42 protein-coding genes and 2 pseudogenes (1 of these 44 cut by a window edge) are annotated in these 57,671 nt (G+C 42.6%); 19 read left to right on the forward strand and 25 right to left on the reverse strand.

What is annotated here, in order from left to right:
• The 8 genes from PluTT01m_RS17060 to PluTT01m_RS17095 form a co-directional block, all read right to left on the reverse strand.
• Positions 1–412, reverse strand: the start of a protein-coding gene (locus tag PluTT01m_RS17060; protein ID WP_011147499.1) for an aldehyde dehydrogenase family protein. The gene continues 980 nt to the left of window position 1, outside the view; only the first 412 of its 1,392 coding nucleotides appear in the window; its start codon is at positions 410–412; its stop codon lies beyond the left edge, outside the window.
• Entirely contained in the window at positions 412–1,473 is a 1,062-nt protein-coding gene (locus tag PluTT01m_RS17065) for an AMP-binding protein (protein WP_109791723.1), read from the reverse strand. The genes PluTT01m_RS17060 and PluTT01m_RS17065 overlap by 1 nt, the downstream gene beginning before the upstream one ends.
• A 433-nt stretch (positions 1,474–1,906) precedes the next feature.
• Positions 1,907–2,791, reverse strand: a complete 885-nt coding sequence (locus PluTT01m_RS17070; RefSeq protein WP_011144786.1) for an IS982-like element ISPlu6 family transposase — start codon at positions 2,789–2,791, stop codon at positions 1,907–1,909.
• A 360-nt stretch (positions 2,792–3,151) separates the two neighbouring features.
• On the reverse strand, positions 3,152–3,490 hold the full coding sequence (gene glnB, locus PluTT01m_RS17075) for a nitrogen regulatory protein P-II (RefSeq protein WP_011147501.1): 339 nt from the start codon (positions 3,488–3,490) through the stop codon (positions 3,152–3,154).
• Between the two features lie 15 nt (positions 3,491–3,505).
• Entirely contained in the window at positions 3,506–5,128 is a 1,623-nt protein-coding gene (locus PluTT01m_RS17080) for an NAD+ synthase (protein WP_011147502.1), read from the reverse strand.
• 66 nt (positions 5,129–5,194) lie between these two features.
• Complete coding sequence (glrR, locus tag PluTT01m_RS17085; RefSeq protein WP_011147503.1) at positions 5,195–6,532, reverse strand: two-component system response regulator GlrR; 1,338 nt, start codon at positions 6,530–6,532, stop codon at positions 5,195–5,197.
• Entirely contained in the window at positions 6,529–7,374 is an 846-nt protein-coding gene (gene qseG / locus PluTT01m_RS17090; protein ID WP_041380238.1) for a two-component system QseEF-associated lipoprotein QseG, read from the reverse strand. Before qseG ends, glrR begins: the two co-directional genes overlap by 4 nt.
• Before the next feature lie 3 nt (positions 7,375–7,377).
• On the reverse strand, positions 7,378–8,817 hold the full coding sequence (locus PluTT01m_RS17095; protein WP_041381009.1) for a sensor histidine kinase: 1,440 nt from the start codon (positions 8,815–8,817) through the stop codon (positions 7,378–7,380).
• A 775-nt stretch (positions 8,818–9,592) separates the two neighbouring features.
• Here PluTT01m_RS17095 and PluTT01m_RS17100 point away from each other — a divergent pair.
• Positions 9,593–9,865: a type II toxin-antitoxin system prevent-host-death family antitoxin gene (locus PluTT01m_RS17100; protein WP_011147507.1), complete on the forward strand. Its 273-nt coding sequence runs from the start codon at positions 9,593–9,595 to the stop codon at positions 9,863–9,865.
• On the forward strand, positions 9,852–10,199 hold the full coding sequence (locus PluTT01m_RS17105; protein WP_011147508.1) for a hypothetical protein: 348 nt from the start codon (positions 9,852–9,854) through the stop codon (positions 10,197–10,199). Before PluTT01m_RS17100 ends, PluTT01m_RS17105 begins: the two co-directional genes overlap by 14 nt.
• 116 nt (positions 10,200–10,315) lie before the next feature.
• Here PluTT01m_RS17105 and purL read toward each other — a convergent pair whose 3' ends face one another.
• Positions 10,316–14,203 (reverse strand): phosphoribosylformylglycinamidine synthase, encoded by a 3,888-nt coding sequence (gene purL, locus PluTT01m_RS17110; RefSeq protein WP_041381011.1) that lies wholly within the window; start codon positions 14,201–14,203, stop codon positions 10,316–10,318.
• Positions 14,204–14,469: 266 nt separating this feature from the next.
• Between purL and mltF the strand changes: the two genes are divergently transcribed.
• On the forward strand, positions 14,470–15,885 hold the full coding sequence (mltF, locus tag PluTT01m_RS17115) for a membrane-bound lytic murein transglycosylase MltF (protein WP_049789787.1): 1,416 nt from the start codon (positions 14,470–14,472) through the stop codon (positions 15,883–15,885).
• Positions 15,886–16,015: 130 nt separating this feature from the next.
• Positions 16,016–18,322: an Orn/Lys/Arg family decarboxylase gene (locus PluTT01m_RS17120; protein WP_011147511.1), complete on the forward strand. Its 2,307-nt coding sequence runs from the start codon at positions 16,016–16,018 to the stop codon at positions 18,320–18,322.
• Here the strand turns inward: PluTT01m_RS17120 and tadA are convergent.
• Complete coding sequence (gene tadA / locus PluTT01m_RS17125; protein WP_011147512.1) at positions 18,311–18,832, reverse strand: tRNA adenosine(34) deaminase TadA; 522 nt, start codon at positions 18,830–18,832, stop codon at positions 18,311–18,313. The genes PluTT01m_RS17120 and tadA overlap by 12 nt on opposite strands.
• Before the next feature lie 248 nt (positions 18,833–19,080).
• Entirely contained in the window at positions 19,081–19,596 is a 516-nt protein-coding gene (locus tag PluTT01m_RS28310) for a gp53-like domain-containing protein (RefSeq protein WP_370445604.1), read from the reverse strand.
• Between the two features lie 113 nt (positions 19,597–19,709).
• On the opposite strand from PluTT01m_RS28310, the gene PluTT01m_RS17135 reads away from it, so the two are divergent.
• Positions 19,710–20,548, forward strand: a protein-coding gene (locus tag PluTT01m_RS17135; RefSeq protein WP_232507859.1) for an IS5 family transposase whose coding sequence is annotated in 2 segments (ribosomal slippage) — positions 19,710–20,049 and positions 20,049–20,548 — 840 coding nt in all. Because the reading frame shifts where the segments join, the coding sequence is not laid out codon by codon here.
• Between the two features lie 453 nt (positions 20,549–21,001).
• On the opposite strand, the gene rtxA is transcribed toward PluTT01m_RS17135, so the two are convergent.
• Positions 21,002–31,597: an MARTX multifunctional-autoprocessing repeats-in-toxin holotoxin RtxA gene (gene rtxA, locus PluTT01m_RS17140; RefSeq protein ID WP_011147513.1), complete on the reverse strand. Its 10,596-nt coding sequence runs from the start codon at positions 31,595–31,597 to the stop codon at positions 21,002–21,004.
• 1,276 nt (positions 31,598–32,873) lie between these two features.
• On the opposite strand from rtxA, the gene PluTT01m_RS27260 reads away from it, so the two are divergent.
• The 12 genes and pseudogenes from PluTT01m_RS27260 (at position 32,874) to PluTT01m_RS17205 (ending at position 42,808) form a co-directional block, all read left to right on the forward strand.
• Positions 32,874–33,275: a hypothetical protein gene (locus PluTT01m_RS27260; RefSeq protein ID WP_011147514.1), complete on the forward strand. Its 402-nt coding sequence runs from the start codon at positions 32,874–32,876 to the stop codon at positions 33,273–33,275.
• 308 nt (positions 33,276–33,583) lie between these two features.
• Positions 33,584–34,060 (forward strand): annotated as a pseudogene (locus tag PluTT01m_RS17150) (phage tail protein); the annotation flags it as partial.
• Complete coding sequence (locus PluTT01m_RS17155) at positions 34,057–34,656, forward strand: tail fiber assembly protein (protein WP_011147516.1); 600 nt, start codon at positions 34,057–34,059, stop codon at positions 34,654–34,656. The pseudogene PluTT01m_RS17150 and the gene PluTT01m_RS17155, both read left to right, overlap by 4 nt.
• Positions 34,657–35,495: 839 nt before the next feature.
• Complete coding sequence (locus PluTT01m_RS17160; protein WP_011147517.1) at positions 35,496–36,215, forward strand: gp53-like domain-containing protein; 720 nt, start codon at positions 35,496–35,498, stop codon at positions 36,213–36,215.
• Positions 36,216–36,370: 155 nt separating this feature from the next.
• Positions 36,371–37,642 (forward strand): phage tail protein, encoded by a 1,272-nt coding sequence (locus tag PluTT01m_RS28095; protein WP_011147518.1) that lies wholly within the window; start codon positions 36,371–36,373, stop codon positions 37,640–37,642.
• Between the two features lie 446 nt (positions 37,643–38,088).
• A complete protein-coding gene (locus PluTT01m_RS17175) occupies positions 38,089–38,916 on the forward strand; it encodes a phage tail protein (RefSeq protein WP_011147519.1) in 828 nt (275 codons plus the stop codon).
• Positions 38,917–38,955: 39 nt separating this feature from the next.
• Positions 38,956–39,075 (forward strand): tail fiber assembly protein, encoded by a 120-nt coding sequence (locus PluTT01m_RS27940; RefSeq protein WP_109791728.1) that lies wholly within the window; start codon positions 38,956–38,958, stop codon positions 39,073–39,075.
• A 413-nt stretch (positions 39,076–39,488) separates the two neighbouring features.
• On the forward strand, positions 39,489–40,316 hold the full coding sequence (locus PluTT01m_RS17185; protein ID WP_011147520.1) for a phage tail protein: 828 nt from the start codon (positions 39,489–39,491) through the stop codon (positions 40,314–40,316).
• 1 nt (position 40,317) lies between these two features.
• Positions 40,318–40,752 carry a tail fiber assembly protein gene (locus PluTT01m_RS17190; RefSeq protein WP_011147521.1) on the forward strand — a complete coding sequence of 145 codons (435 nt, stop codon included), beginning with the start codon at positions 40,318–40,320 and terminating at the stop codon, positions 40,750–40,752.
• A gap of 388 nt (positions 40,753–41,140) precedes the next feature.
• The gene (locus PluTT01m_RS17195) at positions 41,141–41,860 is read left to right on the forward strand and encodes a gp53-like domain-containing protein (RefSeq protein ID WP_011147522.1); all 720 of its coding nucleotides are present in this window, start codon (positions 41,141–41,143) and stop codon (positions 41,858–41,860) included.
• A 67-nt stretch (positions 41,861–41,927) separates the two neighbouring features.
• Positions 41,928–42,080, forward strand: a pseudogene (locus tag PluTT01m_RS17200) (tail fiber assembly protein); the annotation flags it as partial.
• Between the two features lie 467 nt (positions 42,081–42,547).
• Positions 42,548–42,808: a YfhL family 4Fe-4S dicluster ferredoxin gene (locus PluTT01m_RS17205; RefSeq protein WP_011147523.1), complete on the forward strand. Its 261-nt coding sequence runs from the start codon at positions 42,548–42,550 to the stop codon at positions 42,806–42,808.
• 2 nt (positions 42,809–42,810) lie between these two features.
• Here PluTT01m_RS17205 and acpS read toward each other — a convergent pair whose 3' ends face one another.
• From acpS to rpoE, 11 genes are all read right to left on the reverse strand, one after another.
• Positions 42,811–43,191, reverse strand: a complete 381-nt coding sequence (acpS, locus tag PluTT01m_RS17210; protein WP_011147524.1) for a holo-ACP synthase — start codon at positions 43,189–43,191, stop codon at positions 42,811–42,813.
• On the reverse strand, positions 43,191–43,922 hold the full coding sequence (pdxJ, locus tag PluTT01m_RS17215; RefSeq protein ID WP_011147525.1) for a pyridoxine 5'-phosphate synthase: 732 nt from the start codon (positions 43,920–43,922) through the stop codon (positions 43,191–43,193). Before pdxJ ends, acpS begins: the two co-directional genes overlap by 1 nt.
• A 194-nt stretch (positions 43,923–44,116) precedes the next feature.
• Positions 44,117–44,842: a DNA repair protein RecO gene (gene recO / locus PluTT01m_RS17220; RefSeq protein ID WP_011147526.1), complete on the reverse strand. Its 726-nt coding sequence runs from the start codon at positions 44,840–44,842 to the stop codon at positions 44,117–44,119.
• Positions 44,843–44,853: 11 nt separating this feature from the next.
• Positions 44,854–45,762, reverse strand: coding sequence for a GTPase Era (gene era, locus PluTT01m_RS17225; protein ID WP_011147527.1), 909 nt, complete (start codon positions 45,760–45,762; stop codon positions 44,854–44,856).
• Positions 45,759–46,439 (reverse strand): ribonuclease III, encoded by a 681-nt coding sequence (gene rnc, locus PluTT01m_RS17230; protein WP_011147528.1) that lies wholly within the window; start codon positions 46,437–46,439, stop codon positions 45,759–45,761. The genes era and rnc overlap by 4 nt, the downstream gene beginning before the upstream one ends.
• 174 nt (positions 46,440–46,613) lie before the next feature.
• Positions 46,614–47,594 (reverse strand): signal peptidase I, encoded by a 981-nt coding sequence (lepB, locus tag PluTT01m_RS17235; protein ID WP_011147529.1) that lies wholly within the window; start codon positions 47,592–47,594, stop codon positions 46,614–46,616.
• 20 nt (positions 47,595–47,614) lie between these two features.
• Positions 47,615–49,411, reverse strand: a complete 1,797-nt coding sequence (lepA, locus tag PluTT01m_RS17240) for a translation elongation factor 4 (protein ID WP_011147530.1) — start codon at positions 49,409–49,411, stop codon at positions 47,615–47,617.
• A 193-nt stretch (positions 49,412–49,604) separates the two neighbouring features.
• Entirely contained in the window at positions 49,605–50,069 is a 465-nt protein-coding gene (gene rseC, locus PluTT01m_RS17245; protein WP_011147531.1) for a SoxR-reducing system protein RseC, read from the reverse strand.
• Positions 50,069–51,025 (reverse strand): sigma-E factor regulatory protein RseB, encoded by a 957-nt coding sequence (gene rseB, locus PluTT01m_RS17250; RefSeq protein ID WP_011147532.1) that lies wholly within the window; start codon positions 51,023–51,025, stop codon positions 50,069–50,071. The genes rseC and rseB overlap by 1 nt, the downstream gene beginning before the upstream one ends.
• Positions 51,026–51,030: 5 nt before the next feature.
• Positions 51,031–51,681 carry an anti-sigma-E factor RseA gene (gene rseA / locus PluTT01m_RS17255; RefSeq protein ID WP_011147533.1) on the reverse strand — a complete coding sequence of 217 codons (651 nt, stop codon included), beginning with the start codon at positions 51,679–51,681 and terminating at the stop codon, positions 51,031–51,033.
• A gap of 39 nt (positions 51,682–51,720) precedes the next feature.
• Positions 51,721–52,290 (reverse strand): RNA polymerase sigma factor RpoE, encoded by a 570-nt coding sequence (gene rpoE / locus PluTT01m_RS17260; protein WP_011147534.1) that lies wholly within the window; start codon positions 52,288–52,290, stop codon positions 51,721–51,723.
• 203 nt (positions 52,291–52,493) lie between these two features.
• Here rpoE and nadB point away from each other — a divergent pair, with 203 nt between their 5' ends.
• Positions 52,494–54,098, forward strand: a complete 1,605-nt coding sequence (gene nadB, locus PluTT01m_RS17265; protein WP_011147535.1) for an L-aspartate oxidase — start codon at positions 52,494–52,496, stop codon at positions 54,096–54,098.
• A gap of 67 nt (positions 54,099–54,165) precedes the next feature.
• Here the strand turns inward: nadB and trmN are convergent, their stop codons facing one another.
• Complete coding sequence (gene trmN / locus PluTT01m_RS17270) at positions 54,166–54,900, reverse strand: tRNA(1)(Val) (adenine(37)-N(6))-methyltransferase TrmN (protein ID WP_011147536.1); 735 nt, start codon at positions 54,898–54,900, stop codon at positions 54,166–54,168.
• Between the two features lie 282 nt (positions 54,901–55,182).
• On the opposite strand from trmN, the gene srmB reads away from it, so the two are divergent.
• Entirely contained in the window at positions 55,183–56,520 is a 1,338-nt protein-coding gene (srmB, locus tag PluTT01m_RS17275; protein ID WP_011147537.1) for an ATP-dependent RNA helicase SrmB, read from the forward strand.
• Between the two features lie 170 nt (positions 56,521–56,690).
• Here srmB and PluTT01m_RS17280 read toward each other — a convergent pair whose 3' ends face one another.
• Positions 56,691–57,209: a DUF6622 family protein gene (locus PluTT01m_RS17280; protein ID WP_011147538.1), complete on the reverse strand. Its 519-nt coding sequence runs from the start codon at positions 57,207–57,209 to the stop codon at positions 56,691–56,693.
• Between the last annotated feature and the right edge of the window lie 462 nt (positions 57,210–57,671).

Consider the following 57,671-nt stretch of genomic DNA (forward strand, 5'->3'; position numbering starts at 1 on the left):
GTGGCATAGATGCTTTGATTATCTCAGACATCATCATAAGCACTTCTGAAGTTTCAATCAGTGACCTTTCGATAATACTCGCTGGCAGCCCAATGACACGGTGTGTCAATTGCACATATTCTGCCGGAGAAAGCCCGGCGACACTCTCACTGGAATAAATTTTTGCCGCCTGCTTCATTGTTGCATGAATTTCATCCAACCTCAGTCGGGGGGCAATTCTCATCTTGCGAACAACTTCACAAATATAAACGGGAGGCGCTATCGCAGTTTCTCCAACAACTTCATCTAACACGTTGATAACAGCCGCACGCCGGCGTGTAACATAGGATTCTCCCAGTGCGAGAGCCTCCACTTGTTGCAATTTGTTCTCCATTGCGGTTTTTACGTCAGGCTTCACACTATCGATTAGCATTAATAGACCCCTTCTATTACCGCATGACCAGAAATCTCCTCAACAGGACGCACCAGCGTAACGGAAACTCCTGGGTAATCATCTATTCTTGGCATCCTCACCGCTGTATCACGTTCCAAGATATTCGGAAATAAAGCAAACTTGTTGATGTAGTTCATTACAACCCGACCTCGTTCCCCAAAAGGAACCGGTTTTTGCGTCAGTGGATCGATAACTTCAAAAAGGACGTTAGGGGCAAAGCTGTCAAAGATAGGTGACCCTTCAAAATCCTGATTATCTCTTGATTTAGATTCGCCCAGTATCATTGTACTGCCATAACTGGCTGTTATTTTGACATCAGGGAAAATTGAGGATTGCAAAAATGCCTGTGTATCTGGGTCCATGTGAGTTCCACCCCAAGCAATAAGGTCCAAACTCTTATTCAAATGACTGACCAACGCCGCTCTCCTAACCATTCGTTCTAAAAGTGGCGGCGTGACAATTAGGTAACTAATATTTTGTCTATTAATAATATCTTCAGCCTGATCGAGAATATGCTCGCAGTAAGCCTCCATCCCGGCAAGATCACCTTGTTGGATCATCTTTTTAACCCAACGTGGATCTAAATCCACGGTGAAGAAATGCCCACCATTAGCACGAGCACGAAGACGGCTTATTGCCCCGATAACATGAGGACCAGAAGGGACCAGCGCCAAGGTATTCTTTATTGCCCCCGTATTAACGACTTTCATATCACTCAAACGCCAGGCCACTAACTGCTCTAACCACTCTTCAAAGACGACAACACGTTTGGGTCGTCCTGTCGTCCCTCCACTTTCAAATACCCCCGCAATGGCCGCATTCTGCAAACCACGAGGCACCAAGCTTTCAGTCGGAACATCCCGAAGTTCATCAGCAATATCGGGAAATAACCTTAAATCAGAGAAAGTACGTATATCTTGCAATGGATCGAAATCCAATATTTTGCGTTTTTCAAGCCAAAACGGCGATCCGGTTTCAGGCGAAAAGTGCCAATTCATGATTTGAGACAAATAAACGTCAAAGTTATGAAAATCAGTCACATGTACCTCCATATTTTAAGCCAAATTTACAAGGCATTACTATTCAGCTTAAAAAAGATAAGAAATTTAAATGAATCATAAAATAGTTGAGAGGCTCTTTCTTTATCTGACAAGAAAGAAACCACACAACAATACAATTTTAATTGTTTTTTCAAAGATGGCCTTAAATTCTCACAATAAATTTATGATTAAGAATAATTATTAAAGTTAGAGGTAATCAATTAATTTAAAAAAACATTCAGTGATTGAGAAAATATTATCATTTATTAATCATGATGCGCGATTTGCAAAAGATAAATTTCTTTGTCAAAACGGTATATGGCTAGGCTTGGAGGTTTGAAATCAATTGATTTATACCCAATAGATTTCAAGATGCATCGCGACGGCAAGGGAGCGAATCCCCGGGAGCATAGGTAACTAACCCGAATTCTGCTTAATCCGTCATTGAAAAATCGTCTTCTGAGTAGAAAACTTTCAGTGATGGCTTCTTCAATTTAAGGCAGTAAGCAATCAATCCACCTAAAACGCACAACAGAAAGCCTTTTATACTTCGGTGGCGGGAATGCTCTATTTGAGAAAGAGTTTTTAATTGCCCATTAATCGTTTCAATGATAAAACGCTTTTTTAACATTATCTTATCCCACTCAGCTTGCATACTCGCTTTCATGTTACGCCGTTTTTTCGTGATGAAAGTGACATCGGTTTTAGCTAAATCGTCCGCCAATTCCTGGCTGAGGTAACCTTTGTCACCGTAAAGAGAACCCGTTAATTCTTTTGATAATTCACGAACAGGTTCCCGATCATCCACATTACCCGGAGTCACTTTAAGCGCGAGAATTTCACCCTGATGATTGACAACCAGGTGTAATTTGAAACCGTAAAACCAGCCCATTGAATTTTTTCCGCGCTTTGCTATCCCCGCAAAGACCTTATGTCGAGGGATGCGAATGTTATGGCAGACACTCAAACGGGTGGAATCAATAAAAGCAATGCCTGTGGGTTTCCCTTTTAATTGAGTCAGATAGCTGCATAATGGCACCAAAACGGAAGGAGCCACACTGACAAAACGAGGATAGCTAAGCAAGGTTGGAAAATCCTTATGGTGATATTTCCAAATATGTTCTAGATAAAAATGTTTAAAATCACGGTAATGCGACATATGAAAAAGGATCAAAATGGTCATGATTTCACTGGGATACATATGACCTTGTCGGCGGCGTAAACGATGCCCGCTATCGAGACAAAATTGTTCCCATTGAGGGATGAAAAAACGGCAAAAATCATCGACATCACAGAAAATTTCAACTAAGTTGTCCATAGCCTGTTCCCCCCTCGGAGCTGTTTTTGGTGCACACCAAAACTTTGCTCCTGGAACAGGCTTCTCGTCAATTTCTTATCCAGAATTCGGGTTAACTATGTGGCTGGGGTGAGAGAGTACAGCCAACAAAGAGGCAACTTGAAAGATGACGGATATATATGATTATTTAATTAACCACATCAATAGAGACAGAGTTTTTACTGCATTCTCAATATCTTTTATATTAGCCAATATTTTGATTCTGTATGCCAATATCCAATTTCGCTTTAGCGTTTAATCTATTAGCCTCAGCTACCATCTTATCTTTATAGGGGTGGCTTTTTTATCTGCCTGTCACCACCCCAAAAAATTCAAATTAAGTTAAATCGCCTCTTCATCCTGCTCACCGGTGCGGATACGCACAACACGTGCTACATCAAATACAAATATTTTACCATCACCGATTTTCCCGGTCTGTGCCGTCTGCATAATGGTTTCAACACAGGTATCGACAATATCATCTGGCACGACAATTTCTATTTTCACTTTTGGCAGAAAATCCACCATATATTCTGCACCGCGATACAGCTCTGTATGACCTTTTTGGCGCCCAAAACCTTTCACCTCTGTTACTGTCATTCCGGTGATACCCACTTCCGCCAGAGCTTCACGCACATCATCTAATTTGAAAGGTTTGATAATCGCATCAATCTTTTTCATGAAGTTTTCCTGTTGTTACCAGTTTTTACGGCCGAAACCAGAGGTAATCGGGTAGCGTCTGTCTTTACCAAAATTACGTAGCGTAATACGCGGTCCCACCGGAGCTTGACGACGTTTATATTCGTTGATATCAACCAAACGAACAACTTTACGTACAATTTGTTCATCAAACCCTGCCGCCACCAGCCCATCAACCGACTTATCCTGTTCCACATAACCTTCCAGAATATCATCCAGAATGTCATAAGGCGGTAAACTGTCCTGATCAAGCTGTCCGGGTGCCAATTCTGCCGATGGCGGACGATCAATGACTCGTTGAGGTATCGCCGGCGAAACAGTATTACGATATTTTGCTAATGCAAATACCAATGTTTTCGGTACATCTTTCAGCGCATTAAAACCACCCGCCATATCACCATATAATGTGGAATACCCCACCGCTGATTCACTCTTATTACTGGTCGTCAGCACGAGACGATGGCGTTTGTTAGACATCGCCATCAGAATAACGGCACGGCAACGCGCCTGTAAATTCTCTTCGGTGGTATCTTTGGCCGTACCGGCAAATAGAGGTTCAAATTGTGCCATAAATGCATCAAACACCGGTTCGATCGACACCACATTAAACTCAACACCCAACATATCAGCCTGTTTTTTAGCATCTTCTATACTCATTTCAGATGTATAGCGGAATGGCATCATAACGGCCTGAACATGCTCTTTACCCAATGCATCAACAGCAATTGCCAGCGTTAAGCCAGAGTCAATTCCTCCAGATAAGCCTAATAACACGCCTTGAAAGCCATTTTTGCGAACGTAATCATGCACTGAAAGGACTAATGCCTGATATACCTGCTGCAATGGCGGTAATTCAGGTGCCGGATTAACCATAGGTTCAATTTTTAATTCATTAAAGCAGCATTGTTGGATTTGTTCATTAAATGCGGCTAACCGATGAGTCACTTCACCACTTGCATTAAAAACTTTAGAACAGCCGTCGAAAATCAGCTCATCCTGACCCCCAACCTGATTAAGATAAATCATGGGTAACTCTGTACGTCGGCAATGTTCTCTAATCAGTTCATAACGGATATAAGGTTTTTCACGGCTATATGGAGAAGCGTTGATAGAAAGAACTAAGTCTGCACCAGCCTGTTTCAAGGCATCAATCGGCTCATCAAACCATAAATCTTCACAAATCAATAAGCCGAGATTGTAGCCCTTAAATGGCACAACACAGCTTTGATCGCCCGCTTTAAAATAGCGTTTCTCATCGAAAACACCATAATTTGGTAACCGTTGCTTGAAATAACGGGCCAAGATCTCCCCTTGCCAGAATAAGGAAAGTGCGTTGTAAATCTCCCCGTCCTGCTCCCAAGGATGACCAACTAAAATAGCAATTTGACAACTGGCAGCCTGTAAACGTGCCAATTGCTCACGGCAACGCTGATGAAAATCAGCTCGGAATAATAGATCTTCTGGAGAATAACCGGATATTGCCAGTTCAGAAAACATCACCAAATCAGCATTTTGTTGCTGTTGTTCCTGTACTGTCTGCAACATACGTTCACAGTTGCCTTCAATGTCGCCAATCATCCAATTAAGCTGTGCAAGGGCAATATTAAGAGTACGGCTCATAAAATTTGGCTCTCCCAAGCCACCAATCTTTATACCAGTGTAAAAACTTCCTGAGCAGCAGAAAAGTTATTCTTTAAAATCATTCGCATCCAATTCATGGCGCGCCAGTAATTTGTAGAATTCAGTCCGGTTACGCCCCGCCATACGCGCCGCATGAGTCACATTCCCTTTGGTCATTTGCAGTAATTTACGCAGATAATTCAGTTCAAACTGATTTCTGGCTTCTACAAAAGTGGGTAACGCTGTATTTTCCCCTTCTAGTGCCTGCGTAACCAAGGCTTCACTAATAACCGGCGCAGTAGTCAGCGCAACACACTGTTCGATCACATTAACAAGCTGACGCACATTGCCAGGCCAACTTGCCGCCATCAGGCATTTCATCGCATCAACTGAGAAACTACGGACAAAAGGTTTATGGCGTTTCGCTGATTCACGCAACAGATGATTCGCCAATAAAGGAATATCTTCAACCCGGCCATTCAAAGCTGGAATTTTCAAGTTCACCACATTTAGGCGGTAATAGAGATCTTCGCGAAACTCATTTTTTGCCATTGCCTTCGGTAAATCACGGTGAGTCGCTGAGATAATCCGTACATCAATATCCAGATCACGGTTACTTCCGAGCGGACGTATTTTACGTTCCTGCAATACGCGCAACAATTTAACCTGCAAAGCCTGTGGCATATCACCGATTTCATCAAGAAACAGCGTTCCCCCCTGCGCAGCAAGGAATAACCCTTCACGGCTGCTGACCGCACCGGTAAATGCACCTTTAGCATGACCAAACAGTTCTGACTCAAGGAGTTGTTCCGGCAAAGCACCACAGTTAATCGCGATAAATGGTTTTTTCGCCCGTGGACTGGCACGGTGAATTGCCTGGGCTAGCACTTCCTTCCCGGTACCACTCTGACCGTTTATCAGTACACTGACATCAGATTGAGCAACCATTCGCGCCTGCTCCAACAAACGCAACATAGCAGGACTGCGGGTAACTATCTGTTCCCGCCACTGTTCATCACTGGCAGGCGTGGTCAACGCCAATGCACCATCAATCGCTTTATAAAGCGCATCCCGATCAACGGGTTTAGTCAGAAAACTAAAGACACCCTGTTGAGTGGCCGCTACTGCCTCTGGAATTGAGCCATGAGCCGTTAGAATGATAACTGGCATACCCGGTTGCTGCTTCTGGATTTCAGCGAACAGTGCCATACCATCCATTTCATCCATACGCAGGTCACTGATCACCAAATCGATTTTTTCTTTAGTTAGCAATCTCAACGCTTCACCGCCACTTTCTGCGGTTGTGACACGAAAACCTTCACTGGTAAGACGCATTCCCAACAATTTCAACAAACCAGGATCATCATCAACCAGAAGAAGATGGGCTGGTTTACGCGCTGTCATGGTGCTGCTCCTTTATCTGATTCAGAGGTACTGTTTGGCGTACTGTTTTTGTTAGGTAATGCCGTCGTCTCGGGCGTTTCAACATGTTTATCCGAATTGCCTGAGCCAGCACTCCCCTGATTTTGTTTACGGGAAGAGAGCTGACGTTCAATATCTGTCAGGTTTTCCAGTTTACGAGAAGTTTGCTGTAGCTCAAACTCCAACCGTGCGCGACTTTCACGCAGACGATCAAGTTTATTATCCGTATCTGCCTGTAATTTTTGGAATTTTGCCCGCTCCTCAGCCACTGCAATTTGCTGAACTTGCTGCTCACGCCATAACTGCAATAACGCTCGCAACGGGTTCGGGAATTTCAACCGGTATTTGTTGAAGTTTTCAATCATTTTCCGACGCTCAGACAATGTAGGCCCGGCACTGTTAAGTAAGATACTTTGTTTAAAAGCCATATCCCAAGTAACCGGAAGCGTGTATTTCGCCATATTACGTGCTCTCGCTGATGTCAGGCGATCTGAACAATCCATCAGTCGCAGCCAGTAAAGCGCATTCTCAATCGATGGCGGCGTCTCTAAATCCCACATTAACCCACACTCGGCAATACGGTAATCCGTCACCCGTTGCTCTGGTATTACCATTTGCGTAACTGTCGCTAAATTATTATTAACCGGATTTTTAACGCAACCCGCCAATAAAAAAACAACGAAGATCAGCAGCATCATGCTAAAACCCCCAACTGAAACTCGTGGTAATAACAATCTGGCAACCGATACGTTTTCCCCAAGTTGTACTGCAATATTCTGCCGATCCGTCTTTCGTACAAAACGGTAAGTAGACCTGTTATGCATTATTTATTCATTCTCAGCAGCTAATGGCAATTTAATACGAAAACATACGTCAGCAAATTCGCTCTGAATTAATATCAGTTCGCCCCCCATACGCTTAATACAATCCTGCGCAATACTTAGCCCAAGACCGCTGCCTTTCACTGCACCTTTACGCTGGAGCGTTCCCTGATAGAACGGTTCAAAAATCATACTGCGTTCTGATTCAGGAATTGGCGTACCTGTATTAGCAACATTAATTTGAACATATTTACCAATCTGACGACTTGAAACCCAGATATTACCGGATTCGGCACCATAGTGCACCGCATTAGAGTAGAGATTATCAATAACCCGCATTAATAGCGTAGGCTCTGCCCATAAAATATCAGCATCAAGCTGGATTTCCGTCTGAATATTTTTCGATCTCGCGGGTAAACTGTGTGATAAAACTACCTCATTAACAATTTCCCGTAGAGAAACTTGCTGTTGCTCCGTCGGGCCATCTGCCAGTTTACGGTTATAATCCAGTAATTGTTCGATCAATTGCTGTAAATGTTTACTACTATTATCAAGAATAGCAACCACTTCTTGCTGATCAGCCGTTAATGGCCCTGCCACTTCATCAGCCAGTAATTCTGTCCCTTCCCGCATACTTGCCAGCGGTGTTTTCAGTTCATGAGAAATATGACGTAAAAACTCATGGCGCTGTGATTCCAACCAAGCCAAGCGTTCACTGAGCCAGATAATCCGTTGTGCCAAAGAACGGAGTTCTCGCGGCCCCTGAAAAGAATCTATGCGAACGCCCAATGATTGCCCTTCTCCCAATCGGTTAATCATGCGTTCAATCCCTTTAACCGGCCCGATAATCATGCGAGTAAATAACGCGACCAATAACGCACTCAGTAGAAATAAAATAAGACTCTGCCAGCCAAAAAATTGCCCTTTTTCAGCAATATCTTTCTGTAACTGTTCTCCCCGGCTGAAAATAATATCACGGGTAGCCTGTACCATCTGGCTATTAGCATTGGAGAACTGCTCAAGTAATTGAGCGGCAGGTTGGGTAGGTTCACTATTGAGACAAGCGATTTTTGTCAATTGCGACAATAAACTATTAAGCGTCTTAATATGTTGTTGCTCATCAAGTATAGCCATCTGATCTTTCAGCATCTTAAGGTATTGCTGATATTGCCTTTGGTAGAGGTTTTCCAGCGTCTTATCCCCTAACACACAATATTGGCGGTAGCTACGCTCCATCTCCAACGCAATACCTGTCATAGCCTCACTGCGGCGGGCATCCGCTAGCGTGGTACGGTTTATATCAGCCGCTTGCTCACTGAGTTGATCAAGACTTTGATAAGCCTGATAAGCCAAAACCAACAGCGGCAATAACACCAGCCAGAAGGCCATGACAACTAATTGGCGCAATGAGCGCGGAAATAAACGCCATTTTTTCAAGGAAATCATCTCGTAACCTGTCAGTACACCAATGCTAACCGACAAAGGGCTGATAGAAAAACCCATCGGCTGATAAATTTTGCTGTGACTGAAAATCAGTGTAAGACGCAAACAGTACAAAGGGGCAGGTAAACACCTGAGCAATGACGACGGGATAATAGTTTTTGCTACTATCCCGCCAGTGAGGGTGACTTATGCCTGTTGTTTATCTACAGTCAGACATAGGTGGTGCCTCACTCCACGTGTCGCCCGATGTTTGATAAGGCTCGAAAGCGATATCACTGAGTTGGACGGTAGGCACCTTACTCTGGCATCATTCGATAGTTTATGTGGCATTTCTCCACCTAATGTGGGCCGACATAAGAAGCTGAATGAGCAACTGTGCCAGCTTAATGCAGATTCCATGCCAACATTAAAATTTTAATTATAACTAGCTGTTTTTACTTTGGAAAAAATTAAACGTAACGTTTCAGCAACCAAACAGCTTCTTTTCCGACATGAGGAAAATTTATTTTTTGTCGCCAATTAAAGACATCTAAAATCATGAAAATAAAAATAGATTAAAATCAAATAATTAAATGTCTCCTTTTTGAGACACTCATAACACGTGTTTGTCGGGTAATTGAGACAATAGAGCAATTCGGCATCTAAACGCCTAGGAATTTGCTGATATAAAACTCTCACATCTGGATCAGTAATAGTCCATATTTACCCCATATATGGCCTTTATCAGCAAATGATGTATTATTACAGAAGCAACAGAGTTTCTACTCGGAGGACACTTATGTATCAAACCCCAAATTCGCGGATTACGACAGTCTCCGCGTTTAAAAAAGAATTGGCTTCTATGGATGTATCGCAGCCAGTCACAGTAACCCAAAACGGGGAGCCGTTATATGTGGTTCAAGATCCGGCTCAGTTTGAAATGCAACAAGAACAAATGGCATTGTTGCGACTGCTGTCTTTTGCTGAAAAAGACATAAAATCTGGACGAATTGTGTCATCTAGTGAACTACGAAATAATTTACGGAAATTAGCAAACGGTGATCATAAATAAAATTGAATATACCCAGACATTTGAAAACCAGCTTCATGAACGTTTTGGCTATTTAACCAGACATATCGGTGCAGAAGCATCTTGGAAAATTCTGGAAACCTTTTTATACAATTTTGAAACTCGTGTTCTTAAATATCCTAAAAGTGCTCCGCTATGTGAGGAAACGGCTGATATCGGGTTAACCAGCCACCATGACTATGTGGATACCAAATTGCAACTGCGAGCAATCTACAAAATAGATGAAGCTAACCATACCGTAATTGCTACACTGTTCCTAAATACACGACAGAGTTTACGCCAAGCACTAATCCAATATTGCCTGCGTAGAGACTGAATTTCTGACATTCCATTAGCCAAAAGGGAGAGCAATTTTTGCTCCCCCTTGTGGTATCAATTGAAAGTATCCTTCAACTGTTTAATTTAACAATTCTTGTTTATTAGATTGCAGCACTACCCTAACTGTTTACGAGCATTACGGAAAATTCGCATCCACGGGCCATCTTCGCGCCACTCATCTGGATGCCAAGAGTTATTCACCGTGCGAGATACCCTTTCTGGATGCGGCATCATCACGGTTGCTCGACCATCAAGGCTAGTCACTGCGGTAATGCCATTCACTGAACCATTGGGGTTAGCGGGATAGTTTTCCGTAACCTGACCATAGTTATTCACATAACGCAAAGCCACTAACTGGTTGCTTTCAAGCATCTCAAGATGCTGTCTATTACGGAATTCTACTTGCCCTTCCCCATGAGAAACCGCAATCGGTATACGAGAACCGACCATATCCTGTAAGAACAGTGACGGGCTGTCAGTAATTTCCACCAAACTAAATCGTGCTTCAAATCGCTCTGAGCGGTTACGTACAAAACGCGGCCAATGTTCTGCACCCGGGATCAATTCCCGCAAGTTAGACATCATCTGGCAACCATTACAAACACCCAGCGCTAACGTATCAGGTCGTGCAAAGAAAACGGCAAACTGATCACGGACACGTTCATTAAACAGAATTGATTTCGCCCAACCTTCACCTGCCCCCAATACGTCACCATACGAGAAACCACCACAGGCAACCAGTGTCTGGAATTGGCTCAATCCAATACGTCCAGACAACAAATCACTCATATGAACATCAATCGCCTCAAAGCCTGCTCGGTGGAATGCCGCGGCCATTTCAACATGGGAGTTAACGCCCTGTTCACGCAGTACAGCCACTTTCGGCCTTACCTGCTGCAAGATGTAAGGCGCTGCAATATCTTCTGAAATATCAAAGGTCAGTTTTACATTCAGTCCAGGATCCTGATTATCCTGTTTAGCCTGATGTTCCTGATCTGCACACGCCGGGTTATCGCGCAGACGCTGCATTTGCCATGTGGTTTCTGCCCACCATAAGCGCAAGGTACTGCGATTCTGGCGATAGACTTCAGTATTACCACTAAAGATAACAAAATCATCACCTGCTTGGGCTTTACCCAAATAATGTACGCAATCGGCCAGACCATGTTCTGCCAAAATGCTTTCAACAAATCCTCTATCCGATGCTCGAATCTGAACTACAGCACCCAACTCTTCTGTAAAGAGCCCAGCCAGAATATCTTCATCAAATACACTGATATCAGCTTCAATGCCACAATGGCCGGCAAAAGCCATTTCAGCCAAGGTTACCAGTAAACCACCATCAGAGCGGTCGTGATAAGCCAGCAATTTTTGTTCCGCAATCAGTTGCTGAATTGCATTGAAGAAACCCGCTAATTGTTCAGCACTACGTACATCCGCGGTTTTATTACCCAGTAGACGGTAAACTTGTGCCAATGCGGTACCGCCCAGCGTATTTTTTCCTTGCCCCAGATCGATTAATAACAACGCATTATCTTCATCGGTAGAAAGCTCCGGCGTGACTGTACGGCGGACATCTTCCACTCTGGCAAAAGCAGTAATCACCAGTGACAAAGGAGCCGTCATTTCACGCTCCTCACCTTGGTCATGCCAACGGGTTTTCATCGACATGGAGTCTTTACCCACCGGAATTGTCAGCCCTAGCGCAGGACACAGCTCCTCACCCACCGCTTTAACCGCCGCATACAAACCGGCATCCTCACCTGGGTGACCCGCAGCAGACATCCAGTTTGCTGAAAGTTTAATGCGTTTTAAATCCTGAATATAAGCAGAAGCGATATTGGTCAGCGCTTCACCGACCGCCATTCGGGCGGAAGCCGCAAAATCCAGCAAAGCAACCGGCGCACGTTCCCCCATAGACATCGCTTCGCCATAGTAGCTATCAAGGCTGGCGGTGGTAACAGCGCAGTCCGCAACTGGGATCTGCCACGGACCCACCATTTGATCACGAGAAACCATGCCAGTGACAGAGCGATCGCCTATCGTGATCAGGAAGGTTTTTTCCGCCACCGCCGGCAAATGCATGATGCGCTTAACAGCTTCCGCCAGATCGATATCCCGGCGTTCAAGGCTCTCACCGCTCGCTTTTAATGTAGTGACATCACGCAACATTTTTGGCGTTTTACCTAACAGTACATCCAAAGGCATATCGATTGGCTGGTTATCAAAGTGTTCATCATTAAGCAGCAAATGACGTTCTTCCGTTGCCTCGCCGATAATGGCATAAGGCGCACGCTCACGCCGACAAATCTCTTCAAATAGCGGGAGTTGTTCCGGCGCAACCGCCAGTACATAACGCTCTTGTGATTCGTTACACCAGACTTCCAGCGGGCTCATTCCCGGCTCATCGTTAAGAATTTTACGTAACTCAAATCGTCCACCGCGACCACCATCACTGACCAGCTCAGGCATCGCATTGGAAAGCCCACCAGCACCCACATCATGAATAAACAGAATCGGATTGTTTTCGCCTAACTGCCAACAGCGATCGATCACCTCCTGACAACGGCGCTCCATTTCCGGGTTATCGCGTTGAACCGAAGCAAAATCCAGATCAGCATCGGATTGCCCCGATGCCATAGAAGATGCGGCCCCTCCGCCCAATCCAATGTTCATGGACGGACCACCAAGCACAATCAATTTTGCGCCAACAGAAATTTCACCCTTTTTGACATGTTCATCACGGATATTACCGATCCCACCAGCCAGCATGATCGGCTTGTGATAACCACGTAATTCGCTACCGTTATGACTGTTTACTTTTTCTTCATAGGTACGGAAATAGCCCAACAACGCCGGACGACCAAATTCATTATTAAATGCCGCGCCCCCTAAAGGGCCTTCCATCATGATATCCAGAGCACTAACGATACGCTCTGGTTTACCAAAATCCTCTTCCCACGGCTGTTCAAAACCCGGTATCCGCAAATTGGATACCGAAAATCCCACCAGACCCGCTTTTGGCTTAGCACCACGACCGGTCGCCCCTTCATCGCGAATTTCCCCCCCCGAACCTGTCGATGCGCCCGGCCAAGGAGAAATCGCCGTCGGGTGATTATGCGTTTCCACTTTCATCAGAATATGAGCCTGCTCCTGATGGTAATCATATGAACCGTTTTCCGCGCTAGCAAAGAAACGACCAACAGCAGATCCCTCCATCACAGCGGCATTATCTTTATAGGCTGACAGGACATAATCAGGTGTCTGCTCATAGGTGTTTTTAATCATTTTGAACAGCGATTTTGGCTGCGCCTGACTATCAATAATCCAATCAGCATTAAAGATTTTATGACGACAATGTTCTGAGTTAGCCTGAGCAAACATATAAAGTTCAACATCTGTTGGATTGCGCCCTAATTTCTGGAAAGCATCCATCAGATAATCAATTTCATCTGAGGCTAACGCCAATCCAAGTTCAATATTGGCCGTTTCTAACGCACTGCGTCCTGCTTGCAGAATATCAATGCGCTTTAACGGAACCGGTTGCTGACGAGAAAACAATTTTTCCGCCTGTTCCAATTGAGTAAAGACCGTTTCCATCATCCGATCATGCAGCAATGATGACAATATTTGCCACTGTGTATCACTCATTTCACCACTTTGGATGTAATAAGCCACGCCACGCTCCAGACGCACAACCTGGGACAGGCCACAATTGTGAGCAATATCGGTTGCTTTGGAAGACCAAGGGGAAATCGTTCCCGGACGAGGCGTCACTAACAGCAATGTACCTTGGGGTTCATGTTCAGCCAGCGAAGGTCCATATTTTAGTAATTGTTGTAACTTTGCTGAATCAACATCACTCAAAGATGCATTAATCTCTGCAAAATGAACATATTCCGCATAAATATCATTGACCGGAAGTTGCTGTTCTTGGCACACAGAAAGGAGTTTAGTGATACGAAATGCAGATAAAGCAGGTGAACCACGTAGAATTTTCATAGTAATCAATTCTCTCATCTTAGAAGCAAAGCTTAATAGATGCCTAAGGGGAAATGAAGCCATTATAGAGGATTGTCACCCATGACGAAACCGTTTGCGTGACGATTATTACCGCCAATTATCCTGTCGTCAAATCATGCAAATAGTATCAATTAGGTTGCACAGCCCGTTTTTGTTCCGCAAAATGCTCAATCACTGGAAATTTAACCATAACAATATAGCGCGTTTCCACCTGGCACCACACTGCGTTATACAGAGATAACCATTTGAATAATATAAAAATAAATTATTTCGTTATCATTGTTATCGCTCTTTTTTCTGCCGCCATCATTAGTCTGAACATCAGTTGGCCGAATAAACAGCAGGAGCAGATTAACAGGATCATTACCAGAGGAGAGCTACGGATCAGCACCATTAGCTCACCTCTGATCCATCTTACCGGTAAGAAAGAAGCCAATGGATTTGATTACGAGCTGGTACAACGCTTTGCTAATTACCTTGGCGTCAAATTAGAAATCAAATTTAGAAAAAATATCAATCAGTTATTTGATGATCTGGAAAAGGGTGAGGCTGATTTTCTGGCCGCTGGCCTGACTTATCATCAAGAAAGGCTGGATCAAACCCGCACAGGTCCAGCTTACTATTCTGTATCCCAACAACTGATTTATCGCAAAGGGACTCCACGCCCTCGCTCTTTTAAAGACTTAAAAGGTAAACTGCTGGTCGCTTCTGGTTCTGCTCATGCCAGCACATTGAAAAAGATAGAAAAAGAGAATTTTCCTGAACTCGAATGGGAGGAGACACCGCAATATAACACTCGCGAACTACTGGAACAGGTATCAGAAGGTAAACTGGATTATACGTTAGGTGACTCGATTAATGTCGCGTTGCAACAACGTACTCACCCTAATCTGGCCGTCGCTTTTGATGTGAGTGAAGATAACCCGCTGACATGGTATTTAAAACGCATTGACGACTACAGCCTTTATGCTGCCATGCTGGATTTTTTCAGCCAGCTAACGGAAAAAAATGTCATGCCACGGTTGGAGGAGAAATACTTTGGTCACGTCCACTCATTTGATTATTTCGATACACTCTCTTTTCTCAGTGCCATCGATAATATTCTGCCTACCTATCAGCCACTATTTGAAAAATATTCCGGTGATATCAGTTGGAAACTGCTCGCTGCCATTGCCTGGCAAGAATCTCATTGGGACCCACAGGCAATCTCACCCACGGGTGTGCGTGGCCTGATGATGTTAACCAACCAGACGGCTAAAGGGTTAGGCGTCGTTGATCGCCTTGATCCGGAGGAGAGTATTAAAGGAGGGGCGATCTATCTGCAAAATCTAATGAAACGACTACCTGAAAATATCCCTAAAGATGAGCGCATCTGGTTTGCACTGGCAGCTTACAATATGGGTTATGGACATATGTTAGATGCCCGCAAACTGACGGCATCACAGAAAGGAAATCCCGATAGCTGGCTTGATGTCAAAAAACGGATTCCACTATTAAGCCAGAAAAAATATTATACAAATACCACCTATGGCTATGCCCGTGGACATGAAGCTTATCGCTATATTGAAAATATTCGCCGTTATCAGCTTAGTTTAGTCGGATATTTACAGGCCAAAGAAAATCGGAAAAAATTAATTCCCCAAGAAAACCAACCAAAATAAAGTAAACAAATATAAGGCTCTAAGGAGTCAATTACAGCCATTATATATCCTCAGTTATATTATGTTTGACAACTAATTCAGCTAACCATACTAAATTCATCGGGACACTATCTCTCTCAAAGGATAAATCATGATTAATTTAGACATTAACGAACAAAACAAAATTATGGTCGTCAGCAGCCATGTATTTAGACCGACGACGGCGAATGGTCGAGCCTTTACCGAGTTAATAGAAGCATTAAAAAAGAACAATTTCGCTGTTATCCTGGCGGCTACATTCCAAGATGGCATAGCTACCGTTTCTTCTGATTCCTCACTATGCTGTATTTTTGTTGATTGGACTTCAGGAGATAATAACTATGAATCTCATAAACAAGTGTTAGAATTACTGAAAGAGATACGCAAACACAATACAACCATTCCGGTATTGTTGACCGCGGAATATTCCAGCATCGACACACTGACACTTGAAGTCATGGGATTGGCAGATGAATTTGTCTGGATGCTTGAAGACACGGCTGGATTTATCGCCTCTCGCGCCAGTTCGCTAATTAAGAAATATTATGCGCAATTATTACCGCCTTTCACTCGTGCATTACTGCAATACACTCAAGAATCACCAGAATATTCCTGGACTGCTCCTGGACATCAAGGCGGTGTTGCACTGACTAAGACAGCGGCAGGAAGAGAATTAATTAATTTCTTTGGGGAAAATTTATTTCGAAGTGATATTGGAATAGAAAGAAAAATACTTGGCTCACTGCTAGATCATACAGGTGCGATTAAAGAATCAGAAGAATATGCCGCAACGATTTTTGGTGCCCATCAAAGCTATTGCGTGCTTAACGGCACTTCGGGTTCTAACCGTATTATCATGGGTGCCGTTATTGGTGAGAAAGAGATTATTATATGCGATCGCAATTGCCATAAATCGATTGGACAAGGTTTAATAATGACTGGGGCTTTGCCCGTATATCTTATTCCTCAACGCAACCGCTATGGTATTATTGGCCCCATTCCCAGAGATCAATTTCAACCAGAATATATCCAACAACTCATTGATCAACACCCATTAAAAGCGATCGCAATAGACAATAAGCCTGTTTATGCGGTCATCACCAACTGTACTTATGATGGAATATGTTATCACGCAGAACAAGCACAAGATTTACTAGCAAAAAGTGTTGATCAAATTCATTTTGATGAAGCCTGGTTTGCTTATGCGCGTTTTAATCCTATGTATAAACATCGTTACTCAATGCGTGATGACCCAAATGATTTTGACAATAATGGCCCGACAATATTTGCCACTCAATCCACGCATAAGATGTTAGCAGCGCTATCACAATCATCCTATATCCATATCCGCAATGGCAAAAAACCCATTGAACATTCCCGTTTCAACGAGTCTTATATGATGCACTCCACAACTTCACCGCTATATTCGCTTATCGCCACTAATGAAATTGCAGCGGCCATGATGGATGGCCCACAGGGGCAAAGACTGATACAAAACGCTATCAATGAAGCCGTAGACTTCCGTCTGACATTAGCAAAAACCCATCATCAATTTAAACAAAAAGATGATTGGTTTTTCTTACCCTGGAATGCCAGAGAGATTATTAGCGCAGATAGCGGTAAATTAATTCCCTTCCATGAAGCAAACAGAGAACAATTAGCAACGGATCCTTCCTGTTGGGTATTAAAAGAGGGAGAAAAATGGCATGGATTTACCAATCTATCAGCAGAATGGTGCCTGCTAGATCCAACAAAAGTTGGTATTTTATGCCCAGGAATGAATGATAATGATGAATTGCTGGAAAATGGCATTCCAGCCGAAATTCTTTCCGCTTATCTCAGCCAGCATGACATTGTGCCGGCGCGTACCACCGATTTTATTGTTCTTTGCCTGTTTTCTATCGGCGTCACCAAAGGTAAATGGGGAACATTAATCAATGTATTGTTGAATTTCAAGAAACACTATGACGCTAATACTTCACTTAAACAATGTTTGCCAAAACTCGCGAAGCAATACCCTGAATATTATGAAAACATGGGGCTCAAAGATATTTCGGATAAAATATTTGGGTATATAAAAGAATATGAAATGGATATTGAGCAAAAGAAATCATTTAGCCAATTACCTGAGATAGTGAAACTCCCCCGACAAGCACACCTTGATCATATGGCAGGCCGTACTGAACATTTACCACTTAATGAACTCGCCGGGCGCATATCGGCTGTAAGTGTCATTCCTTATCCACCAGGTATACCAATAATCCTACCGGGAGAACGTTTTGGTGATGAACATGCCCCCCGGTTACAATATATTCGCCAACTCGGTGAATGGAATAACAAGTTCCCCGGCTTTGAAAAAATCCTGGAAGGCGCAGAGATGATAAACGGCGAGTACCATATATGGGTACTAAAAGAGTGAATCTTGATTTTCTTCCTGCTGTTTTCTGGCGGCTTTTAATGCTTTATGTTGCTGCCGACGTTGTTTGAAAAAAGCGCTCAACATCGTCGAACATTCCTCAGCAAGCACACCACTGGTAATATCAATTTGATGATTCATGCCAGGATGGCGCAATATATCAACCAAAGAACCTACGGCGCCAGTTTTCATATCGCTGGCGCCATAAACCAGCCGCTGTATTCGGCTATGTATCATAGCACCAGCGCACATAGTGCAAGGTTCGAGGGTGACGTATAAGGTGGTATTTATCAAACGATAATTTCGTAACCGCTCTCCCCCTTTGCGTAACACAATAATTTCAGCATGAGCGGTGGGATCATGCGCGATAATAGACTGATTCCAACCTTCCGAGATGATTTTATTATCAGCAACCAATATAGCACCAACAGGTATTTCCCCCTGCTCCCACGCCTTTATTGCTCGTTCGATGGCCTGCTGCATCCAATACTCGTCACTATAGATTTCAATCACTGCGGTATCTCATTTGATTACATCAGGGACAATTATAACGATTTATTTTACCTGTTTTCCAGATATATTTTCTTATTAATCCATTGGGAATAGATACCCGAGATCATTTTATATATTTCTTGCTACTAAAATATCCAAAAAATTAACCAAATATATAATGCAATTCTATTTTATAACATTTTTATATTTCCTTTAAATGAATAATAAGCCGAAACAAGTTCGGCTTATTATTCATTTTGAAATACTAATTAAAACCCGATTGCAAAATAATCTCCATATACATAAGTATCACCAGCAGATAACTTGATTTCAGTCCCATAAGCATTAATCGTTCGCGCTGCAACCCAAGAGTTAAAAGTATTCAATGTCCCGTTAGGTGCGGCTGACATCGGAAATATCCAATCACCAACAGGTGACATAAAAACCTTCAGACAACCCTGCTTAAAAGGCGTTGGTAAAATAACTTTGTTTATCGCTAATGGAGTAAAATTATGTCTTCCCCATTGAAGTATTAATCCACCCGGCAGTTGTTGATAACCATTAAGTGATAAACTACCGGGGAAATTTTTGTTCGCATGACACTCTAATGAATCAGTAAAAGTCTTATTAAGGGTTGCCAAATCACCATTATCTAAGACATCCTTTCCACACTGAGTGGACATAAAATTAGCCACAACAGAGGCTATTGTCGATGACTGGCGTAGTGCCTTATTTAATAAGTGAGTGGGAACATTATCTGGTGGAAACCCAGAATACAAACTCAAACTTTCTTCGTATCTTTCTTGGCTGACTACATTCGCATTACTACTAGGGTGTGTCCCGCAATAGGCTGAGATAGAATAATCTATGTGGCTCTGACTTTCGGAAAAAACATGTTATGGCTCGTTACGACCTTCCTGATGAAGCATGGGAGTTACTGCTCCCCTTATTGCCCCCTGAACATTCTCAACGGGCGGGACATCCTTATGTTGAACACCGCCGGGTTATCAACGGCATGTTTTGGATACTCTGTTCCGGTGCCCCCTGGCGGGATTTACCCGAACGTTATGGTTCCTGGAAAACCGTCTATAATCGCTTTAATCGGTGGGCAAAATCGGGGCTCATTAACCTCATTTTCAATAAGTTATTGTCAATACTGGATGAACAAGGTTTAGTTGATTGGTCAGCTATATCTCTGGATGGCAGTAACATTCGTGCGGCACATTGTGCGGCGGGCGCCAAAAAAAACATCCCGATGTCACCGAAAATCATGGCCTGGGTCGCTCTCAGGGTGGTTATGGCTCCAAAATCCATCTGGCGGTCGATGGAAAAGGCTATCCACTGAATGTGGTACTCAGTGCAGGTCAATGTCATGAAAGTCAATATGCAGTGCGCCTGCTGGATGGTCTGGGTATTCAGCGTAAAAACGGTTTTATGAAACGTCGTTCAAAAGCGGTGATTGCTGATAAAGGTTATGCCAGCCACGCATTACGTAACCGGTTAAAAAGTCAGGGAATAAAAGTGATAATTCCCTATAAATCAAATGAAAAAGCGCGGTCAGATGGACGGGTTAAATTCGACCATGAAACGTATCGAAGAAGAAATGTTGTAGAAAGATGTTTTGGTCGACTCAAAGAGCATCGTCGCATCGCCACCCGTTATGAAAAGACAGCAAGAAATTATATCGCTATGGTGAAATTAGGTTGTATCCGCTTATTTCTTAAGGCCATAATTTAATTGAGGGACATAACCTAGTAGAAAAAGCCTTAAAATCATTTTTATTACTCATTTACCCTCCTCACAAAAAAACAATAGATTTCATTTGCTAAAAATTTATTTAAATAGAAACTTTCAAATACAAAGATAACATCAATGTAAAAACAAGCAATAAACTTATTTTAATCATTATGTTATTAAAGAAAATATAACAAAATAAACCGACTCTACCTCAGCAATAATAGCATTACATATGTCCACAAAAAAATCCCAATACGTTATCTAAATAAATAATTCATGACAATAATCAGAAATATTATTACTTCTTGTATTCTTATAATAAATTCAACATTAACAAATAAAACTCAGAAATAGTACCCACTAAAACTTCACAAAAAAACAAAAAATAGCCCACATTTCTGTGAGCTATTTTTATTTCTACGACAATTATTCTGCTGATTTACAGAGAGCTAATTAGGCAAATTTTCCCTTGCCAAGAGTTACATCGGCCCATGCCGTGGCAACAGCAGCTCTCGCCTTACTGCCCAGACTCTCAATAAAACCATTATCGCCCACTGTCGGGGAAAAACTACTCATTGCCTGAATCAATGAATCAACCGCATTGTCAGAAAGTGCCGTAAATTCATACTCGCCCGATTTGTCTTTATCCCCCATCTGCGTCACTAATTTGGCACGATGACCATTAAAGTAATCATTAAAGGTAACTGAACCCACCGATTCAAAGATCTCCTGAGCAGTGTTATCCTGAGTATGACGGTTCACTGACAGCACCAAATCATATCCACTGCGCTGGAACCATAAGTCTTTCCAGTCAACACCATTAAACAAGATCATATCTTCTGCGTTGATATCGTTAACCCGGTTATCAATCACTTCTGCGCTGACCACAAAGCTATCGACACCGGCTCCACCCTGGAAGCTGTTCTGATAACCGCCCAGCACTAACAAATCCTGTCCATCACCGCCATTAAACTGGCTGAACTTCGAAATCGCAGCGGCTATCAAGTGATCATCACCTTCTCCGCCATTAATCATCGCATGGTAGCCCATCAGCTTAATCGTATCATTGCCGGAATAACCATCGATCCGGTTGTCATTGCCAAATACTCTGGCAAAGTCATCGCCTTCACCTAAATCAACCCGGTTGTTATTGCCGATGGTCACCGCGTAGTCCTGACCTGCCCCAGTATCCACCCGGTTATAGTTACCGGAAGTCACGACGTAATCCTGCCCATTACCCGCATCAATAAGGCCGCCTTCACCAAAGACAAACGTCTGGTCATTACCTTCGCCCATAAAGACATGGTTAATACGTCCGGCTACCACGGCGGTATCATCACCATCGCCGCCAAACATCCAGTTTTCGCGCCCCATGAGAACGCCCATATCATTGCCTTCACCACCCGTAAAGATATTGGATGTTCCTAGTGAGTAATAAACATCATCACCGCGACCACCCCAGAAGTTGTTGTTATCGCCCAAATAGGCACCGAGATCTTTACCGTCACCACCCCAGTTGAAGTTATAATTTCCCAACGACACATTAATATCGCCATCTCCTTGCAGATGACCACTGTTACGCAGGAAATCAAAGGTTTTTTGCTTCATATTGAGCAGATCTGCGGTTAGATTCTCTTTCAAATTGGTCACTAATGATTGCATCTCTGCTTGTTTATCTTTGCTAAACATCGTTGCAAACAGGTTAGGCAAATTCAGCGAATTAAAGCCAAATGCACGTTCTGCTTTGTTATTCGCTTGAGCGCTATCTCCGTTGGTGCTAACCACCGCGCCTTGTTCCTGATTTTTATCGGGCGCTTTCTCTTTCAAACCATGACTTTCCGCAAATGTCCTGACCCCATCTTCTCCCGCTTTGATGCCGGCCTCCAAACTATCCAGCAATTTCCCCGGGTTGGTGAAGGCTGCCAGTTGATCACCGCTAAATTCCTTTATCACTTCCAGCATCTCTTTTAGCATCGCCTCGCCATCAACAGGCTTGCCCGTGCGGGAAACAATACGTCCATCCGCGGTGTAATCCACACCAAAAATATCCGCCAAAGTGGTATCCGCCCCCACCTCCGATAATCGGCCAAGCAGCTTATTCTGAAGCTGACGCGGTAAATCCTGCGGGGTATAGGTGAAGGTTGTTTTCGCCATACCCGTTGCCGAGTATTGCTGGGTCATCAGACCAAACAGTGAACCCAGATTGGTATCCAAAATTGACTGAATATTGTCACCGAACGTAAAGTTCCAGTTGCCGGTCGTCACCTGAATATCAGCGCCACGCCCGCCAACAGCAAAGTTGAAGGCCAGCTTCTGATTAGCCTGACGGAATTTATCTGCCCGGCTCATTTTGCCCATTTCAATGCTATTGCCATTTTCACCTAACCACTGATTAAATTTCTTATTCAGTGCTGATTCGGCGTCATTCTGCAAACCACGGCTGCTACGTTCATGTTGTGAGTCCAAATCAAGCAACGTTTTGTAATCCACGCTACTGGTTTGGTCTAAACCAGACATATCACGCACAAACTTCCTCGCTCCGGCAATTGTCCATTGCTGATCTTGTGCCGCTAACCAATCCTGCGTTTCACCGGAACGAGCAATACCTTTCAATACCTCAGCAATACGGGCAGTATCATCAAATGGATTGACCAACGGTGGCGTTGGGATGGATTTATCCATCATCACAATCAAGTCATTACTGCGTCCTTGATTGAAACTGACATTACGGTTACCAATAAACATCTGCGCCCCTTCAAGCGCCTGATAGCCGCCTATATCAACGCTATGTTTGCTATCACCATGACCAATGTGAACCATCACATTGTTGTCACCGAAAGCCAGCGATTTAAAACCACCGGTTCCCACTTTAATACCTACGTTCGAGGTTCCCCAATTAAGCGCCGTAAACTCTCCTTCACCGACATCCACTTGGATATTACCGGAGTAACTGAGCTGACGATGCGAGTTATCGCTGGTATTAACCTTTTCACGCTTTTGTGGCTTAATGAAAATTTCTGTGTTATCCGCAATTTCCCCTTTGGTAACCGAATCAGCCTGCGTGTACCCAACTTTAGCGAAGTCGATATCGCTTTCAGCAATACCACGACGAACCTGTTCGGTATGCGTTATCAGTTTATTCTCCGCATTCAAGCTCAATACAATTTTGTTATCAGGCGAGTTGTTAACCCATTGGTTATTTTCGTCACGGGTAAATTTACGGCCTGTTGCGTCAACCGCAACTTCGCTACTACGGGCTGACACATCACTGCGAATGCCTTGTTTATCCAATTCAGTAATAAAGCGACGCGCAAAGCCATCCCGTTTATTATCACTAATCAGTGAACAACCCACCAAACTGATGTGATCGGGTTTGCTGATGGCCTGTTTGCCCAGCTTAGCCGCCTGGTAAAACTGCTTTAATTTCGTCGCCAATTCATCAGCACTGTAACCACTCAGACGAATGTTATTCTGCTCTGACGTATCACGACCATGACCGACAACCTGCCAACGTAATTTATTTGATAATTTAGCCAGATCGCCATAAACAACACGATATTTACCGTTGGCGTCGAGTTGAATAACCACGCTGGAATCCGGGTGTTTACCCGCCAGATTAGCGGCTGCTCTGGCAGCTATCGGGTCATCTTCCATCTGAAGAATAATCTGACCATCAAAACGGGTTTCACGACCATCAGTCTGCGGCGTTACGTCCACCTTTTGCCAGCCATCAACGGGCTTTTTCAGATGACTATCGCCGATAATCGTCGGTTCTACCCCTTTATTTGTGCCAGATAACCCCTCTAAGTCTTCCACCGCAGGGCGGCTTTGTGGTTTTACTACCGCATACTTCTGATAAAACTCTTGAGTTTCTTTAAACGCGTTATCCAGCGCCTGATTTACCCACACCTTACCCGATTCCCCAGCAATATCCGCCAGATCCTGATAATTAGCCGTGTAGCTGTTCAGTATCTGTTTACGTTTTATCTCATCAGTTGCTTGTAGTGCCTGATAAACCACCAGACTTTCGTTGACAGAGTGACCACCATCAAATACCAAAAACGACAGCGTATTGAGATAGCTCTGCCCGGTTGAGAAGTCGGGTTGCTTGCTGGCAATATAGTCATTGAGGTGAACCATGATATTGGTCGAGCCAGACGCGCCAGTTACCACAGACTGGCCTCGCTCCAATGCATTACTCTCAAATGCCGTTTCCCGTCCGGGAGTCAAGATCCGGCCTGCCGCGACCTTTCTACCATACAAAAAGTCGTCATGTTTATTATTCGCAGGTTGGTAGGGCAACGCCGTGCCATAATCATTGGTCTGCTTTTCCGTAATTTTTACTTTGTACTTAACATCCTCCGCATTCGTCCCGGCAGTCAGTTCAGTACTGGTTGAACGAGCTTTGGTGATCACGTTCAGATAGAAAGAATCCCCTTTTCTCTTCCAGTCAGCAACATCCATCCCCATTCCCGATGTAGTCGCCATTTTTACCGCCAGAAACGGCACCTTAATCACAGAAAAACCATCATCAACCTTGGTCATCATGGTCTTGAAATTAGCAAAAGTCGGATCGTCCAAGAATGTTGTCACCTCAGGTACCCGGCTGAACCAAGGGCGAAAATCCTTATCAATAGCCTCGGCAAAAGATTTCATCTTTTTATCAATTGCCCCGTTACGTTTCTCACCTTCAGGATAAAGATCACCTATCCACCGCTCAAAATCTTCTACCAAGAAGTTACCTGTTCGTTCAGCGGTATTTTTCGCCTCTGGTGAAGCCGTTTTCACCAGTTCATAAGCCAGTTCAGAATCAAAATGGCGGCCAAACAGGTTATCAATATATTGTCCAGTGGCCTTCTCTTTATTAGCATCAGTCAATAGCTGTTGAGCCAGCGTGTGCAATTCAGGATATGTTTGCAACTGGGCAACAGCATCCTTAAATAATTCTTTGGTTTTTTCATTTGTCACTTGCCCGGTAAGCCAAAGTTTTCTGGCACGTTCAATCAGCGGCTTACCTTCTGGGATAGCTTCTTGTTGTAATCGGCTGACGAAAACGATAAGGCTTTCGTTTTCGGTCTTAGGTGCTTCCCGCTCTGCTACAGAGTTAGTCTGGGTTAATGGCTTAATTTGCAAATCAGTGAGACGATTAATTTCGCTTTGTGCAATATCGCCTTTCAGGCCCACCACACGGCCAATCCCATCGAACGATACCTGCTGTCCAAACTGCGTAACCTGCTCAGGTGCCACAGCGATCCCCAAAATCCCGGCTGACTCAGCTCTCTGGGCCTGAATGTGAGCAACCAGCTCACCCATCTCAAAACGTAAGCTTTTCACCAGTTTGCTACGTTGAGTGAATTCCTTGGGATCATGCTGCTGCCAATGCGCCAATGTTTGTTCAAGCTGCAATACATGCTGTTCATCGGGCTGCTCAACGGTACGGTTAAAAGCCTCACGCACGGCCACCAGCGCCTTACTAGGCAAATCGGTATTTATCGAACCAAGACGCCTTTTAGTCGAATCAATAAACCGCTTGTTATCCTTCTTCAGTAAGATAAGTTCTAGTTTTTTAAGTACAGAAGAATGAGATCTAGGGTTATTTCCCCCTAATCCTTGCAGATCAATACCTGAAATCGTCGGCGCTTTTCTGATTAATTCTCTGGATTTATTTAAAGTTGATTTCACCGCGCCATCGGATGATGTTTCGGTAAACATTGACATGATCGAAGCACCGGTATTTTCTGAACGCATCCCTTTATTAAGCTGTAACCGATTGACTGCTTGTTGCGCATTATTCAAAGCAGCCAAATCTTCTGCTGTTAGTGCCAGATCTTCACTGAGCCAACCGTCAGGTTCAGCTTTTGATGCAGGATCGATATGACTCTTCGATTTCTCCACCTCAATCGGTATATAAGCGTTTCCAGACAAACCGCTGCCCGCTGCCCCAGTGCGATCCGGTTTAGCATTATCAGCCTGTTTCACGCTTTTTGCATTCTTCTGCGCCTGTATCGTTTTATTTTCCGCCGCTGTACTATCACTTTCACCACGCTGTTTCGCTTTGTCATACGCGGTATTGGCGTCACTCACCGCTTTATCGGCTCGTTGTTTCTGTAATAATGCCTCTTCTTTTCTCTGCTCCGCTTTTTTCTCAGCGTCTACAATATCGTCGTCTGCACTATCTAGATTCTCAGCGCTTTTCGTGAAACCTACTTCTGATTTCTTAATGGCTGTTATTACTGTTTCTCGTTTATCAATAAAGTGCTGCTGTGCATCAGCTAATTTTTTCTGTGCAGTAAGTTTGGCATCATTTAATTTATTCTGGATATTATCCAGATATCCACCAGCAAACCGATTACGCCACTCATCACCTGATTTACCATCATAATTTCCATAGTTATTAAGCGCACCCATACCTTGAGTCAGGGAGAATAGTTCTTCCGTGACTCCCCTAGACTCTTCACTTATTACATCACGTTGCACTTGACCATTGGTATTCAGCGCAGCCTGATTGGTTGATTCTAGTTGGCCTTGTGATTTTGAAATCGTTTTAAGCTGTTTATCTTTCTCTTGTTGCAGACGCTGATGATTTATCTCCGCTTTTTCTTTATCGCTTAACGCATTTTGCGCGGCTTTATTCTGCTTCGCATGTCTGACAACCGCATCAGCGTGTGGTGATGCCTGATCCTGAGCTGAACCAACATTATCTCCAATCTGCAAGTCATTCTGAATAACGTTAATATCAGGCGTTTCTACCGGGGTTATTGCGCCACTCAAGTTGTTCGCCAGATCCGAACTCACTTCATCAATTTTATCCATCTGGAAACCATCAATGGCGGAAACTTCGGTTAAATTAATCGCCCCTCTACCTTTATTGACGCCAGAAGTATTTGCCTCATCACCACGAATCAGATAATTAATCGTCTGGCTTCCCTCTACATTGAACACAGTTTGTTTAATATTCTCAAACAGAGAAGAGAGATGACTACTTTGTGTGTTGCTCTCTGCAATAGAAAGACTGTAGAAATCACCATTACCCACCTTAATCGCCACATTATTGCGGGCATAAGAGGCATTGATCCCCAGGCCATCGCCAATATGAATATTGGCATTACCTTTGCCTTTCATGATCGCAACATTGAGACCATTTCCCACTTTGGTATTGACGTTATATTCACCCCACACCGCGTTGACCGAAACTCCGTCACCTACTTTGGTATTCACATTCAAGTCGCCATGTGTCGCAGTGACGCTTAAACCATTCCCTACCGTAGTGGTGATATTAGCTTTACCCTTTGCCGCGGTAACCTGCATACCATCACCGACTTTGGTGACGATATTGCCTTTACTCCACAAGGCATTAAAGCTGTCACCGTTCCCGACCTGAGTCACAATGTTGGCATCAGCTTTAGCAAGTACTACATTATTCCCATCGCCTACCTTAGTAATCACATTAGCTTTGCCCCAAGCGCCGGTATAATCATCACCGTTACCAACATGGGTGATAATGTTAGCATCGCCCTGAACTACCGTGACTTCTCGCATTCCGCCCACTTTGGTAATGATATTCGCTTTACCTTTCGCGAAATTGTAACGATCACCATTACCAACATGCGTCAGGATATTAGCCTCACCCCAGACGGCGTTAATCCCTGTACCTTCCCCCACTTTAGTGATGATATTGGCTTTACCTTTAGCGAAACCCACGGTTGTGCCATCACCAATGTGGGTCATGATGTTGCCCACATCGGAAATAAGCAGGCCGACCGTCGTCCCACTACCCTCTTTCGTCAGAATATTGCCTTTACCTAATAGCACGGCAGCCGTCGTTGATGCTCCCATATGAGTCACAACGTTAGCCTCGGCCGCTGCCACAACCCCCATAAAACCCTTACCCACTTTGGTGACAATATTGGCTTTACCCAGTGCCAGTACGCCAGTTAAACCGTCGCCATAATGGGTCATGATATTAGCTTCACCAAACATTGCCGCCAGCGTTGTCCCGTCACCCATTTTGGTCATCACGTTCAACTTACCGGCAAGCAAGCCAATGCTGGTGCCATCACCTACATGCGAATAGATATTAGCTTCACCCACCATCAAACCAAGCGCCAAATCATTGCCCGCTTTTGTCAGGATATTGCCCTGCCCGATCATCGCGGCAAAGGTTGAGCCATTACCGACATGGGTCATTACATTGGCCTCACCGATCATTGCTGCCAAGGTCGTCCCATCACCCACTTTGGTAGCGATATTGCCTTTAGCCAACATCAAAGCAACGCTCATCCCATTCCCAACGTGAGTAAACACATTGCCAGCGGCTATCATCAATGCCAGCGCCTTACCATCCCCTACTTTGGTAAAGATATTGCCCAGACCCCCCATCAACGCCCATGCATCACCCTTGCCAACATGGGTAAAGATATTGCCAGCACCAATCATGGCCGCAATTGCAGTTCCATCTCCCACTTTAGTAAAGATGTTACCTGCTGCTCCCATGACCCCTAATGTCTGATCATCTCCTACATGAGTCAGCACATTACCAATCCCAAGCATAATGCCGGTAGTATCACCGTTGCCTACTTTGGTCAGGATATTGGCACCACCCAACATCACCCCCGTCGTGCTTCCATAACCAATGTGAGTCAGAACATTTGCACCACCGCCCATCAGCGCAACAGCATCACCTCTTCCCTTTTTGGTCAGGATATTGGCACCGCCCAGCGCAATTGCTGTGGTATCTGATATTTCATTATCACCCGAAATATGCGTGATAATGTTGGCTCCCCCGAGCATGCCGGAAACCAGATTATCTCCGCCAAGCTTGGTCAACACATTAGCACCCCCCAAAAGTAACGAAGAAATACTCCCTTTACCTTTTTGGGTCATGACATTAAAACCGCCGGCACCTAACCAATTCGCGCTGCCCTTACCTATTTGGGTATGGGTGTTATATCCCCCCAACATGACGACCCGGCTATCGCCATTACCTTGGTGGATTGAAATATTGCCAATCGCCAAAAGACGAGCCAGATACCGTCCATCACCGACACGCACCAGAACGTTTGCCGCACCACCAGCGTAAACATCCATTTCCCCATTCCGGCTTTGGTGAACAAGGACATTCGCCAAACCTGCACCACGGAATGTCAGATTGCCATCTATGCCACTTTTTTCGATGATATTGGCAGCACCTGCGCCTTCAAAATGCGTATTACCAGATCTCGAACTATGAAGAATGACGTTAGCAATCCCATCACCTTCAAAATTAACATTGCCATTTATTACACTGGATTTAATAAGGTTTCCGCCACCCATACCGCTAAAATTAACGTCACCGGAGCTATCACCGATATTCGAAGATGATTTCACCCATTCCTGAAGACTATCTTCTTCAATATGTTCTAAATGCTCAGAGACACGACGTACAGTATCGACTTGATATTTAAGGTTAGTGAGTGAATATCCCCCTACCTCCATCGAGCTATAACCATTTGCACGTGAAAAATCTTCATTGGCTAAATCTCGGGTATGGTCGCCCGCTTTATACCAGGCACTGGCATAATATTTCAGCTCGCCGGTTTTATCATCATTCTTCAATTCCACCACAACCACTTTGGTATATGACTCGACATATTTGGCATAGACATAAGCATTTGATCGACGATTCGATTTCACCGCCGAAACATCCAATACCGAACCATTAGAATGGATTGAACGCCCATGCATTTTTGCATCAATCAGCTTGATATCTTCTGCTTTAGCCGTGGTTCCGCTGGCATAAGTCACCCACTGATTTTCTCGCAAATCTTCTTCAACAGTATGCTGAATAGTAACGGGTTGATGATGTTCAAAGATTAAATTGGAAAGACGATAATCACCATCATTGCTTATATCATCATATCCATTCTCTAAAGAGATATTTTCCGTAGCAAGATTTTTGAGTTGATTACCATTTTTACGCCATGAAGTGGAGTAATAACTCAATTTATTGGTTTTAGGATCATTTTTTAGCTGAACTTTGCTGATCTTAGTATATTTTCCGTCAGCAAATGCAAAGAGATAAGTATTAGACTCAGTCGTTGATTTAATAGCAGTCACTTGCTGAGGCTTCTGGGATCCCATCTTCGCCGTTATTAATACAATTTTCTCCGCGCTAGCGTATCCCAAAGCTTTATTATACGAATCGCTATCCTCACCTATTCTTGATATTTCATTGTAACCACCGGAACCGGAGAAACGGATATTACCATGAGCTATATCAGAATAAACTTTGTTATAACCCCCGGCACCTTCAAATTCAATATTACCGCGAGTCTGTTCATATTTATCTTTACTATCTCGCAAACGTTCAATGCGATTTAATGCTCCAGCACCCTGAAAGATAATATTGCCTTCTTTCCCTTTACGAATAATGTGGTTATCAACCCCAGCACCAGTGAACTCAATATTACCGCTTTCCACCCGTGAACTGATGCTATTTGCTGCCCCTCCACCAACAAATATCACATTTCCCTTGCTTCCTTCATAACGGTCATGCCAAGTACGGTCAATTTTATTACCCGCCCCTGCGGCATTAAAGTTTAAATCCCCCTGATGAGTTTCGTGCCATAATCCGTTATAACCACCAATACCTTTAAATGTCACATTACCGGATTGACCTCTACGACTGAGGTTATTATAAGCAGCAGCCCCAGAAAAATTTAGATTACCGCTGCTCCCTCGGTGATCCATAGAAACACCACCCGCCGCACCAATAAATGAAATATTGCCATTACCGTTTTTATCAATACTTGCGTAACCCGCGGCACCATGTACCTTCAGATCACCGCCAATATTCACTATTTTTAAATATCCGGCACCACCATCTACGGTCTTATCACCAGAACTGGCATAGATTGTTGCTCCTAGCGAACCAACGGTAATATGATCATTCCCTCCTTTGGCATAAATCTCCCCTCCCAATCCAATAGCAACAATATTATTCCCACCATCATCATCATCATATTTCCCAGTAAAGAAAAATTCCGCACTACGGTTTGATGATTTCCCCATAAATAATCCCTTAATTAAGTTTAGGTTAAATATACCCGTTATCTTTCAAGCTGCCTCTTTGTTGGCTGCACGCACTCACCCCGGTCACATCGTTATCTATATGCGCCCGGGGATTCGCGCCCTTGCCGTCGCGATACATCTTGAAATCCATTGGGTATGGAAAACTACTGCATCTGACAGATACAACAGTTGCTTTGAAAATCTAATTTCCCGCGGATGATACAAATCCCCCGTCCTTCCCACGGTAAAAAGCACAATGACAGCAATCAATTAAGCATGTTTTATATAATTTGTTTTAATTCAGGCTGATTGCTGTTTTCAGCCACCATCTTATTTATCCCATTGTTCTTTTTATACCCGTTATCTTTCAAGCTGCCTCTTTGTTGGCTGCACTCACTCACCCCGGTCACATAATTACCTATGCGCCCGGGGATTCACTCCCTTGCCGTCGCGATACAACTTGAAATCCATAGGGTATATAACCAAAGAAATAAGAGAGAAAATGCTTTTGTTATCACGGGTATCAAAGATGACTTGTTCTAATTTTTTAAACATATTTCTCCCTTAAGAATAAATTTATTCACAAAGACAACACAATATACCGAAAAATAGAAGCATTAATCCCAAAGATATAATGAGCTGATATCTCTATAAATATGGTCAAATGAATAAGCAAAATAAAATAATAGTTCATCTACAAAAATATCATCTAACAATAATAGTCTGATTTTTTTATAAAAATACAGATAAATCCTTAAAGCATAATATTAACAAAAGAAAAACAAAAATATATCATAAATAAAATTTCTTATTTATGGATATAAGAATCTTTCAGTTGCTGTCCAGAGCTAACACCCATCCTTTCATAAAGAAATCTTCATAATCATGATATAACCTCTAATTAAACCGTCGAGATTAATAGTTGTGGTAATATATAGCCGTCATCTTTCAAGTTGCCTCTTTGTTGGCTGCACTCGCTCACCCCGGTCACATAGTTATCTATGCTCCCGGGGATTCACTCCCTTGCCATCGCGATCCATCTTGAAGTTTCTTGGGTATATAATTTTCAGAAATAAGACATTAATAGCTTTGGTATATTTTCAATTATAAAACATTGACTATTTATTACTACCAACTACATATAAGTAGTTAACAACCTAAGTTATAAATCATTCCATTATTCCTTTTCTGAACTAAATTATAAATGAACGGATACTATCTTTACAACAACTCAAGGTATGGTCTATAAATACATAATCTAATTTGAGGAAAGTATATGAGTCCCAAAAATTATTTTAAGGATTTATCTACTAGCAATAATGCTAATGTAGTAAATCAAGAAAAATACGAAAAAATCCTGAGTTTGTATTCTGGATTTCTACCAGATAATGTCCCCACGCATTTATTAAATAAGGTATTACGTCGATCGTCAACAACAGTCTCTGTTGTAGATAATTTTATCATGACACAATCTGGTGATAGTGTTCTCAATGATAGTGATATCGTTAAACTCAACATTCAATTAAATAGAGAGTTAGAACAAAAAATCATAACTAAAATTTCCAATTACGCATTGAAAAAATCACAAAATGTTGCAGATATTCCTAATAAAAATGTACTTGTGAAAAACCGAAGCTTATTGGAAAAGCTAATTCCGGTAGGTGCACCACCTCTTTAGCCGACTGACATACACCAAATAGTGGGTGAAATGTAATGGAGCAATCTTCGATAAAACTTTATATCCAAAATTAGCAGCAGTTTACCCCAGTGGCGGATGACCGATATACCCTAAAGATTTCAAGATGCATCGCGACGGCAAGGGAGTGAATCCCCGGGAGCATAGATAACTATGTGACCGGGGTGAGCGAGTGCAGCCAACAAAGAGGCAACTTGAAAGATAACGAGTATAGGGGTATCAAAGCCACATAACCTAGCGTTTAACTATATGATGAGGGCAGCATAATGAGCACGTTGGTACTTGAAGAAATCCCGGTAGGAATACCACTTCCTTGGCCGACTGACATACCACCAAATGGGTGGGTGAAATGCAATGGAGCGATCTTCGATCAAACTTTATATCCACAATTAGCGCAAGCTTACCCTACTGGCAGATTACCCGATTTACGGGGTGAATTTATCCGGGGCTGGGATGATGGGCGTGGGGTGGATATTGGCCGATATCTATTATCCGGGCAACTAGCAGATATTGCTCCACATAGTCACAGGGTTGTCCGGATGTGGTCCAACTCAAATGGCGGAACCGACGGGGTAGGTTCAGCGGGCCGTATTCTCAATAGTGTCTACCAAAACATTAACTACGGCATTGATCCTCGCGGAATAGGCATCGCTATCGGCATGGGATCTGGTGGTTACGGCTATATGGATAATGCGATTGCTGCTTCAACGGGAACAGAAACACGTCCACGAAATGTGGCATTTAATTACATTGTGAGGATTGCATGATGAATAAGGCTGTACTGGATAAAAATAATATTGCCATCAGTGCCGGAAGTATCGTTGTGTTTAATTACGATGCGATTACGCTGGAATATTTAAACAGTTCTGATGAGTACCTTCCCGTTGGTATCGGCCTTCCTGCCAATTCCTGCATAGACGCACCACCTAAAGCCCAAGAGGGATATATCGCCTGTCGTTCACCTGATTTAACCGGCTGGCAAATGGTACCAGACTATCGAGGGAGAATAGCTTACAACACCCAAACTGGGGAACAGAAGGAAATCATTAAACCGGGTGAATTACCAGAAACACTGACATTCAAACAACCAAGCACCGATTTTGATAAGTGGGATGGTGAAAAATGGGTAACGGATATTGAAGCTCAAAAAGCCAACCAGATTAAACAGGCAGAACAACAACGTGTCATTCTTCGTCAACAGGCTAATGAAGCTATCACTTTATTACAATATGCCATTGAAACTGAGATGGCCTCAGACGCAGAGAAAGCATTATTGCTTGCCTGGAAGAAGTATGTGGTATTACTGAACCGTGTTGATACTTCAATGGTTTCAGATATTAAGTGGCCACAAATACCAGAATAATAAAATTATCAAGACCGGGCACTATTCTATCCCCGATCTTTTCTCCAGTGATGATAATGACTTTTTTGACCGGTCGATTTCCGATGCTTTTGAAGTATTAATCCGGTCAGGTATAATTTATGATTAACATTGTGGGCTGCATGGCAGCCCTTTTTTCATTTTATTTTTTTAGGAGATAACTTCTCTCCTTATTTGATAGGTATACTCCTCTATATTTATGGAACATAACATATACCCGTCATCTTTCAAGTTGCTTCTTTGTTGGCTGCACTCACTCACCCCGGTCACATAGTTATCTATACCCGTTATCCTTCAAGTTGCCTCTTTGTTGGCTGCACTCGCTCACCCCGGTCACATAGTTATCTATGCTCCCAGGGATTCACTCCCTTGCCGTCGCGATGCATCTTGAAATCCATAGGGTATATGCTCCCGGGGATTCGCTCCCTTGCCGCCGCGATGCATCTTGAAATCCATAGGGTATAAAACAAATATAATAATCTAATCAATAGACAAAACAATAGTATTTTCGTAGTTACCACTTTGACATAATGTATTTTAATAAAACTTGTGGAAATCATTTAAAATTTCCCAAAAGAAATAAGATAAAATAATTTCCATACGTGAAATATAAACGTCTTGAATATACTTTCGATAACAATATGTTAAATAACTTATTGCTATCAGTCATATATAAATAATCAATCGTTTAAGTTATAATAGAATCTTACTCTCCTCTTTTTGGAGTAGACTATAATTAGAATCAACCTCGATAAATTACCTATACTATAACTTAACATGTTAATTATAACAGAACATTATTTTATTTAAGGAAAGTGTATATGAGTCCCAAGAATGATTTTAAAGCGTTTTCTATTAATAATAATGCCAACATAGTGAGTCAACAAGAATACGAAAACAGACAGGATTTAAAAACCGGGTTCCCACCAGAACATATTACTATTCATGTATTAAATAAAGCATTGCGTCAATCATCAACAATAGCCTCTGCCGTCGCTGACTTTATTGCAACACAATCTGGCGATGATGTTCTGGATGATGGGGATATTGTTAAACTAATCGCCCAGCTAAATAGAGCATTAGAACAAAAAATTATAACTAAAATTTCCAACTCTGCATTGGAAAAAGCAAAAAACGGCGCAGATATTCCTGATAAAAATACGTTTATAAAAAACTTAGGTTTAAATGAAGCTGCAAAACGGGAAATAGGAGCTGGCGTTAATCAGGTTCCAGATATGTCGTTTTTCAACGCAAACCTAGGTTCTACCGGCTGGCAAAAACTACCTTCGGGTTTAATTGAAATGTGGGGGTTTGTGCTAGTTCAAGGCTATGGTTCTATGGAGGCCGGATATTTAAATAATTTCCCAATCCCCTTTCCGAACGCATGTTTAAATGTTGTGTTAGCTAACGGTGGTTATAACCCTCAAGACTCCGGAATATGTTCAGTACATGTAGTAGATCGGAGTCAGTTCCGATGTTATAGAAGCCCTACTAATCATCCTACGCCTGTTGGCGCGTATTTTAGGGCGATAGGATACTAATTTGATAAAAATAAAATTGTCACGATCATTTAATTAACATAGCAAAAAATCATGATCGATAAAACCATGTATTCAATGCATTAAATAAGGAATCAATTTTACAATAATTCAATATGTTATTTATAAAATTCATTACTTAATCTAAGGAGTATAGTATGAGTCCTAAAAATGATTTTAAGGCTTTTTCTATTAGTATTAATGCTAATGCAGCGAGCCAAGAAAAATATGAAGAAAGTCAGAATTTGAAAACTGGGTTTGCACCCGATGGTATTACCACTAATATATTAAATAAGGCATTACGTCAATCATCTACAATATCCTCAGTAGTCGCTAATTTTATCGCGACACACTCTGGCAATGATGTTCTGGATGATGGAAATATAGATAAACTTACCGCTCAATTAAATCAGGCATTGGAACAGAAAATGGCACCAAAGGTTCCCGATGCCTCATTAACACAGAAAGGTATTGTTCAGCTTACCGATGTAGTTGGTAATAGTCATTCACTCGCTGCAACTCAGAAGCTTGTTTCTGATGTCAATGATAATGCTAACAATAGATTAGCCAAAAACCAAAATGGGGCAGATATTCCCAATAAAAATGAGTTTGTGAAAAATCTCGACTTATTGGAAACCGTCAATCTGGCGAAAAATGCTGTGCCGAATAGTAGGAAAATTAATGGTAAATCGCTGACTGGAGATATCAATTTAGCGGCTGGCGATGTGGGAGCATTTAGGCTCGGATTAACAGGAAAATATTCTGTTGATAACCAAGTCCCGTGGAATGTAGATTCAGGGTCATATGACTTACTGCATGCGAAATTTAGTGATCATGTTGTGCACTTCTATAATGGCGCTGGGAATTGTCCGGCTTTTCAGTTGAAAGTGCATTATAAAAACGGGGGTATTGCTTATCGCTCGGCTCGTGATAATTATGGATTTGAAGAAGATTGGACTAGCATTTATACAACCAAAAACAAACCTACTGTAAATGAACTTGGCTTATCAGAAACCGTGACATTGGCAAAAAATGCGGTTCCTAATAACAGGAAAATTAACGGCAAAGCACTGATTGAAGACATCAATCTGGAAGCCAGAGATGTGGGGGCATATTCACGTTCAGAATCCGACGAACGATATCAAAAGAAAGGCCCTAATCAGGGATGGCGAAAAATAGGAAGGAGTGGAGATAGTGGAAGTAGCATATTACTGAGTCAGGACATACGAGGAAGATGTATATATTTACGTACTGGTAGCCCAGGTATATTTTTACCTTTACAAATGCCTCCGATCGATAATATTTTGGTTGGCACTGGATATGGATCAAAAGGATGGCTCGTTGTGCATTCATCAGACGGAGGAGTGAGGCTATCTATAGTAAACAAAGAGGATTGCCCTGATATTACAGAAATTTATATTGCTGATTAAAACCATGGGCTGCATAGCAGCCCTTTTCCCATTTTATTTTTTTAACAGATAATTCATGCCATTATTTGATAAAAATATTCCCTTATATTTATGAAACATACATAAAAAATAAAAACATTTTGGATATACTTTCGATTACAAGACATTAAACGATTTATTATCATCAGCCATACACAATTAATTAATCAATTGATTAATAATGAAATCTTATTATTCCATTTTTGGCGTAGACTATGCTTGAAATTAATCTCGATAAATTACCTATACTATAACTCAATATGTTAATTACAAAACAATATTATACCCTATGGATTTCGAGATGCATCGCGACGGCAAGGGAACGAATTCCCGGGAGCATAGATAACTATGTGACCGGGGTGAGAGAGTGCAGCCAACAAAGAGGCAACTTGAAAGATAACGGGTATATTTACTTAAGGAATATATGTATGAATCATAAGAATGATTTTAAAGCGTTTTCTATTAGCAATAATGCGAATGTAGTCAGTCAAGAAAGATACGAAGAAAGTCAGAGTTTGTATTCTGGGTTTCCACCAGATAATGTTCCCACTCACTTATTAAATAAGGCATTGCGTCAATCGTCCACAATAGCCTCTGTTGTAGCTGATTTTATTGCGACAGAATCTAGCAGTGATGTTTTGGATGACGGTAATACAACCAAACTTACTACACAATTAAATAAAGCACTAGACCAAAAACTTACAAAGAAAATTCCCGATGCCTCATTAACACAGAAAGGTATTGTTCAGCTTACAAATGTAGTTGGCAATAGCAATACACTGGCCGCAACTCAGAAGCTGGTCTCCGATATAAATGATAACGCCAATAACAGACTAGAAAAAACGCAAAACGGCTCAGATATCCCCAATAAAAATGCGTTTGTGAAAAACTTAGGGTTAAATGAAGCGGCAAAACGGGCAGTGGGGACTGGAGTTAATCAAATCCCAGATATGTCATTCTTCACCTCAAACTTGGTTCAGAATGGTTGGCAAAAATTACCCTCAGGTTTAATTGAAATGTGGGGAATTGCACGAGTTTCTACCGGAGGAAGACCTGATCTCGGATATCTTAATAACTTTCCAATACCATTCCCAAATAAATGTTTTAGCATCACATTAACTCACAATGATTGGGACCCGAGAGCAGCAGGAATATTCGGGGCATCCGTAGTAAATCAGAGTCAATTCAAATGTTATAGAGGTTCAGGTGACGGCCAACCTTTTGTTTATACCTATTTTAGGGCAATAGGATATTAATTAAAAAATTAATTTATCATAATAATTATTTAATTAAATTTGGAAAAAAATTATGAACAACAAAAACTATTTAGTACATTAAAACAAAATTTTTATCTATTGCAAATAAAAAAATACCGGGTGATACTTAATCGGGTTGATACTTCGAAAGCCCCATAAATTGACTGGTCAATTCCACCATTATCGTAATTAACAAAAAGATCGGGATTCAGGTAGAACCCGGTCTTTATCATTTTATTGATTCTGGTATTTTGTCGCTACTCAATATCAATAATCATTAAAATATTAAACCAAATCAGTTATACCACATAACTCCCCTAGATCATAAATGGAATTAATAAACATCATTTTCAAATATTAAATGCAAATAGTTTAGATACATTTAAAATTACAAAAAATTAACATATTCATTACCAACAATTATATAAAAATAGTTAACCCTATAAGTTATAAGAATATTCCATTATTCTTTTTTCTAACTAAACTATAGCTGGCGTGAATAGGGAAAAATTATTTTTATAAAAATTCACTATATTGCTTATAAAATGCACTGATTAATTGGAGAAAAATATATGAGTCAAAAGAATGATTTTAAGGCTTTTTCTATTAGTGAAAATGCAAATATAATGCCCCAAGAAACATATGAAAAAGAACAAAAATTACAAACTGGGTTTCCAACAGCAGATATTACCCCTGAACTATTGAATAAGGCATTACGTCAGTCGTCAACCATATCCACTGTCGTCGCTAATTTTATCGCAACACAATCTGGCGAAGATGTTCTGGATAATGGGGATATAGACAAACTCACCACCCAATTCAAGAAATCCTTAGAACAAAAAAACACAACAGAAACTCGCGATGCCTCATTAACAGAAAAAGGAATTATTCAGCTCACAGACCAAATAGGCAACAGTAATACACTCGCTCCAACTCAAAAGCTTGTTTCTGATGTAAATGATAATGCTAATAATCGACTGGCAAAAGACCAAAACGGCGCAGACATTCCTGATAAAGCTGCATTTATAAAGAACCTTGGTTTATCCGATTCAACAAATATAACGATAGGGAATGGTGAAAATCAAGTGCCTAATATGTCGTTTTTCACCTCTAGCCTGAATCAGGTCGGATGGCAAAAATTACCTTCGGGCTTAATTGAAATGTGGGGAATAGCATCAGTTAAAGGCAATGCTTATGCCGAACCTGGTGCTTTAAATAACTTTCCAATCCCATTCCCGAATAAATGTCTCAACGTCACGTTAACTCACGTTGGTAACGCCCCTCAACATGCAGGCACATTTTCAATAATGATGGTCAATAATACCCAATTCCAATGTTTTAGCAGTATTCCAAATTTACAAGTTCCTGTAGCCGCATTTTATAGAGCAATAGGGTATTAATATGAACGATAAAAACTATGTATTCAGTGCATTAAATAAAGCATTTTATCCGCTATTATTACAACAGGAGTATATTGAAGCTGGCTCATGGCCAAATGACCCTATATCTGTAACTGATGACATATTTAATACGTTCTCTGGAATCCCGCCCACAGGAAAAATACTTTCCTCTGACGAAGAGGGTCTTCCTTGTTGGGAAGATATTCCACCACCAACAAAAGAGGGATTGATATCCATAGCAGAAGTTCAAAGAGCGCAATTTATATCTCTGGCAAATGAAAAAATAACCCCACTGGCTGATGCAGTAGAACTTGATATCGCAACAGATGAAGAAATACTATCCCTTAAAGAATGGAAAAAATACCGGGTGATGCTTAACCGGGTTGATACTTCAACAGCACCGGAAATTGACTGGCCAATTTCGCCATTATCGTAATTAATAAAAAGGCCGGGATTAAGGTAAACCCCGGCCTTTATCATTTTGTTATTGTATTATTGCCAGCACTACAGCCATAAATATTCTGTTATCATCAGAACTATTCTTCATACGATATTAATGACCACGAACGTCATTAAAATCTACTTCCCACAATGAATCTTTTAATAGGAAAATCATTTAAAATAGTTTCTATAAAATAAGTATTAATTACTTAGATAGTATCGAATTGTTTATTGCTCAAAGCATATAAAAACTATTAACATCATAATTTATAAAAACATTTAATTATTGTTTTTTATCCTTAAACTATAAGAGGCAGTAAATTACACTTACAACAATTTAAGATATTAATATAAACCTACTATTAAACCTTAGGAAAATTGATATGAATCCAAAGAATGATTTTAAAGCGTTTTCTATTAGAGATGGTGCTAATGTGGTAGCTCAAAATTTATATGAAAATAGTCCAGAATTGCAGACTGGATTTTCACCAGACGGTCTTACCCTCCATATATTAAATAAGGCATTACGTCAGTCTTCCACAATATCATCTGTTGTAGCCGATTTTATTGCGACAGAATCTGACAGTGATGTTTTGGATGATGGTAATATAACCAAACTCACCACCCAATTAAATAGAGCGTTAGAGCGAAAAATTATAACTAAAATTTCCGACTCCGCATTAGAAAAAGCAAAAAACGGAGCAGACATTCCCAATAAAAATGCGTTTTTAAAAAATTTAGGTTTAAATGAAGCGGCAAAACGGGAAGTAGGAATTGGGGTTAATCAGATTCCAGATATGTCCTTTTTCACCAAAAATTTAGCTGAAACCGGCTGGCAAAAATTACCCTCAGGGTTAATTGAAATGTGGGGAACAGCGTTAGTTAAAGGTAATGCTCTTTCCTCACCTGGTAATTTGAATAAATTTCCAATTCCGTTCCCTAATAAATGTCTCAATGTCACGTTAACTCACCTTGGTACTGCCCCTCAATACGCAGGGATATTCTCAGTAATGATAGTCGATAATACTCAGTTCCAATGTTTTAGCAGTATTACAGACTTACAAAACCCTGTAGCAGCATATTATAGAGCTGTAGGATATTAATATGAATGGCAAGAACTATGTATTTAGCTCATCAAATAAAGCAGTTTATATCTCTCGCAAATAAAAAATAACCCCACTTTCTGATGCAGAAGAACTTGATATAGCAACAGACGAAGAGATGCTATTACTCAAAGAATGGAAAAAATACCGAATGATGCTTAACCGAGTTGACACTTCAAACGCACCAGAAATTGACTGGCCAACTCCGCCATTATCGTAATTAACAAAAAGACCGGGATTAGTATAGCGCCCGGTCTTAATTATTTTTTTATTGCTAATACTATAGCCGTAAATATTCTGTTATAATTCGAACTATTATCACCTACGACTTGTTAGCCCATACAATATTGGTGACCTTGCACGTTATTGAAATTCCTTATATAGCTAACCGAATAATACAGCTAAGACAGAAAAAATTTCATATATTATGGTCTTATGTTGCCAGACTTGGTTTTTCAATGTAATTTATGCTGTATATACCCTATGGATTTCAAAATGCATCGCGACGGCAAGGGAACGAATCCCCGGGAGCATAGATAACTATGTGACCGGGATGAGCGAGTGCAGCCAACAAAGAGGCAACTTGAAGGATAACGGGTATAGAAATATAAGAAGTGTGTAATAGTAATAAATAAGAACCATCAATAACACACTGATTTAAAATGAAAAATAAGTTAATCTATTGAAATGTCGTTATTAATCAAAAAAAGCTGTATCAATTGTGATATGTGTGAACCCGAATGTCCCAATCAGGCGATATCGATGGGAGATGAAATTTATGAGATTGATGCCGACCGTTGCACCGAATGCATCGGTCATTATGATTCGCCAACCTGTCAATCAGTCTGCCCGATAAACAATACGATTATTATCGATCCAGACCGTCAAGAAACAGAAGAACAATTGTGGGATAAATTTGTATTACTGCATCATGCAGATAAAATCTGAAATCAGCGCTCAAGAATAACGGTCGCACAGGCATAGCGGCGCTCATCAGCTAATGTCACATGCAAAGAGGTCGCCCCCAATTGCTGAGCCAACGCTGCGGCAGCACCATAGAGCCGCAAAATCGGTTTTCCCAGTGCATCATTGACCACTTCAAACTGGTTAAATGCCAGCCCATTGCGGATGCCCGTTCCTAATGCCTTTGCTGCGGCCTCTTTTACCGCAAAGCGTTTAGCCAAAAAACGAACCGGTTTTTCATGTTGCTGATATTGTTCCCATTCTAATTCACTGAGAATGCGTTTTGCCAAGCGCTCACCTGAGCGCTCGACAACCCCTTCAATACGGGCAATTTCAACAATATCCGTACCTAACCCAATAATAGCCATTAACGGCGAGCTTTCCGCATTTGGGTTTTCATATCTGCCACAGCAGCAGTTAAACCACTAAATACCGCACGCCCAATAATGGCATGACCAATATTCAATTCATAAATTTCTGGCAGAGCAGCAATACGTTGTACATTATGATATGTCAGCCCATGACCCGCATTAACCGTTAAGCCTTTACTCGCTGCATAAGTCGCGGCTGCTTTAATACGATGAAACTCTTTTTCCTGTTCTACTTCATTTTTTGCATCGGCATAAGCACCCGTATGAATTTCAATGAAAGGTGCGCCAACTTCATTAGCCGCATCAATTTGTCGATGTTCCGCATCAATAAATAACGAGACAAGAATACCCGCATCAGATAGACGCTTAACCGCCGCAGCAACCTTATCTTTCTGACCAATAACATCTAAGCCCCCTTCTGTTGTCACTTCCTGCCGTTTTTCAGGCACCAAACAGCAAAATTCAGGTTTAATACGACAGGCAATATCCACCATTTCATCAGTCACGGCCATTTCAAGGTTCATCCGAGTCTGAATAGTTTTTTTCAACAGTTCGACATCCCGATCGGTAATATGACGGCGATCTTCTCGTAAATGAATAGTAATACCATCCGCTCCCGCCTGTTCCGCAACAAAAGCCGCTTGAACCGGATCAGGATAATGGGTACCACGGGCATTGCGCACCGTCGCAATGTGATCAATATTAACGCCTAATAATACTTCAGCCATATTTATCTCCTGTATACCCGTCATCTTTCAAGTTGCTTCTTTGTTGGCTGCACTCACTCACCCCGGTCACATAGTTCTCTATGCTCCCAGGGATTCGCTCCCTTGCCGCCGCGATCCATCTTGAAATCCATAGGGTATAGTCATATTAGAATATGACAAGTTTACACTTTCCATCTTGAAGAGAAACAAATTCATTAGTTTTCTTTCTTTTCAGGCTGCTGACGTACAAACTGCCGAAATAATTCACGACTTTTTAAAGGCTTGCCACCTAGATAAGGTTTTAATGCAATACGCGTGAAACGCTTTGCTGCCTTTAATGTTGCAGAATCAGGGAATTCACGAGTTGCCAGTGATTTTAATTCGCGCCCGGTAAAACTGTAATGATCAACAACCAAGCTAGCAATAAATCCTTTTTCTTCTCTATAACGGTAGGTCATCGTGTCAGCGACAGGTTCACCACTGCCCGCACAATGCAGATAATCAACGCCATAACCAAGATTTGCCAGCAACGCCAGTTCAAACCGACGTAATGCATATTCCGGTGTATATTCACTGGCAGCAAGAATCTGCAAGCATTGGAGATAATCAAAGAATAAGGCGGGATAAGCCGTTCCCTGTTCAAGCACTCTTGACAACAATTCATTGATATATAAACCGCTATACAACACACTGCCGGTAAGAGGAAGGGCCAGAGAGATAGGATCTGCATCACGCAGCGTTTTAATTGCCCCCCGCCCGCTCCAACGAACCAGCAATGGGGTAAAGGGCTGCAAGCAGCCTTTCAAATTGGAACGACGGCCACGCGCACCTTTTGCCAACACGCTAATCCGCCCTTCATTTTCAGTAAACAGATCCAGTAACAGACTAGTTTCACTGTAAGGACGCCCATGAAGAACAAAAACACGTTGCCAACCGTCCACAGGAGGATGCCTTATTTCAAATCATCGACGTAACCCAAGCTACGTAACGCTCGCTCATCATCAGCCCAACCCGCTTTAACTTTAACCCACAGTTCTAAGTGGATTTTTGCATCAAACAGCCTTTCCATATCCTGACGAGCTTCAATACCAATGGTCTTGATTTTACTGCCTTTATTACCAATAACCATTTTCTTCTGGCCTTCACGCTCAACCAGAATCAAACCGTGGATGTTGTAACCACCGCGCTCATTCGCCACGAACTGCTCAATTTCAACCGTGACAGAATATGGCAATTCATCACCAAGAAAACGCATAAGCTTTTCTCGAATGATTTCAGAAGCCATAAACCGCTGAGAACGGTCAGTAATGTAATCTTCCGGGAAATGGTGAGCCGCTTTCGGTATATATCCGCGCACAATTTTGGCAATCGTATCAACATTCATGCCTTTTTCAGCGCTCATTGGAACAACATCAAGAAAACTCATCTGTTTACTGAGAAAACCAATATGTGGCAACAAGCTGGTTTTATCGGTCACGTTATCCACTTTATTGATAGCCAGCAAAACCGGACAACGTAGATTACGCAGTTTGTTCAGTACCATCTCGTCATCCGGGGTCCAATGAGTCCCTTCGACAACAAAAATAACCAACTCCACATCACCGATAGAACTGCTGGCGGCCCGGTTCATCAGCCGGTTAATCGCCCGTTTTTCTTCAATATGTAACCCTGGCGTATCCACATAAATAATCTGATACGCACCTTCTGTATGGATACCCATAATACGGTGACGAGTCGTCTGCGGTTTACGGGAAGTAATAGATACTTTTTGACCTAAAAGCTGATTTAGCAGCGTAGATTTCCCCACATTAGGCCGTCCAACTATTGCAACAAATCCGCAATAGGTTTCTTGTTCGCTCATTCAAGCTCCAGTTGTTTTAATGCTTGCTCAGCCGCTGCCTGTTCCGCTTTGCGACGGCTGGAGCCTGTTCCTTTAACCGGCTGTTCAATACCGCTCACTTGACAGTGAATAGTAAATTCTTGATCGTGAGCTTCACCACGAACCATAACAACCAGATATGATGGCAGAGGCAGATGATGCCCTTGCAAATATTCCTGTAAACGGGTTTTCGGATCTTTCTGTTTGTCGCCAGGGCTGATTTCATTCAGGCGGGTTTCGTACCAGCTCAGAATAATTCTTTCAATAGACTGAATATCGCTATCAAGGAAGATAGCACCAATCAGCGCTTCAACGGTATCAGCCAGTATCGATTCACGACGGTAACCCCCGCTTTTCAATTCTCCCGGCCCCAAACGAAGGCATTCACCTAGTTCAAATTCCCTTGCCAATTCAGCCAAGGTATTACCACGCACCAATGTGGCACGCATGCGGCTCATATCCCCCTCATCTACACGAGGAAAACGATGATACAACGCATTGGCAATAACAAAACTCAGGATTGAGTCACCAAGAAATTCCAGCCGCTCATTATGTTTACTGCTGGCACTACGATGAGTTAACGCTTGTATCAGCAAATCATACTGATCAAAAGTGTACCCCAGCTTACGCTGCAATCTGTTAATTACGATGGGATTCATGTGCTACCAATATCGGTCAGAATTCGTCAAATAAAAACGCACACGCAACAGACCTGTTACAGGAACCCCCGACAAAACTGTTGCGTTTGCACTGGCCCCTTATAGGAGCCAGTTTAAGTTTGAAAGGACATTCTACACTGCGAGTAAAATTAATGCTTCGCTAATATAAGAATATTAATTAATTCCACCAATACGGCTGAAGCGAACTCCGGTAGGCCATTCCCCTTCCTGTTTTTCAAAACTCATCCAAATAGCTGAAGCGCGACCGACCAGATTTTTCTCAGGAACAAAGCCCCATGCACGGCTATCAGCGCTATTATCACGGTTATCACCCATCATAAAATAGTGACCTTCGGGCACAATCCACATTCCCTCTGGCAAGCCAGGCTGACGGAAATTAGGTACCGATAGTACACCGGGAATCTCCAAAATATGATGGTTCACTGCGTCCAAATTCTCAATTCGTTCACCCTGCCGCATACTGTAAGGCGGCAATGTTTCTTCAACGGGGATTTGGAAAACACCTACCTTTCTCAAACTTTCACCTTTGGAGTCAACACCATATTGCTGCATTGTCCACTCACTTGGAAATAGTGAACCGTAAGAAACCGGTAATTCTCCCTGACAATTCCCTGTCTCACTGCAATTAGAAAAAATACGCAATTCTTTCTTTGCCGGATCATAAATAATTTTATCACCCGGTAAACCAACCACACGTTTGATGTAGTCAAAACTTGGATCCAACGGGTATTTAAATACAGCAACATCACCACGCTTTGGTTCGCCAGTCTTAATCAATGTTGTTTGAGTGATGGGATCTTTCAATCCGTATGAATATTTCTCTACCAGAATGAAATCACCAATCAATAAAGTTGGCATCATAGAACCCGATGGGATCTGAAAAGGCTCATAAACAAAAGAGCGCAGGATCAGAACCACGGCTAACACAGGAAAAATAGATGAACAGGTATCCACCCATGTTGGCTTGTTAATAGTCTCAGCCAGATGCTCCTGATCCATTGTACCCTCAGTCAGCTCCTGCAATCTGGCAAGTTTTTTCTTGCGCTCTGGTGCCCATTTGAAACGATCAATACACCAAATAATGCCGGTGACTAACGTTGCCAACGTTAGGATCAGGGCAAAAGTGTTAGCCATTTAGACTCCTTACAAGCTTATTAATTGTCTTTACCAACATGAAGAATGGCTAAGAAAGCTTCCTGTGGTAACTCAACGTTACCCACTTGTTTCATACGTTTCTTACCCTCTTTCTGTTTCTGCAATAGCTTTTTCTTACGGCTGACGTCACCACCATAACACTTCGCCAAGACGTTTTTACGTAATTGCTTCACTGTTGAGCGCGCAATAATATGATTACCAATCGCAGCCTGAATTGCGATATCGAACTGCTGACGAGGAATAAGTTCTTTCATCTTCTCCACCAGTTCCCGACCACGGTACTGTGCATTGCCACGGTGAGTAATCAATGCCAATGCATCAACTCGTTCAGCATTAATCAATACATCCACACGAACCATATCAGATGACTGGAAACGAGTGAAATTATAATCCAGCGAAGCATAACCGCGAGAGGTAGATTTCAATCGATCGAAGAAGTCCAAAACCACTTCCGCCATCGGTATTTCGTAAGTCAGTGCAACCTGTTTACCGTGGTAAACCATGTTGGTTTGCACCCCGCGCTTTTCAACACATAAGGTAATGACGTTCCCCAAATACTCCTGAGGTAACAGCATATGGCACTCAGCAATGGGTTCACGCAGCTCTTCAATATTATTCAGCGGCGGTAGTTTAGATGGGCTATCCACATAAAGAGTATCGTGGCTAGTTGTCTCCACTTCATACACAACCGTTGGGGCCGTTGTAATAAGGTCGAGATCATATTCACGTTCCAGACGTTCTTGAATAATCTCCATATGCAACAGACCAAGGAAACCGCAACGGAAACCAAAACCCAATGCAGAAGAACTTTCCGGCTCATAAAATAGCGAAGCGTCATTCAGACTCAATTTACCTAATGCGTCACGGAATGCTTCATAGTCATCAGAACTGACAGGGAACAGCCCTGCATAAACCTGTGGCTTCACTTTTTTAAAGCCCGGAAGTGGTTTTTCCGCAGGTTGACGGGCCAATGTCAAAGTATCCCCGACAGGCGCACCAAGAATGTCTTTAATTGCACAAACTAACCAGCCCACTTCGCCACAACCCAATACATCACGATCAACACGCTTAGGAGTGAAAATGCCAAGACGATCAGCGTTATATACCTGACCAGTACTCATCACCTTGATTTTATCACCCTTACGCAAGGTGCCGTTTTTAATCCGCACCAAGGAGACAACACCAAGGTAATTATCAAACCATGAGTCAATGATAAGAGCCTGTAATGGCTCATCAGAATTGCCTTCCGGTGCTGGAATCTCTTTAACCAAGCGCTCAATGACGTCTTGTACACCAACCCCCGTTTTAGCTGAACAGCGCACGGCATCAGTAGCATCAATACCGACAATATCTTCGATCTCTTCCGCTACGCGCTCAGGCTCTGCCGCTGGCAAATCGATTTTATTCAGCACAGGAACAACTTCTAGATTCATATCTAACGCGGTATAACAGTTAGCCAGCGTCTGGGCTTCCACTCCCTGTCCCGCATCAACCACCAGCAATGCCCCTTCGCAGGCCGCTAGTGAGCGGGAAACTTCATATGAGAAATCAACATGCCCCGGCGTATCGATAAAGTTTAATTGATAGAGTTGCCCATCATTCGCCTTGTAATCCAAGGTAACACTTTGAGCCTTAATGGTGATACCACGCTCACGCTCAAGATCCATAGAATCCAGCACTTGCTCTGCCATCTCACGATCTGTTAAGCCACCGCAAATTTGAATAATACGGTCAGATAACGTCGACTTACCGTGGTCAATGTGAGCAATAATGGAGAAATTTCGTATTTGCTTCATTATAAATATTTTTCTGCCTTGATATTTCTGAATCATTCGCCTATATGGACACACAGAGGGACATAAAGCGACGGTTTATTAGGTCGGCCACCGGCCTGAAAGGCTGTATTCTACATGCCAAATCTACGAAAACCTAGTCATGCCTGTGGCTTTAAGGTATGAATTGTTAGACGTCTGGATGATTAAAGTAGGTTTATTCCCGCTGCTGAATGTGAATGGCATCAGGAGGCAAGCCGATTTGCAAAACGACAGGTTGATATTCCTGCCGATTATCCCAGTAAGTGGCGACTCCGCGGGCAAAGAAGAACCCCAACGCGCCTCCTAAAACACCGCCACAAAACACCCACAATTGATTGGTTATCCATAACTGCAAAAGTGCACCACCAAGGAATAGCCCAATAAGCGGAGTCAGATAAACCAGCAACGCCGAACGCAGCAAACTCCCTTCAGGGATCCCCACTTCCACTTTTTGCCCCGGTTGCAGCGGTTGTAAAATCTCAAGTTCAAGCTGATGTATGCCATCAGACCCTAATTTATTGAGTAAATAAGAACCACACGTTGCTCGCGCCTGACAACTGCCACAACCAGAAGAGGAACCATAACGTAATAATGCCCGCCCCTGTTGCCAGTGAATTACTGTTGCCCACTCTTTAACCATCAGTCAGCTCCTATAAATGCGACACCAGCGGCAATACGCTTGGCAGTTGCCAATGGTAATTCACCAATAATTGTTACCTCATTTGCACCACGTATTGCACTATAAATCGTTCGGGCCCCACGACGGAGAGGATATTCCAACTTACCGGTTTTATCAGCATTAGTCACATTCACGGAAAAGCTAAATAAACCATCACTGAACATAACAGATTCAAGTGTGCCGCTATTTGGCAATTTACGACGGCTACGCGAAACCTCAACGAAACCAATCGGCAATTTACCCACCTTCCAATTAAATACAACCTTCTCTGATGGTGGAATGACCAGCATTGGCGGCATATTTAAGCGAGTAATCACACTCATTGCATCATTGATATCCCCATCAATGGTAGAAGAAACAACCCTAAATTGTTCAAGTGCCTCACTATCACGATCAAGTAAGTCAATACGTAATGGTAAATGAGTCTCTTCGTCGATCAGTAAAATATAATTATAACGCACTTCATCTTTGGAGGTGATGCGTACAACCCTACAGGGCCTATCACCGATATGGGTACGACCAACATCAATGAAATTGTAATATTTTTTCAACTGATTGAAGTCAGCAAAAATGACGGCCGGTAAATAATCAATAATATGATTACCGCTAAGACTGAAAGCATCCAATCCAGGTTCAAAATAACTGATCTCATTACCGCGCTGGACAACTTCCCTACGAGAGCCATCCATCTGCATAATCTGAGCAATTGGAATACCATTGATAATAGCGTGGCGATAACGAACCGAGACAATAGCCTGTGGGTTGAGATTAATAAAAGCAAGCTCGTAAGTTAGAGAGCGAGTGGCATTACCCATCTCCTGCAACAAAACCTCAGCACTGCTGAGCTGCGCCGAGGCTTGTAAAGGAGCAAACAGGCTGCCCGCCAGCAAACAGACGGAGAACCAAATACGTTTCATTACTGCTATTGTGTTCCTAAAGATTGCGTTCCGGGAACCGGAATAACAACCTGTGGTGAAATTCCCCGTTCATCATTTTGCTTAAAATGCACACGGCGATCGAGTTCATATTGTTGCAGCATAATATTAATACGTTTATTACGCTCCTGCATTTGAAGGCGTTGATCATTGCCAAATACATCATCACCGGAAGGCACTCCCAAACTCACCGGAGAAGCCGAACCCATCATTGGCAAGGTGTTAAATGCCGGCGTATCAGATTGATATTCAAGATCCTCTGCACTATGACTGTTGTACTGTTGTACACCTACCAATACGGCCAGCGAAACACAGGCAGCAACCGCCACTTGAGTCATTTGACTCACCCAAGGGCGAAGCTTTTGCCAGAATGGCATTTTTTGCCAAGTTTCTGGTTGAGGCTGAGATTCAGGAATATCCCCAAGGTTAGAATGAACAGGCTCTTTTTCAAGTGCAAATGCAACCCGGCTAGCAATATCCCTATGCAATACTTCCGTCACATCACCGCGCAATGTGTCACGGATCAAGTGGTAATTTTCCCAGTGTTTCTGCATAACAGAATCTTTAGACAAAATACTAACGACTTCACTATCAAGAGTTTCGCCATCCATCAGTGCGGAAAGTTTTTCTCTTTGCATGCCAAAGTACCCTTCAGTATTGTTCCACTATTTTTAATTTTAAATCAGTGGTTGAATGTTATCATCAATGGCTTCCCTTGCACGGAAGATGCGGGAACGCACCGTACCTACCGGGCAATTCATAATGGTAGCTATTTCTTCATAGCTTAACCCATCTAATTCCCTCAGCATTATTGCTATTCGCAAATCTTCGGGAAGAGATTCAATGGTACGGAAAACCACCTGCCTCAATTCTTCTGACAACATTAAATTCTCAGGGTTCGAAATTTCTTTTAATGCACTCGAAATTTCATAATTTTCTGCGTCACTGGCATCCAAATCACTGGATGGCGGACGGCGCCCTTGAGCGGTCAGATAATTCTTCGCAGTATTTACTGCAATACGATACAACCAAGTATAAAAAGCACTATCACCACGAAACGAAGCCAATGCCCGATAGGCCTTAATAAATGTTTCCTGAGCAACGTCAGGCACATCACCCTGCGGAACATAGCGGGATAAAAGACTCGCCACTTTATGCTGATATCTAACTACCAGTAGGTTAAACGCCTTTTGGTCACCTTTCTGCACTTGCTCGACCAGCATTTGATCCGTTAACTGCTCGCTCATCCGAGGTTAAATCTCCCGAAGAAAAGCTCCACATTGATATTTACTGAACCAACCATGATGTTCTATTCCTGAGCAAGCATAGCTTTGAGTAATAAAATTCTGCGAAGTTCAATTTTTGTCATCATTTTGTTGCAATCATAGCTTTGATCATATCTGATAGGCTAACATGATTTTTACCCATCTTCATTCATACATCATCAATTATGCAATCATTATCCTCTCAACATTACAGCGATGTACTTATTATTGGCAGCGGTGTCGCCGGTCTATCTCTGGCTTTACGGCTAGCCTCACAATATAAAATCACGGTATTAAGTAAGAGTATTCTTAGCGAAGGTGCATCCTATTATGCACAAGGGGGTATCGCCGCTGTATTTGATAAAACGGACAGTATCGCATCTCATGTTGAAGATACCCTTATCGCCGGAGCAGGGCTTTGCGATAAAAGTGCTGTTGAGTTTATCACCAGTAATGCCCGTCATTGCGTGCAATGGTTGGTTGATCACGGTGTTATGTTTGATACAGAAACCAGCGAAGATGGAGAAAAACAATACCATCTGACCCGTGAAGGTGGTCACAGCCATCGTCGTATTCTGCATCATGCTGATACAACCGGCAAAGAAGTAGAAACGACACTGGTTGATAAAGCGATGTCTCATCCGAATATCACAGTGAGAGAGCGCTGCAACGCAGTGGATTTAATTACGTCAAATAAAGCCCGGTTAGACGGTGAGAACCGAGTCGTCGGCGCTTATATCTGGAACCGTCAGCAAGAACAGGTGGAAACTTATCGCGCTAAGGTTGTGGTACTGGCAACAGGCGGTGCAGCTAAGGTCTATCAATATACGACAAATCCCGATATCTCATCCGGTGATGGCATTGCAATGGCATGGCGCGCAGGCTGCCGTATCGCCAATCTGGAATTTAACCAGTTTCACCCGACCTGCCTGTTCCATCCACAGGCGCGTACTTTCCTGTTGACAGAAGCCCTGCGAGGTGAAGGCGCATATCTGAAACGACCAGACGGCAGCCGCTTTATGCCCGATTTTGATGAACGCGCTGAACTAGCTCCTCGCGATATCGTAGCACGAGCAATTGACCATGAAATGAAACGCCTTGGTGCTGACTCCATGTTTCTGGATATCAGCCATAAACCAGCGGATTTCATTATCCAGCATTTTCCAATGATTTATGAAAAATTGCTGACACTGGGCTTTGATCTAACAAAAGAGCCGATTCCAATCGTTCCTGCCGCGCATTACACCTGCGGTGGTATTGTTGTCGATCATCAGGGACATACTGACCTCAACAACTTATATGCTATCGGTGAAGTCAGCTATACGGGTCTGCACGGTGCAAACCGTATGGCATCTAATTCTCTGCTGGAGTGTCTGGTGTATGGCTGGTCTGCTGCGGAGGATATCCAACAACAGATCGAAACAATAGAAGAAGTACCGCAACTCCCTTTCTGGGATGAGAGCCGGGTTGACAATTCAGATGAACAAGTTGTCATTCAGCACAACTGGCACGAATTACGTCTATTTATGTGGGATTACGTCGGCATTGTGCGTACAACCAAACGCTTAGAGCGAGCACTGCGCCGTATTAATATGCTGCAACAGGAAATTCACGATTATTACTCTAATTTCAGGATTTCTAACAATCTGCTGGAATTACGAAATCTGGTGCAAATCGCTGAATTAATCGTACGTTGTGCGCTAGAAAGAAAAGAGAGCCGAGGTCTGCACTTCACACTGGATTATCCCGATTTACTACCAGAATCAAAACCAACGATTTTGACACCCTGATTTTTGCTGGCAAAACTTCTATATAACCACGCTCCGGCGTGGTTCTTTCAATAATTCAATAAATGATTCAATAATAGAGATAGAAATCCGTCACCAATTGCTGAAATTCTTGCGTATATGCACCGTCTGGCTGACGAATAGTCAATTCACTGATTAAGCCAGTTTTTTCCTTACGGGAAAATGCCAATAACATCCGATGCAATGGCTTGCCTTGCCTATCGCGGATATTAACCCGATGATGGGAAAACCAACCCTGATGACATGCCATTGTTTCAAATTCCTCACCAATGGCATATGGCAATACCACACAAAACAGACCATCCGCTGTAATCAACGTCTCGGCGTATTGTAATAACTGCTGGTGAGTCATCGACCCCGTATAACGAGCCTGTTCCCTTGCCTCATTTCGACAAGCAACAGCCGGTTCAAAATAGGGGGGATTACTGACAATTAAGTCATAACATTGCGAATACTGTTCAGCGAAATCACCAATATCCTGCTGATAAACATCTATTTTTCTCTGCCACGGAGATTGTTCTGCATTATCTTGTGCCTGCAATGCGGCCTCTGTATCCAGTTCCACTGCATCAATTTTAGTATTTTCATCCGTACGCTGTGCTAGCATCAACGCAATAAGCCCACTGCCACAGCCAATATCTAAAATCGCTTTTTTGTCACTCACTGGAGTCCATGCTCCCAATAAAACGCCATCAGTCCCGACTTTCATCGCACACCGATCATGACCAACAAAAAATTGCTTGAAAGTAAATCCATCCCGGCGTAAAAGTCGTTTCTGTTTCAAATTAATAACCTGTATCTATTTAGCACAATAAATTTCGCCATAGGATAAGGGTTATTATGTTTCGATAAAAGCTATACCCGTTATCTTTCAAGTTGCCTCTTTGTTGGCTGCACTCGCTCACCCCGGTCACATCGTTACCTATGCTCCCGGGGATTCGCTCCCTTGCCGTCGCGATCCCTCTTGAAATCCATAGGGTATATCTACCTTAAATTGACCGCTTTAATATTAGATGAACAATACGCCCAACCTGTTTATAATCGGCGGCCTAAAAAGAGGTATATGATGACTGCAACAAACTTTTCTGAACTTGAGCTTGATGAACGCCTGCTTGACGCCCTGAATGATAAAGGTTATTCCCGCCCAACAGCAATTCAGGCTGCGGCTATTCCGGCAGCAATGGACGGGCGTGATGTACTAGGATCAGCGCCTACCGGTACCGGCAAAACTGCCGCTTACCTGCTGCCCGCTATGCAACATTTATTGGATTTTCCACGCAAGAAATCTGGACCACCACGTATTTTGATCCTGACGCCCACCCGTGAGCTAGCCATGCAAGTGGCAGATCAGGCAAAAGAATTCGCTGCACATACCCATTTGGATATCGCTACCATTACTGGCGGCGTAGCCTATATGAATCACGCTGAAATTTTCAGCGAAAATCAAGATATTGTCGTCGCCACTACAGGCCGTCTGCTGCAATATATCAAGGAAGAAAACTTTGATTGTCGGGCAGTTGAAACACTTATCCTTGATGAAGCCGATCGTATGCTGGATATGGGTTTTGCCAACGATATTGAAACCATCGCGGGTGAAACCCGTTGGCGCAAACAGACCATGCTGTTCTCTGCGACTCTGGAAGGGGAAGCCATTCGTGATTTTGCTGAACGTTTACTGGAAGATCCAGTTGAGATTGATGCAGAACCGTCACGTCGTGAGCGCAAAAAAATCCAGCAATTTTACTACCGTGCCGATAATTCGGCACACAAAACAGCCCTGCTTTGCCATTTACTAAAACAACCCGATGTCACTAAATCCATTATTTTTGTTCGCAAACGTGAACGTGTACACGAACTTGCGGATAAATTGCATCAAGCTGGCATTAAAGCCCGGTTTCTTGAAGGGGAAATGGTACAGGCTAAAAGGACGGAAGCAGTTAAGCTCCTGAACGATGGCAGTGTCACTGTTCTGGTTGCAACAGATGTCGCTGCCCGTGGATTGGATATTGATGATATCAGCCATGTTTTCAATTTCGATTTACCACGCACCGCCGATGTTTATCTACACCGTATTGGCCGGACAGCGCGTGCAGGTCGCAAAGGTACTGCAATTACCTTAGTGGAAGCGCATGATCATCCTTTATTAGGCAAAATCAGTCGCTATCTGAATGAACCACTAACGTCGCGAGTGGTTGATGAACTTCGCCCAACCACTAAAGCACCAAGTGACAAAGCCCGCAATAAGCCATCGAAAAAAGTATTGGCTAAACGTAAAGAGAAAAAGAAAGCGGAAGAATCGAAGAAAAAAGCCAAAATACGTCATCGAGATAGTAAAAATATCGGTAAACGCCGTAAACCTTCTGGTAATCCAAAACCAGAAACGCCAGTCAGTAGCGATGCGTAAATCTTTAAACGGGCCAATTGGCCCGTTAATTACAATATGCAGTTTCACATAGTAAGATTCTTCTGTGAGTAAATAGGCTCCAAGCAAACGCTTCTTTATTTCTTTAAATAATTCATCAGCTATTTTGCCATCCCGAGTTTTTGCAATCACACTATTTGGTTTCATAAACGCTATTTGTAGATGCTCTTGGTCCTGTTTCTGCACCAAGGAATAAAAAGATTTAACGTTCCGCCCCAGAAAATACCGTCAAGCACACCATTGCTAAAGCCAAAAAACAGATTGAAGTGTAACGAATGCAACAACGCAGGGTGAATACTTAACATGGCCGTAATAATAAACTTAACGATAAATGTGATAACAATCAGCGTCAGCGTTAACCAAGTACCAGGACGGATGATTAAATCACTGCCTGCTTTTTCACGTAATCTTGGTTGAGAACGCCACAGACCCCATCCTATTACAATCCCGACGAATAAACCCGCTGTCATCGTTATCAAGGCTAAATCTGAGAATGTGGTTTCATAAATGACGCTATATACTCCCCAGACCAGGAATACTATTGGTAGTAAGAAAAGGCGATCAATTCGCATTTCACGATCGTACAAGGCACTGATCCCGCGCCTGATGAGAAAAGCAAAAAGAATCCAAACCCATATTGGGGTATCTTTAATAATGGTGGTCAGTGACATGTTATTTATATGAACGTCCCGCTTGCAAGCAGCCTCCATCATTTTGACTCTGACAGATAGGTTACAGCTTTAAATCCGGCTTTTTTGCAGCCTTTTAAAGCTGCGAGCTCCTATATAATCCGCTGACTCACGCCTTATTTCTCCAACGAGCTTTAAGCTCAGAATAACATTCAGGTTTAGTGAGTCCCGATCTTACCTGTCGTTGTCATCACGCTGGCTGCCAGAGCAACCTTTCTGCATTCACCCTTTTGTTAAGAGTTAATATTTGTCTGTATCAGTGATTAATACGGTCTGACACTGACGTAATCTTTATCGTATTGTTGCCCATCAAGACGGTAGCTTATTAGTCGAATCCAAGATTTATATCCGTCATCTTTCAAGTTGCCTCTTTGTTGGCTGCACTCTCTCACCCCGGTCACATAGTTCTCTATGCTCCCGAGGATTCGCTCCCTTGCCGTCGCG

The sequence above is a fragment of the Photorhabdus laumondii subsp. laumondii genome, assembly GCF_003343245.1.
Classification (GTDB): Bacteria; Pseudomonadota; Gammaproteobacteria; order Enterobacterales; family Enterobacteriaceae; genus Photorhabdus; species Photorhabdus laumondii.

What these genes read in the sequence shown, in the direction of transcription:
- PluTT01m_RS17205 (WP_011147523.1), top strand. Translation starts at nt 42,548, where the DNA reads ATGTCGTTATTAATCAAAAAAAGCTGTATCAATTGTGATATGTGTGAA.
- PluTT01m_RS17070 (WP_011144786.1), bottom strand. Translation starts at nt 2,791, where the DNA reads ATGGACAACTTAGTTGAAATTTTCTGTGATGTCGATGATTTTTGCCGT.
- rtxA (WP_011147513.1), bottom strand. Translation starts at nt 31,597, where the DNA reads ATGGGGAAATCATCAAACCGTAGTGCGGAATTTTTCTTTACTGGGAAA.
- PluTT01m_RS28095 (WP_011147518.1), top strand. Translation starts at nt 36,371, where the DNA reads ATGAGTCCTAAAAATGATTTTAAGGCTTTTTCTATTAGTATTAATGCT.
- nadB (WP_011147535.1), top strand. Translation starts at nt 52,494, where the DNA reads ATGCAATCATTATCCTCTCAACATTACAGCGATGTACTTATTATTGGC.
- purL (WP_041381011.1), bottom strand. Translation starts at nt 14,203, where the DNA reads ATGAAAATTCTACGTGGTTCACCTGCTTTATCTGCATTTCGTATCACT.
- lepA (WP_011147530.1), bottom strand. Translation starts at nt 49,411, where the DNA reads ATGAAGCAAATACGAAATTTCTCCATTATTGCTCACATTGACCACGGT.
- rseB (WP_011147532.1), bottom strand. Translation starts at nt 51,025, where the DNA reads ATGAAACGTATTTGGTTCTCCGTCTGTTTGCTGGCGGGCAGCCTGTTT.
- PluTT01m_RS17155 (WP_011147516.1), top strand. Translation starts at nt 34,057, where the DNA reads ATGATGAATAAGGCTGTACTGGATAAAAATAATATTGCCATCAGTGCC.
- PluTT01m_RS27260 (WP_011147514.1), top strand. Translation starts at nt 32,874, where the DNA reads ATGAGTCCCAAAAATTATTTTAAGGATTTATCTACTAGCAATAATGCT.
- acpS (WP_011147524.1), bottom strand. Translation starts at nt 43,191, where the DNA reads ATGGCTATTATTGGGTTAGGTACGGATATTGTTGAAATTGCCCGTATT.
- rpoE (WP_011147534.1), bottom strand. Translation starts at nt 52,290, where the DNA reads ATGAGCGAGCAGTTAACGGATCAAATGCTGGTCGAGCAAGTGCAGAAA.
- PluTT01m_RS17190 (WP_011147521.1), top strand. Translation starts at nt 40,318, where the DNA reads ATGAACGATAAAAACTATGTATTCAGTGCATTAAATAAAGCATTTTAT.
- qseG (WP_041380238.1), bottom strand. Translation starts at nt 7,374, where the DNA reads ATGCATAACAGGTCTACTTACCGTTTTGTACGAAAGACGGATCGGCAG.
- glnB (WP_011147501.1), bottom strand. Translation starts at nt 3,490, where the DNA reads ATGAAAAAGATTGATGCGATTATCAAACCTTTCAAATTAGATGATGTG.
- rseC (WP_011147531.1), bottom strand. Translation starts at nt 50,069, where the DNA reads ATGGTTAAAGAGTGGGCAACAGTAATTCACTGGCAACAGGGGCGGGCA.
- glrR (WP_011147503.1), bottom strand. Translation starts at nt 6,532, where the DNA reads ATGACAGCGCGTAAACCAGCCCATCTTCTTCTGGTTGATGATGATCCT.
- lepB (WP_011147529.1), bottom strand. Translation starts at nt 47,594, where the DNA reads ATGGCTAACACTTTTGCCCTGATCCTAACGTTGGCAACGTTAGTCACC.
- PluTT01m_RS17120 (WP_011147511.1), top strand. Translation starts at nt 16,016, where the DNA reads ATGATTAATTTAGACATTAACGAACAAAACAAAATTATGGTCGTCAGC.
- era (WP_011147527.1), bottom strand. Translation starts at nt 45,762, where the DNA reads ATGAGCGAACAAGAAACCTATTGCGGATTTGTTGCAATAGTTGGACGG.
- PluTT01m_RS17160 (WP_011147517.1), top strand. Translation starts at nt 35,496, where the DNA reads ATGAGTCCCAAGAATGATTTTAAAGCGTTTTCTATTAATAATAATGCC.
- rseA (WP_011147533.1), bottom strand. Translation starts at nt 51,681, where the DNA reads ATGCAAAGAGAAAAACTTTCCGCACTGATGGATGGCGAAACTCTTGAT.
- PluTT01m_RS17100 (WP_011147507.1), top strand. Translation starts at nt 9,593, where the DNA reads ATGTATCAAACCCCAAATTCGCGGATTACGACAGTCTCCGCGTTTAAA.
- PluTT01m_RS17280 (WP_011147538.1), bottom strand. Translation starts at nt 57,209, where the DNA reads ATGTCACTGACCACCATTATTAAAGATACCCCAATATGGGTTTGGATT.
- PluTT01m_RS17095 (WP_041381009.1), bottom strand. Translation starts at nt 8,817, where the DNA reads ATGATTTCCTTGAAAAAATGGCGTTTATTTCCGCGCTCATTGCGCCAA.
- rnc (WP_011147528.1), bottom strand. Translation starts at nt 46,439, where the DNA reads ATGAATCCCATCGTAATTAACAGATTGCAGCGTAAGCTGGGGTACACT.
- pdxJ (WP_011147525.1), bottom strand. Translation starts at nt 43,922, where the DNA reads ATGGCTGAAGTATTATTAGGCGTTAATATTGATCACATTGCGACGGTG.
- srmB (WP_011147537.1), top strand. Translation starts at nt 55,183, where the DNA reads ATGACTGCAACAAACTTTTCTGAACTTGAGCTTGATGAACGCCTGCTT.
- PluTT01m_RS17175 (WP_011147519.1), top strand. Translation starts at nt 38,089, where the DNA reads ATGAATCATAAGAATGATTTTAAAGCGTTTTCTATTAGCAATAATGCG.
- PluTT01m_RS17185 (WP_011147520.1), top strand. Translation starts at nt 39,489, where the DNA reads ATGAGTCAAAAGAATGATTTTAAGGCTTTTTCTATTAGTGAAAATGCA.
- PluTT01m_RS17195 (WP_011147522.1), top strand. Translation starts at nt 41,141, where the DNA reads ATGAATCCAAAGAATGATTTTAAAGCGTTTTCTATTAGAGATGGTGCT.
- PluTT01m_RS17080 (WP_011147502.1), bottom strand. Translation starts at nt 5,128, where the DNA reads ATGAGCCGTACTCTTAATATTGCCCTTGCACAGCTTAATTGGATGATT.